This window comes from Pseudomonas sp. PDM01 (assembly GCF_014852325.1).
GTDB lineage: Bacteria > Pseudomonadota > Gammaproteobacteria > Pseudomonadales > Pseudomonadaceae > Aquipseudomonas > Aquipseudomonas migulae.
This window is the reverse complement of the sequence record NZ_JACVBK010000003.1, coordinates 575,523-633,193: the sequence shown is the minus strand read 5'-3', so window position 1 is coordinate 633,193 and position 57,671 is coordinate 575,523. Positions and strand designations below refer to the sequence as shown.

The window sequence follows — 57,671 nt, the reverse complement described above, 5'->3', positions numbered from 1 at the left end:
CGGCGTTCGCCGAAACGGCGCCGGTGACCAGTGCCACGGCAGGTGCCGGCAACTACAGCCTGACGCTCAAGCAGCTGGGCCGGAATTATCCGATGACCCTGCGCGGCGTCGAGTCCGCCGACAGCGTCAACTTCGACGTGCGCGCCGATGCGATCGTGACCGGCGCGCACCTGACGTTGCAATACACCTACTCCCCTGCGCTGTTGGCCGACCTTTCGCAGATCAACGTGATGGTCAACGATGAGGTGGCCGCCAGCCTGCCGTTGCCCAAGGAAAACGCCGGGGCGATGCAAAAACAGGTGGTGGAGATTCCCGCTCACCTGATCACCGAGTTCAACCGTTTGAGCCTGCAGTTCGTCGGCCACTATTCGATGAGTTGCGAAGACCCGCAGCACTCCAGCCTGTGGGCCAGGATCAGCAACAACAGTCAGCTCGACATCCAAGTGTCGCCACTGACCTTGCCGGACGATCTGGCGATCCTGCCACTGCCGTTTTTCGACCGTCGGGATGCGCGTCAGCTGAGCTTGCCGTTTGTGTTTGCCGCTGCACCCGACAACAACACCCTGGAAGCCGCCGGCGCACTGTCGTCGTGGTTCGGCGCCCAGGCCAGCTATCGCGGCGCGGTGTTTTCCTCGCGCTTCAACCAACTGCCGGCCAGCGGCAATGCCGTGGTGCTGCTCAGTGGTCCTGATGCACTGCAACTCGGAGGTTTGACGCTGCCGGCGGCGACAGGGCCGACCCTGACGCTGATGAGCAATCCCAACGATGCGAACGGCAAATTGCTGGTGATCACCGGTCGCGACGGGGCGGAACTCAAGCGCGCCGCGACGGCGTTGGTGCTGGGCAGTCAGGCGTTGTCGGGCAGCCGCGTGGTGATCGACCATCTCGACAACGTGCAGCCACGCAAGCCGTACGATGCACCGAACTGGTTGCCCACCGATCGTCCGGTCAAGCTGGGTGAGTTGATTGCGGCCAAGCAATTGAATGTCGCCGGCTACAACCCCGGCGAGATCACCGTGCCGCTGAATTTCCCGCCAGACCTGTTCACCTGGCGCGACGAAGGCGCACCGCTGGACCTCAAATACCGCTACACCCCGCAAGAGAAATCCTCCAACTCGTCGTTCATTGTCAGCTTCAACGACGGGCTGATTCAGTCTCGCAACCTGCCGTCCCAGGACAAACTCGACAGCGGTGTGCTCAGCGCGCTGAAGACCAACGACAGCCTGGCCCGCGAAGTTCGTGTGCGCCTGCCGTTGAACTCGGTCGCCCTGCAATCGCGTCTGCAACTGCGCTACATGTTCGATTACATCAAACAGGGCGAGTGCGGCGACATCATCATCGACAACATGCGCGGCAGCGTGGACCCGGAATCGACCCTGGACCTGCGCGGCTACGACCACTTCATGGCCATGCCCAACCTCGGCGTGTTCAAGGATGCAGGCTTCCCGTTCACCCGCCTTGCCGACCTGTCGCAAACCGCCGTGGTGCTGCCGGACAACGCCGGGGCTACTGACCTGGATGCCTACCTCACGGTGCTCGGACGGTTTGGTCAGTCCACCGGTTACCCGGCCACCGGTGTACAGGTGACGCAAGCGGCGCAGGTCGCTGCGGCTGCCGACAAGGATCTGCTGGTGTTGGCGTCCGGTGCCAACCAGCCGTTGCTGACCCAGTGGGCCGACCGTCTGCCGGCGGCGGGAAATGACGGCCAGCAACGTTTCGAACTGTCCGACTTGCCCATGCGCGTACGGGATTGGTTCAGCCCCGACCCGGATGCCAACCAGCGCAAGGCGCGGCTGGCCATGGCGTTTTCCGGTGGTCAGCGCAGCACGTACCTGACCGGTTTCGAGTCGCCGCTGAAGAGCGGTCGCAGCGTCGTGGTGATTGCCAGCGACCGGCCGGAAGGCCTCACCGAAGCGACCAAAGCCTTGGTCGGTGGCGAAGAGTACACCCAGTCGATCCAGGGCAGCCTGGTGGTGGTTCGCGGCAAATCCATCGAAGCGCTGGTGGCGGACGAGCAGTACTACGTCGGCGAACTCGGCCCCTTCAAGTACGTGCAATGGATGTTGTCGCGGCATGTGGGCTGGATGTTTGCGCTGACCGGGCTGGCCATCGTGCTGCTCAGTGGTCTGGCGTACGTGTCGTTGCGTGCCCGCGCCAAACGACGTCTTGACGTGTGATGAGCGTGCCCGCCTTCGCCCATAAACGCCCGTGCCGTGCCGCCGTGATCGCGCTGTCGACGCTGCTGCTGGCATGGCTGCTGCCCGCCACCGCCCAGGCGCAACGTTGCGAGGCATCGACCTGGCCGTTGTGGCAGACGTTCGTCGAGCACTTTGTGCAACCCGACGGGCGTGTGCTGGACGCCAGCACGCCGCAACGTCACAGCTCGTCTGAAGGTCAGTCGTACGCCATGTTCTTCGCCCTGGTGGCGAATGATCGGGTCACCTTCGACAAGCTGTGGCGCTGGAGTCAGGACAACCTCGCCCAAGGCGATATCAAGAACAATCTGCCGGGTTGGTTCTGGGGCCTGGACGAGCAGGGCCAATGGCGCCTGCTGGACAGCAATTCGGCGTCTGACGCCGATCTCTGGTTCGCCTACGCGTTGCTCGAAGCCGGAAGACTTTGGCAGAGCGACGCCTACACCCAGGCAGCGCGCCAGATCCTGCACAACGTTGTCACCCAGGAGGTCGAGGACCTGCCAGGGCTGGGCAAAATGCTGATGCCGGGAAAATTCGGATTTATCAAACCCGACCTCGACAAACCCGAGCTGTGGCAGCTCAACCCCAGCTATCTGCCGATTCCGGTGCTGCGCCGATTCGCCGACATCGATCGCAACGGACCGTGGGCGGAAATCGCCACGAACACCGCGACCCTGATCAAGGCCGTCAGCTACAAAGGCTTCGTTGCCGATTGGGTCAGTTATCGCCGCACCGGGCCGGGCAAGGGCGAGTTCATCGTCGACCCGGTCAAGGGTGAATTGGGCAGTTACGATGCGATCCGCACGTACCTGTGGGCGGGCGTAATGCCCGTCAAGGACCCGCTGCGCAAACCGCTGCTCGGCAGCCTGGGCGGCATGCTCGCCGCCACGCTCGCCGACGGTGTGCCGCCGGAGAAAGTCCAGGTGCTCAGCGGTCAGCGCAGCGGTGCCGGCCCGTTCGGTTTTTCCGCCGCGCTGCTGCCGTATTTCAAAGCGCTGGGCAATGCGTCGCTGCAACAGCAACAGGCCTTGCGCGTGCAGCAATTGATGGCCCAGACCCTGACCCCCGAAGCGGTCCAGGCAAAGCAGCCACCCTATTACTTTTTTGTACTGAGCCTGTTTTCGCTGGGCTACATGGACAACCGCTACCACTTCCTCGATCACGGGAAGTTGCAACCGATGTGGGAGAAGCAATGCCAGCGCGCCGTCACGCCATAGCCTTCGGGGTTTTCGCCGCCCTGATCCACAGCAGCAGCTTTGCCGAGCTCAATGGCGCCGGCAAGGCGCTGCTGCAACAGGGGCAATACTGGCAGGCACAAGGTGACCAGGTCCGGGCCACCGAAGCCTGGAAAAAACTGCTGCTGATCGATCCGCAGCAAGCCGATGCGATTTACGGTCTGGGCTTGCTGGAGCTCAAGGCCAACCGTCCTGCTGGCGCCAATCGCTACCTGGATCAGCTCAAGCAATCCCATCCCGGTGAATCGCAAACGTTGCTGCTGGAACAGGCCATCGCCTTGCAGAGCGGCAACAATCTCGATCAGTTGGAGCAGGCGCGCCTGCTGGCGACGGCGGGCGAACTGGACAAGGCCATGCCGATTTATCGGCAGATCTTCGCGGACAAGGCACCTCAAGGGGAGCTGGGCCTGGAGTTCTACAACTACCTCGGTTACTCGACCGGTGGCTGGACCGAGTCGCGCCAGGGCCTGGAGCGTTTGCTGCAACAGAGCCCGGACAACGCCAAGATCAAACTGGTGTTGGCCAAGCTGCTGCTGCGCAACGAGGCGACCCGTACCGACGGTATTCGTCGCTTGGGTCAGCTGTCGACCTTGCCCGAACTGGGCGGTGAGGCTACCGAGAGTTGGCGCGAGGGGCTGGTGTGGCTGGGTTCGCCACGAGCGGCGGAGATCCCGCTGTTCGAGGACTATCTCAAGGCCAATCCGGATGACGCCGAGATTCGCACGCAAATGAACAGCCGTGGCACGGCTGCCGTGGCTGCCCAGCAGAATCCGAACCTGGCACGCGGTTTCAAGGCGCTTCAGGACAACCAGCTGAATGTCGCCGAGCAAGCCTTTCTGGCACGACTCAAAGAACAAGCGCAGGACGCCGACGCGTTGGGCGGCCTGGGGATCGTTCGTCAGCGTCAGGGCCGCTTGAGCGACGCCAATGAATTGCTCAAGCGTGCCGCCGGCCGTGGCGGTAACCCGCGCTGGCAAGCGGCGCTGGAGAGCAATCGCTACTGGGATCTGCTGGGCCAGGCTGACAAGGCCAAATCCGACCATGACCTGGTGCGGGCGCGCAGCCTGTTGCAACAGGCCATCGCCAGTAAGCCGCGACAAGTCGAAGGCTATGTCGCTTTGGGTGGTGTGCAAGCGGAGCAGAACCAGTTGGACAATGCCGAGGCGAGCTATCGTCAGGCACTGACCCTGGACAATGACAACCCTGCGGCCCTGCTGGGGCTGATCACCGTGCTGGCGCAAAACGGTCAGGCCAGCCAAGGGTTGCGAATGATCGAAGGGCTGAACCCGGCCCAGCAAAAACGCCTTGGCGATTTGCGGCCATTGCGTGCCGCCGTCGCGGTCGGCCAGGCGAAAAATGCCGAGCGCAGCGGCGACCTCAACGGCGCGATTGCCGCGCAACAGGAAGCCGTGCGCAACGACCCGCAAAATGTCTGGACGCGCTATGACCTGGCGCGTCTGTATGTGCAAGCGAAGGTCCCGGACAAAGCCCGGCAGACCATGGCGGAGCTTCTTAAGGCCGATCCGCAGCGCGTTGATGCGCTGTACGTCAGCGCATTGCTGTCGAGCCAGTTGGGTGAATGGTCGAACGCGCAAAGCACGCTCGAGCGTATCCCGGTGAGCCAGCGCAGCACGGCGATGCAACAACTGGCCAACGAGGTTCAAGTGCAATCCTTGGCCAGCCAGGCCTCTACCCTGGCCAAACAAGGTGACCGCAGCCAGGCCATCACGTTGCTGCGTCGTGCCGAACTGGCCGCCAACGGCAAACCCGAATCATTGGGCATGCTGGCCTCGGCGTACGTCGATGCCGGTGATACCGAACACGCGTTGTCGATGCTGCGCAGCGCCATGGCACAAAGCAGCACACCGTCGGCGTCGCTGCGCCTGGCGTACGCCGGCGTGCTGCTGAAGACCGGTGACGACGTGCAGGTCAATCAGATCCTGCACGAGTTGCAGAGCCAGCCATTGGCGGCGGCGGATCAGCGCAGCTACGACCAACTGTTGTACCTCTACACCGTGCGTCAGGCCGATCTGTTGCGTGAGAAGGGCGACCTCGTGGCGGCCTACGACACGCTCGCGCCGGCCCTGGCTCAGCGTCCAAATGACCCCTTGGCGGTTGGCGCGCTGGCGCGCATGTACCTGGCCAACAACAACGCCAAAAAAGCCATCGAGCTGTATCAACCGCTGCTCGACCAGGCGCCGAACGATCCGCAGCTGCAGATCGGCATGGCCCAGGCCTTGAATCAGTCCGGCGATTATCGCGGCGCCGAGAAAGCCATGGACAAGGCGCTGGAACTGGCGCCGAACGATGCGCCGATCCTCGCCACCGCCGCCAGTCTGTATCGTGCCCAAGGCAAGAACGCCAAGGCCGCGCAGCTGTATGCGCGCGCCCTGGCGCTGCAAGCGCCGAGCAAGGAAGACGCCAATCCGTTTGCCGGGACCGTGGCTGCCAACCCGTTTGTGGGCAAGGCCGGCCAACGCAGTCAATCGCGGCTGGCCGAGGCTACGCTGTCGCAAATTCCGGCGCCCGCGCAGGTGCAAGTTGCGCAGGCGGCGGATGAGGCCGAGCCGGCCCTATCCAATGCCCTGGCAAGCAATGGCAGCGCTGGCGCTTACGCTGTGCAACCCGCGCGGGCCCCGGCCAAGCCGGCAGACCCGCAGGCAGAAGCCCGCCAGGCGATGCAAAGTGCGCTGGACCAGATTGATCAGGAACGCAGCCCGCGTGTCACTCAAGGCGTGACCATCCGCAGCAATGACAGCGAGTCGGGCCTGAGCAAAATCACCGACGTCGAAACGCCGCTGGAAATCAGTGTGCCGCTGGGTGATGACCGTCTGGCGCTGCGCGTTACGCCGGTGTCGCTGAACGCCGGTGGCATCAGTGATCCTGCCAAGTCGCGCTTCGGTGGTTTCAATGAGCAGCAGATGGCCGCGTTGCAAGCCCAGTTGGCGAACAACACGGACCCGGTCCAGACCGATTTTCTGCGTAATCAGATCAGCGGCCCGATCGGACGTCAGAAGGACACGGGTGTCGGCCTGGCCGTGGCTTACGAGAACCCGTCGCTGGGGCTGAAAACCGATCTGGGCGCAAGCCCCATGGGTTTCCTCTACAGCACCGTGGTCGGTGGTATCAGCATTGATCGCTCGTTCACCGAAGGCAGCGATTTCCGCTACGGCCTGAGCCTGTCGCGGCGCCCGGTGACCGACAGCCTGGTGTCTTTCGCCGGTGCGCGAGACGCCCGCAGTGGCCTGGAATGGGGCGGCGTCACCGCCAATGGCGGGCGTTTGCAGCTCAGCTATGACAATGGCGATTACGGCGTCTATGGCTACGGTGGCCTGCACAAACTGGTGGGCAACCACGTCGAATCCAACAGCCGTGCCGAGGCTGGCACCGGTGTCTATTGGTACTTGCTCAATGACGACAGCCGTCAGCTGACCGCCGGCCTGAGCCTCACCGGCATCAGCTACGACAAGAACCAGGGCAACTTCACCTATGGCAACGGCGGTTACTTCAGCCCGCAAAACTTCTTTTCCATCGGCGTGCCGATTGGCTGGTCGCAACGCACCGATCGCTTGAGTTACTCGATCAAGGGCTCGGTCGGCGTACAGCACATCGAGCAGGATGCGACGCCGTACTTCCCGAACGACAACGACATGCAGAGCGTGCTGAGTCAGGTCTCGCAGCAGTACGCCGCGGCCGGGATCATTGTGCCGACCCAGTACTCGGGACAGAACAAGACAGGCGTCGGTTACAACCTGAATGCGGCCGCCGAGTACCGTTTTGGCGACAACGTCTTCCTGGGCGGCAGCTTCGGCCTGGACAACGCCCGGGACTACAAGCAATTCACCGGTGGTTTGTACCTGCGGTACATGTTTGAAGACTTCACCGGTCGCATGGCGATGCCGGTCAGCCCTTACCGTTCCCCTTATTCGAATTAAGCAGCAGGAGTTTGCACCGTGGCAGTATCGATTCTGGCAGGCATGACCATTTTGATGATTGGCGACAGCCACCTGGCAACGCCTGACTATCTGATTTCCTCCCTGCACGACAGCCTGGTTGCCCAGGGTGCGACCGTGCATACCTTGGGTATTTGCGGCGCCAACGCCGGTGACTGGCTCAAAGCCACGCCGGGCACCTGCGGTGGTGCCGAGCGCCGTGGCACGGAAAAAACCGTGGTGCTGGGCGGCAAAGCAGCGACCTTGCCGATCAGCCAATTGCTGGCCACCGACAAACCGGACCTGGTGCTGATTGTCATGGGCGATACCATGGCCAGCTACACCAAACCGGCATTCCCCAAAGCCTGGCTGTGGCAGCAGACCACTGCACTGACCAAGGAAATCTCGGCCAACGGCACCCGTTGCGCGTGGGTCGGCCCGAACTGGGGCACCGAAGGCGGCAAGTACGGCAAGACGTTTGCCCGGGTCGAGATGACCTCCAAGTTCCTCGCCGCCAACGTGGCGCCGTGCAGCTACATCGACTCGCTGCAGTTCTCCAAGCCGGGCCAATGGGCCACGGTGGACGGTCAGCATTTGACCGCGCCGGGCTACAAAACCTGGAGTGCTGACATCAGCAAGGCTCTGCTGGAAGCCCCGGCCGTCAAGGAAGCCAAGAAATGATCAAGCTGTTCGCGGCGCTCGCGGCCGTCCCGGTGTTGTCGATCACTACGCTGGCCCACGCCGAAGTGGCGTTGTACCCCACCGGCCCGGCCGAAGATTCGGCGTTCATCCGCTTCGTCAACACCGGCATCGCGCCGCTGGACGTGATCGCTCAGGCCGGCCAACCGCCGCTGCGTCTTGAAGTGGCCGCACCGGTATCGTTGTTTTTCCCGGTGCAGGCCAGCAGTCCGATCAAGGGCAGCCTGGTCAGCGGTGCGCAAAAACTGGCCATGGATTTGAAAGTCGAACCCGGTGAATTCGCGACCGTACTGGTGTTGCCGGACGGCACTGGCATCAAGCAAGTGGCCGTGCGCGAGCAGCCGGATGACTTCAACGGCCTGAAAGCATCGCTGGCGTTCTTCAACGTCGACGCTTCGTGCGCCGACGCCAGTCTGCGTCCTGCCGGGCGTACCGCCGACCTGTTCAAAGCGGTGCCGGTCGACAGCTTGCAACGTCGCTCGATCAACCCGGTGAGCCTGTCGGTGCAACTGGTGTGCGCCAACGCCAACGTCGGCGGGCCGCTGGATCTGGGGGAACTCAAAGCGGGTGAGCGCTACAGCGTGCTGCTGGTGCCGTCGGCCGCAGGACCGCGTCTGTTGAACGCCACGGACTCGTTGTCCCACTGATCGGATCTCTGCGCCGCCATGGTCTTCGCCTCATTAGAGTTCCTGACATTGTTTTTGCCAGCGTTTCTGCTGGTCTACGCATTGGGCCGACCGGCCTGGCGCAATGTCATCCTGTTGCTCGGCAGTTGGCTGTTCTACGGCTGGCTGAGCCCGTTGTTCCTGACGCTGCACATCGTGCTGACGATTGTGGCGTGGGTGGGCGGCCTGCTGGTGGCCCGCGCACCGGACGGCTCCCGTGGGCGAGTGCGGCTGTTGATCGCGTTGATCGTGTTCAACACGGCGGTGTTGTGCTGGTACAAATACGCCAACATCCTCGCCGGGACCTGGAGTGAACTGATCACGTATTACGGGGCGATGCCGCTGGAATGGCAGCGGGTGGCGCTGCCGGCGGGCCTGTCGTTCATCGTGCTGCAGGCGATTTCCTATCTGGTGGATGTGCATCGGCATACCGTGCCGGTGGAGCGCAGTTTCATCAATTACGCCACGTACATTTCCATGTTCGGCCACTCCATTGCCGGCCCGATCATTCGTTATGACTGGGTGCGCCGAGAGCTGACGCAGCGGTATTTCAGCTGGCAGAATTTCTCCCTCGGTGCGCGTCGATTCATGATCGGCATGTGCATGAAAGTGCTGGTGGCCGACACGTTGTCGCCGCTGGTGGATGTCGCGTTCCACCTGGAAAACCCTTCCTTTGTCGACGCCTGGATTGGCTGCCTGGCCTACTCCCTGCAACTGTTTTTCGACTTCGCCGGCTACAGTGCCATGGCCATCGGCCTGGGCCTGATGCTGGGCTTTCACTTTCCGGAAAACTTCAACCGGCCGTACCTGGCCAGCAGCATCCAGGACTTCTGGCGGCGCTGGCATTTGTCGCTGTCGAGTTGGCTGCGCGATTACCTGTACATCGCACTTGGCGGCAACCGCAACGTTGCGTGGAAGACTTATCGCAACCTGTTCCTGACCATGGCCATCGCCGGTTTGTGGCACGGCGGCGACAGCTGGAATTACCTGTTGTGGGGTTCGGCGCACGGGGTCGCATTGTGCGTTGATCGCCTCTGGTCCCGTTCCCGTTTGCCAAACATTCCACCATTGCTCTCGCACAGCCTGACGCTGTTGTTCGTGTTCCTCGCGTGGACGCTGTTCCGCGCGCCGGATTTCCATTCGGCGATGACAATGTATGCCGGGCAGTTTGGCCTGCATGGCTTTGCGTTGGGCGATGCGCTGGCGGTGACCCTGCGCCCGGTGCATGGGCTGGCAGCGTTGCTCGGCGTGGTGTGCATCCTCGCGCCGCTTTTGCAACGCCGTGTCGAGCAGCGGTTCGCCCGTCACGCCTTATTCGTTCCGGTCACGGCTCTGTGGCCGGTGGCGGGGTTCCTGCTTTCGTTTGCGTTGATCGCGAGCCGTGAAGCCGTACCCTTTCTGTACTTTCAGTTCTGATGACCGCGCCCATGACTTCTTCGTCTCCCGCACCGGCTCAACCCTGCGAACGTACCGCCCGCATCAGCAAGCTGTCGGGCGTCGTGTTCGTGGCTTTTCTGGCGCTGGGTTTCGCCTCTTGCGCCTGGCTGCTGGCGAGCGGCAAAGTCGAGTTCGTGCCGCCCAAGCTCACGCGTCAGGCCGCACTGGAAGGCGACATCACTCACAAGATCGCCAAGCAGTTGTCGCAGGCGTCGGTGCCTGAGCAGGCGGCGAATCTGGAGCGCGGCGCAAGCTGGCTGGCGCTGCACGATACCGGTCCGCGGGTGCGCTCGGGATGTGCTGGCTGGTTGTTCCTGACCGATGAGATGCGCATCAACCGTCACGCCCACGCCAATGCCGACACCAAGGCCGGCGTGGTGCGTGAACTTCAGCAACGCCTGGCCAAACGCGGCGTCACGTTGCTGGTGGCGGTGGTGCCGGACAAGAGCCGTATCGCCCAGACGCAATTGTGCGACCTGCGTCGCCCGGCGATGTTGCAGGACCGCGCTGCAACGTGGGTCGAGGGGCTGAACAAGGCCGGTGTCGCTGCTGTGGACCTGGCGCCGAGCCTGCAACCGTTGGGCGCTGACGCGTATCTGCGCACGGACACCCACTGGAGCGAAACAGGCGCCGCCGCCGCGGCCAAAGCCGTGGCCGCGCAGGTGCAGCGCATGGGCATCAGCGCCACGCCGCACAAAGATTTCGAGGCGCAGCTGCAAGAACCGGCACGCCGTCCGGGCGACCTGGTCAGGCTTGCCGGTCTGGAATGGCTGCCGGTGACCCTGCAACCAGCACCGGAAACCGTGGCGGCCACCCGGATCAGCGAGAAAGCGGCCGCAGCGCAAAGTGGCGGCGATAACCTCGACGACCTGTTTGGCGATGACAACCTGCCGAACGTGGCGCTGATCGGAACCTCGTTCTCGCGCAACTCCAACTTCGCGGGATTCCTGCAGCAGGCGCTGGGTGCGCCGATCGGCAATTTCGCCAAGGACGGCGGCGAGTTTTCCGGTGGCGCCAACGGCTACTTCAACAACCCGGCGTTCAAACAGACGCCGCCCAAGCTGATCATCTGGGAAATCCCCGAGCGGGATTTGCAGACGCCCTACAGTGAAGTGATTGATTGGGCAAAGTGAGGTGGGGCTGATGGCCTCTTCGCGAGCAAGCCCGCTCCCACAGTTAACCGAGTAGTCCTGACGGACACGGTCAAGGTGGGAGCGGGCTTGCTCGCGAAGGCTGCCTGACAGACAACACAATTCAAAAGCCATATCGTTATTCGCTAACGGTATTTAAATTTCAATTCTTATATCTATAAAGTCACTCCCCTGCGTACCTGCCGACCAATCGGCGCGCCGCACGAAACGAACCAACACGGGACCTCCGTGAGTTTCTGATCGACGCGCGCGCCTTTGAGCGTGCCGTGCGTGGGAGTGATTTTTTATGCCAGCCGTCTCTGCATCACCTGCAATCGCACCGCAAACCTTCGAGATTCGCCCGTTCAGCGGTGCCGTCGGAGCCGAAATCATCGGCCTGGACCTGTCCCGCCCGATCAATGATCAGGACTTCGCCCGCATCCATCGCGCGCACCTGGATCATCACGTCGTGGTGTTCCGCGACCAACGCATTACCCCCGAACAGCACATCGACTTCAGCCGCCGTTTTGGCGTGTTGCAGATCCACGTGCTCAAGCAGTTCTTGCTGACCGGGCACCCGGAAATCCTCATCGTTTCCAACATCATCGAAAACGGCCAATCCATCGGCCTCGGTGACGCCGGCAAGTTCTGGCACTCCGACCTGTCCTATAAAGAATTGCCGAGCCTGGGCTCGATGCTGCACGCCCAGGAATTGCCGTCCGAGGGCGGCGACACCTTGTTCGCCGACATGCACAAAGCCTGGGACAACCTGCCTGAAGCGTTGCGCAAAGCGGTCGAAGGTCGCTCGGCGGCGCACTCGTACACGGCGCGCTACAGCGAGACCAAATTCGAAGGCAACTGGCGTCCGACCCTGACGCCGGAGCAACTGGCCCAGGTTGCCGAAGTCGTCCACCCCATCGTGCGCACGCACCCGGAAAACGGTCGCAAGGCGTTGTTCGTCAGCGAGGGTTTCACCACTCGCATCGTTGGTTTGCCGGACGACGAGAGCAAGCAACTGCTCGACGAGCTCTACGCCCACAGCGTGCTGCCGCACAACATCTACCGCCATCAATGGCAGCCCCATGACCTGGTGTTCTGGGACAACCGTTCGCTGATCCACCTCGCCGCCGGATGCCCCAGCCATCTGCGCCGCAAGTTGTATCGCACCACCATTCAGGGCGACGCGCCTTTCTGATTTGTCGGAGATTGAATCATGTCCAAACGTCTTCCCTTTGCACCGTTGGCTGCGGCCATCGGCCTGGGTTTCAGCCTGATCGCCGGCAGCCTGGTGGCGCCGACTGTGGCTCACGCCGAAGGTGAAATCCGCATCGCCGAACAGTTCGGCATCGTTTACCTGTTGCTCAACGTGGTGCGCGATCAGAACCTGATCGAAAAGTACGGCAAGCAGGAAGGCATCGACATCAAGGTCGACTGGACTCAACTGTCCGGCGGCGCGGCGGTCAACGATGCGTTGCTTTCCGGTTCGATTGATATCGCCGGTGCCGGCGTCGGTCCGCTGCTGACCATCTGGGACCGCACCCACGGCAAGCAGAACGTCAAAGCCGTGGCTTCTCTCGGCAACTTCCCGTACTACCTGGTGAGCAACAATCCGAAGGTCAAAACCATCGCCGACTTCACCGAGCAGGACCGCATCGCGGTGCCGGCCGTGGGCGTGTCGGTGCAGTCGCGCTTCCTGCAATACGCCGCCGCCAAGCAATGGGGCGACAAGGAATTCAATCGCCTCGACAAGTACACCATCGCCGTTCCGCACCCGGACGCCACGGCCGCGCTGATTGCCGGCGGCACCGAGTTGACCGGGCATTTCTCCAACCCGCCATTCCAGGATCAGGCGCTGGCCAACCCCAACGTCCATGTGGTGTTGAACACCTATGACCTGCTCGGCCCGAACTCGCCGACGGTGCTGTTCGCCACCGAGAAATTCCGCAACGAGAACCCGAAAACCTATAAGGCGTTCGTCGAGGCGCTGACCGAAGCGGCGCAATTTGCCCAGAACGATAAAGGCGCCGCCGCCGATACCTACATTCGCGTGACCAAGGCGAAAATCGATCGCGCCGCGCTGCTGAAAATCATCGATAACCCGCAGTTCGAATTCAGTGTCACGCCGAAAAATACCTACCCACTGGCCGAGTTCCTCTACCGCGTCGGCGCGATTAAAAACAAACCGGACTCATGGAAGGATTACTTCTTCCAGGACACCAAACCGCTGCAAGGGAGCTGACCGACATGAACGCCCCTTTGCAAGGCCACACGGTCAGCAAACCGAACGTCGCAGCCCAGGCGCTGCTGTCGGTCGACAACGTCAGCCTCGAATACCGCACGCCGCAGCGTGTGGTTCGAGCGACCCACCAAGTCAGTTTTGAAATCGACCCGGAGGACCGCTTTGTGCTGCTCGGTCCTTCCGGTTGCGGCAAATCCACATTGCTCAAGGCAGTTGCCGGGTTCATCCAGCCCGTTGAAGGCGAGATTCGTCTGCAAGGGCAAACCGTCCATGCACCGGGGCCCGACCGGATCGTGGTGTTCCAGGAATTCGATCAGCTGCCGCCATGGAAAACCGTCAAACAGAACGTGATGTTTCCGCTGCTGGCGTCGAAAACCCTCAAGCGCCAAGAAGCCGAAGAACGGGCGCTGCACTATCTGGACAAGGTCGGACTGGCGGCATTTGCCGATGCCTATCCGCACACTTTGTCTGGCGGCATGAAGGCACGCGTTGCCATCGCGCGGGCATTGGCGATGCAGCCGAAAATCCTCCTGATGGACGAACCCTTCGCCGCCCTCGACGCCCTTACACGCCGCAAGATGCAGGAAGAATTGTTGCTGCTGTGGGAAGAGGTGCGGTTCACGTTGCTGTTCGTCACGCACTCCATCGAAGAAGCGCTGGTGGTGGGCAATCGCATCCTGCTGCTGTCGCCGCATCCCGGTCGGGTACGGGCGGAAGTCCACAGCCATCAATATGATTTGCACAGTCTCGGCGGCGTGGCGTTTCAGGAGTCGGCGCGGCGGATTCATCGGTTGTTGTTCGATGAAGGCCAGTCACCGGAAACCGAGCGCGAGCTGGATTTTTCCGACATTCGCATCGCTTACTGAGCCATTGAGAGGAGTGCCCGATGAGCCAGTTATCATCTGCGCGTGAAGAGTTCGAAACCGTTTTGCAGCCGCTGACCAGCATCCCGCTGGAGCGTGAGTTGCCCCTGGGTCAACGCCTGTGGCAACAGGGCTGGATTCGCAAAAGCCTGATCCTGATTTTGCTCGCCGTGCTGTGGGAGGTGGTTGCCCGCATTCAGAACAACGACCTGCTGCTGCCGAGTTTTCTGCAAACCGCCAGTGCGTTGTATGGCGGGCTGCTCAGCGGCGAGTTGCTGGGCAAAGTGTGGATTTCGCTGGTGGTGTTGCTGAAGGGGTATTTGATCGGCATCGTCCTGGCGTTTGCCCTGACCACCTTGGCGGTGTCGACGCAGTTCGGGCGTGATCTGCTGAGTACGCTGACATCGATGTTCAACCCGCTGCCGGCGATTGCACTGCTGCCGCTGGCGCTGCTGTGGTTTGGGTTGGGGCAGAACAGCCTGATTTTCGTGCTGGTGCACTCGGTGCTCTGGGCGTTGGCGTTGAACACCTACGCGGGGTTCCTGGGTGTCTCGGAAACCTTGCGCATGGCCGGGCGAAATTACGGTTTGAAGGGCATGCGTTTCGTGTTGTTCATCCTGATTCCGGCGGCGCTGCCGTCGATTCTCGCCGGGCTGAAAATCGGCTGGGCCTTCGCCTGGCGCACGCTGATCGCCGCTGAATTGGTGTTTGGTGCGACCAGTGGCAAGGGCGGTTTGGGCTGGTACATTTTTCAGAATCGTAATGAGCTTTACACCGACAAGGTGTTTGCCGGTTTGGCGGTGGTGATTCTGATCGGGTTGCTGGTGGAGAACCTGGTGTTTGATTCGTTGGAGCGGGTGACGGTGAAGCGTTGGGGGATGCAGCGCTAGATTTTTGTTGCCTGATCGGGCCCCATCGCGAGCAGGCTCGCTCCCACAGGGGATCTCCAGTGGAAGAAGATTTTGTGTACTACGGAAACCCCATGTAGGAGCGAGCCTGCTCGCGATGGGGCCAGACCTGCCAAAACATAAATTGGAAGATGTTTGCTAGCATTGCGTCCAGGTCAATCCAGCCCGACCAAGAGTGCTCAGCATGCAACTCCCGGACATGAATCTTCTGGTCGCCCTCGACGCCTTGCTCGACGAAGGCAGTGTGGTGGGCGCCGCGCGCCGCATGAACCTCAGCCCCGCGGCCATGAGCCGCACGCTCACACGAATCCGCGAAGCCATCGGCGATCCGATTCTGGTGCGTGCCGGCCGCGGTCTGGTGCCTACGCCTAAGGCATTGGCGTTGCGCGAGCAGGTGCGGGAGGTGGTCGAACAGGCCGCGTTGCTGTTCCGTTCCGCCGATGACGTGGAGCTGGGCAGTTTGCGCCGACGCTTCAGCATTCGCGCCAACGATTTCTTTGTCGGTGTCTACGGCGGCAAGCTGTTCGACACCATGGAGCGCCAGGCGCCGCACTGCGAATTGCGCTTCGTTCCGGAGGGCGATGGGGATGACGAAGCGTTGCGTGAAGGGCGCATCGATCTGAGCGTCAGCAACAATCGGCCGCTCATGCCGGAAGTGAAGGTCCAGAACCTGTTCTCCACCCATTTTGTCGGCCTGGTGCGCGAAGACCATCCGCTGTTCGACGAAGAAATCACCGCAGAGCGTTTTGCCGGGTTTTCTCACATCAGCATGTCCCGGCGCGGGATTGCTCGCGGCCCGATCGATACCGCGCTCAATGCCTTGGGTCTGGAGCGGCGAGTGGCGGTGATTGCGCCGAGTTTCCATGCGGCGATGTTTGCCTTGCCTGATTCCGATCTGATTCTGCCGGTGCCCAAGGAAGCGCTGCTGAGCGTGCGGCGGCTGGGCTTGAAATTGCGCTCGTTCACCCTGCCGATCCCGTTGCCGACCCTCATGCTGACCCAGGCCTGGCACCCGCGTTTTGACAAAGACCCGGCGCATCGCTGGATGCGTGAAACCCTCAAGGCGTGTTGCGATGCGACATGGCTGGCCGCGCAACCCACGCCAGACTGAACACGGACCCCTGTAGGAGCCGGCTTGCCGGCGATAGCGATTTTTCATTCAACATTTTCATCGACTGATACACCGCTATCGCCAGCAAGCCGGCTCCTACAGGGGTTTTGTATTGCTGCGTGGAACGCACTTATAACCTGCCGATAAGTTGATTTTCGTCAGGTCCCACGCTTCTTAAAATGCTCCGACATTCACATCCCGGAGCTTGCAGTAATGACTTCCCTCACGGCCCCGGCACCTCTCGCCGTGGCCAGTCCAACGGTCGCCGTGACGCCACCGGTCTTCGGTCCGCGAATCATCATTGGTCTGGTGGGTGTGTTGCTGGCGGTGCTGGTGTCGGGCCTCAACGAGATGGTGACCAAGGTCGCCCTCGCCGACATTCGCGGCGCATTGGCCATCGGCTATGACGAAGGTACCTGGCTGGTCGCCAGTTACACCTCGACCTCGGTGGCTGCGATGGCGTTCGCGCCTTGGTGCTCGGTGACGTTCTCGTTGCGGCGCTTCACCCTCTGCGCGATCAGCGTGTTCACGTTGTTGGGCGTGCTGTGTCCGTTCGCCCCGAACTACGAAAGCCTGCTGCTCATGCGCACCTTGCAAGGCCTGGCGGGTGGTGCCTTGCCGCCGATGTTGATGACCGTCGCCCTGCGTTTTTTACCGGCCAACGTGAAGCTCTACGGTCTTGCCGGGTATGCCCTCACGGCCACCTTCGGTCCGGGGCTCGGCACGCCACTGGCCGGGTTGTGGACCGAGCATGTCGGCTGGCAGTGGACGTTCTGGCAAATCATCGCGCCGTGCCTGCTCGCCATGGCGGCGGTGGCCTACGGCTTGCCCCAGGATCCGCTGCGCCTTGAGCGTTTCAAGCAGTTCAACTGGCGCGGATTGCTGCTGGGTTTTCCGGCGATCTGCATGCTGGTGATCGGCATCCTGCAGGGCAATCGGCTGGACTGGTTCGAATCGACCCTGATCTGCGGATTGCTCGGCGGCGGGCTGGTGTTGCTGGTGCTGTTCCTGATCAACGAATGGTCGCAGCCGACGCCTTTTTTCAAGATGCAGATGCTCGGCATCCGCAACCTGTCGTTCGCCTTGCTGACCCTGGCCGGTGTGCTGGTGATTTTGCTGGCGGTGATCATCATTCCGTCCAGTTACCTCGCGCAGGTCCAGGGTTATCGCCCGGTGCAGACCGCACCGGTCATGTTGCTGGCGGCGCTGCCACAGTTGCTTGCGCTGCCGTTGGTGGCGGCGCTGTGCAACCTGCGCCGGGTGGATTGCCGCTGGGTGTTGGGGATCGGCCTGAGCATGCTGGCGCTGTCGTGCGTCGGTGGCTCGCAACTGACATCGGCGTGGATTCGCGACGATTTCTACGTGCTGCAACTGCTGCAAATCTTCGGTCAGCCGATGGCGGTGTTGCCGCTGTTGATGCTCTCGACCGGCAGCATAAGCCCGATGGAAGGGCCGTTCGCTTCCGCCTGGTTCAACACCGTCAAAGGCCTGTCGGCGGTGATCGCGACTGGCGTAATCGACGCGCTGACCACATCGCGGCTGCATTTTCATTCGACCATGCTGGTGGACCGTCTCGGCAACTCGCCGTTGGCCGACAGCGACAGCGCGGGCCTTGCCCACCGGCTGCATGAGCAAGCCGTGGTGCTGACCGCCTCGGACCTTTATCTGTGCATGAGCGGCGTCGCCTTGGCGCTGATCCTGTTGATTTTCTGGCTGCCGACGCGGATCTATCCGCCGCGTGCGCCGACATGAATGCTTCACTGAAACAGAAGGTTTTTATGACGACTCAATCCAAGCAAAAAATCGCCGTCGCAATGGCCTCCGTGGTGGCGGTCGGTGTGCTGGTGTATCTGCTGGCGCCGGGAGTTTTTGGCAAGCGCACGCAACAGAACACCAATGACGCCTTTGTCTCTGCCGACTTCACGTTGGTCGTGCCCCGCGTCGCCGGGTTCATCAAGGAAGTGCTGGTGGACGACAATCAGCAGGTCAAGGCCGGGCAGTTGCTGGCGCTGATCGATGACCGCGACCTGCGGGCTGCCGCTCAAGCCGCCGACGCCGAAACGCTGGTGGCGCGGGCGCAACTGCAAAACGCTCGGGCGACCCTTGAGCGCCAGACATCAGTGATTGCGCAGGCGCAAGCCACGGTGGTGTCGGCGAAGGCTGAAATGGCGTTCGCCGAGCATGAATTGAACCGCTACAACCACCTTGCCGGCGTTGGCGCGGGTACGGTTCAGAATGCTCAGCAAGCGCGTACGCGCATTGATCAAGCCAGCGCCCGGTTAGCCAATGCCACAGCGGTACTGTCGGCGGAGCGCAAGCAAGTGGAGATCCTCACCGCCCAGCGTGACGCCGCTGACGGTGGATTGAAACGGGCGCAAGCGGCACTGGAAATGGCCAGCTACGAGTTGTCCTATACGCGCATCGTCGCGCCGCAGGACGGCATGGTGGGCGAGCGTGCAGTGCGTGTCGGTGCGTATGTCACGCCGGGCAGCAAGCTGCTGGCCGTGGTACCACTGGCGCAAGCGTATGTGGTCGCCAATTTCCAGGAAACCCAACTGACCGAGGTGCAGCCGGGGCAGGGTGTGCAGGTGCACGTCGACAGCCTTGGCGGCGAAGCGTTGCGTGGTCGTGTCGAGAGCATTGCGCCGGCCACCGGGGTGACTTTCGCGTCGATCAAACCGGACAACGCGACCGGCAATTTCACCAAGGTTGTGCAGCGGATACCAGTGAAAATCGTCCTCGATCCGGGGCAGCCATTGGCTGAGCGGTTGCGGGTGGGGATGTCGGTGGAGGCGAGTATTGATACGGCTGAAACCGGGAAGCATGAGGTTGCTCAACGATGAAGAGGTTTGTTAACCGAGCTGGCCTCATCGCGAGCAGGCTCGCTCCCACAGGGGATCTCCTTTTGAGCAGTGATTGTGTGCATGACTCAACCTCAATGTGGGAGCGAGCCTGCTCGCGAAGAGGCCATCTGCTTCGACACAGTATTTGCGCCTTGCTCGTCATGAGCCTCACCGCCTGCACAGTCGGCCCTGATTTCCAGAAGCCTCAAGCCCGGCAAGTTGCCGAATGGTCGAAACCGTCGAAAGCCGCCGCCAGTGAAGTGATAACCGCTCATATGGACGAACGCTGGTGGGAAGTTTTCCAGGACCCGAAACTCTCGGCCCTGACCCAACGCGCTCTGACCGACAACCTCGACCTGAAACTCGCCAGCAGCCGTTTGCAGCAAAGCCGCGCCGCGCGCCAGGTGATCACCGCCGAACGCTATCCCAACACCGCCGCCACCGGCAGCTACGGGCGCAAACGCAACAGCGGTGAAGGCCTGAGCGATCCGTCGGGGCACCACGGTGACTCGGCGTTCAACCTGTGGGACGCAGGTTTCTCGGCCTCCTGGGAACTGGATTTCTGGGGGCGTGTGCGACGCGAAACCGAAGCGGCTGATGCCACCCTTGAAGTCGCGGAAAACGACCAGCGCGGTGTGCTGCTGTCGATGCTCGCCGAAACTGCCCAGGACTACATTCAACTGCGCGGCGTGCAAAGCACACGAGCCGTCACCGAGCAGAACCTCGACGTCGCCCGCCACAGCCTGAAGCTGTCGCAACTGCGCCTGGCCGACGGTGTCGCCACCGACCTGGATGTCGCCGAAGCCGCCGCGCAAGTCGCGGCCATCGAATCGCGCTTGCCAGCACTGGAGCAGCGCCAGTCGCAACTGATCAACGCGCTGAGCCTGTTGATGGGTGAGCCGCCGCAAGCGCTGCACGCTGAGTTATCCACAGACGCGCCGGTGCCACAAACCCCGCGTCAGGTCGCCATCGGCCTGCCGTCGCAACTTGCAGAGCGTCGCCCGGACATCCGCCAGGCCGAAGCCCGCTTGCATGCCGCCACCGCAAACATTGGCGTGGCCAAGGGCGATTTTTATCCGCGCATCACCCTGTCGGGCAACCTCGGTTCGCAGGCCATGCAACTGAGCGACTTCGGCTCATGGGGCTCACGTGCTTTCGGCATCGGCCCGCAATTCAGTCTGCCGCTGTTCGACGGCGGTCGCCTGCGCGGTGTGCTGAATTTGCGTGAAGCGCAACAACAGGAAGCCGCCATCGCGTACCAGCAAACCGTTCTGCGCGCCTGGCACGAAATCGACGATCAACTGACCGCCTACAACGCCAGCCAACTGCGTCGCGACAGCCTCGCCGAAGCCGTACGCCAAAACCAGATCGCCCTGCGCACCGCGCAACAGCAGTACGTGGAAGGCGTGGTGGATTTCGTCAACGTACTCACCGTGCAAGGCGAACTGCTGGCGACTCAGCAGCAATGGGTCGAAAGTTCGACCGGGGTGTCGCTGGCGATGGTCGGGTTGTACAAGGCGTTGGGTGGGGGATGGGAGTCGGTGTATCCGGTGGGGGAGATGGCGCAACGCTAATGTGCATTTGGAAAAACGAAAAAACCGGCCGGAGCCGGTTTTTTCACCCCTGACTGCCAGCGAATTTAATCGCTGCGTACAGGGTTCAGTGGTAGGGAGAGATTAAAAGCTGAGTGTTGAGGGTTGCAATAGTTGATTGGCAGCGGATGACGTAGGACACGTCTCGATTGCCCGTAAGGAAATGGTTGCTAGCAATAACACACGCTCTATCAGGTAAAAACTCCCACCCACTTGACGCTCACCCACGCTGTCATAGACTCCGCTCATCCGTCAGGGAGTTACGGTTATGCGACGAGTTCGTGTGTGGGTTATCGGATTGACCATTTTAACGTGTACCGCTCAGGCGCAAACGCCCGTGCCAGACGATCCGCTGCTGGACAGCAGCACCGTCGGCAGCAGCGGTTCGGCAGCCAGCACCGAGGCCCGTGGTGTGTTGCGGGCCAGGGATCAGGCGATGCTTGCCAGTGAGTTGTCCGGGCGGATTGTCGAGTTGCCGTTCAGTGAGGGCGAGTCGTTCAAGAAGGGCGATACGCTGGCGCGTTTCGATTGTTCGGCTTATCAGGCGCAGCTCAATGCGGCGCAGGCTGCGAGCCGTGGGGCCGGTGAGGAGTTGGCTCACAACAAACAACTGGCGGCGTTGAATTCGGTCGGGCGTTTCGAAGTGGCGCGGGCCGAGGCCAGGCTCAGCGAGACGCAGGCGCAATCTCAGGTGTATCAGGTTCAGGTCAAACGCTGCAGCGTGGTTGCGCCGTTTGATGGCCAGGTGGTGGAGCGCAAGGTTCAGCGTTTTGAAAGCGTTGCCGCCGGCGCGCCGTTGCTCGATGTGGTCGACAACCGCACCCTGGAAATCCATTTGTTGGTGCCGTCGCGCTGGATGGGCAAACTCAAGCCCGGCCAGACGTTCAGTTTTGTCCCCGATGAAACCGGTCGGCCACTCGATGCCACGGTCAAACGACTGGGGGCGCGAATTGACGAGGGCAGCCAGACCTTGCTGTTGGTCGCGACGTTGCCCAACGCCTCTGGTTTGTTGGCCGGCATGAGCGGCACGGCGCGTTTCGCGGAGCTCAAGTGAACGCTCCGGTCAGCGGCGGCGCGGAACAGGTCTTCGCCCGCTTTCTCGATCTTGAGCGCCAGACCCGCGCCGCACGCACTCCGTCGCAACTGGCCTACAGCCTGGTCAATGACGCTCAGGGGTTGTTCGGTTTTCGTCATGCCGCGTTGTTGATTGCCGGCAAGGTGCACGCGGTGACGGGCGTGAGTACCGTCGACCCGAACGCGCCGTTTGTGGCGTTCGTCGAGCAGGCCGTGGCGCAGTTGTTCAAGCGTGATGTGCTGAAGCAGGCGCGGGTGATTGCGCCCGATCTGCTCAGCCAATCGATTCAGGCGGACTGGCAAAGTCTGTCCGCCGCCCAGGTGTTCTGGCTGCCGCTGATCGATCACCAAAGCGAAGTGTTCGGCGGTCTGTGGCTGGCCCGGGATTTGCCGTGGAACCCGGCCGAACAAGTGCTGCTGTCGCAACTCGGCGACACTTACAGTCACGCCTGGCTGGCGCTGCAACCGCACAAGCCGTGGCGACTGCGCTGGACCCGAAAACGTCAGGTCGCATTGATCTCGCTGCTGGTGCTCGGAATGTTGATCCCGGTGCGCCAATCGGTGCTGGCGCCGGCCGAAGTGGTGCCATTGGGTGGGCGCGTCGTGGCTGCGCCGCTGGACGGCGTGATCGCCGAATTCCTGGTCAAACCCAACCAGACCGTGAAAACCGGCGACCCGTTGCTGCGCTTCGAAGGCACCACCCTCAAGGCTCAGGCTGACGTGGCCGAACGTGCGTTGGGCGTTGCCGAAGCTGAATTGAAAGCCAATTCCCAGCGCTCGTTTGCCGATGCCGAGTCCAGTTCGAAGATTGACTTGCTGGCGGCGCGCGTCGAACAAAAACGCGCCGAACGGGACTACGCCCGTGAACTGCTCAAGCGCAGCGAGGTGCGGGCCGAGCGCGACGGCATCGCGGTGTTCGCCGACGCCGAGCGCTGGACCGGCAAACCGGTGCAGACCGGCGAACGGCTGATGGAAATCGCCGACCCGAGCCAGGCCGAACTGCGTATCGAGCTGGCGGTGAGCGATGCGATTTCCCTGGAGCCGGGTGCGCAAGTCGCGCTGTTCCTCGACAGTGATCCGTTGCAACGGCATTCGGCCCGGCTCGAGCGCGCCGCATACGAAGCACAACCCACCGCCGGCGGGCAGTTGGCCTATCGGCTCGATGCCAGTTTCGATCAGGCGCCGCCGCGCATCGGCTTGCGAGGGACGGCGAAAATCTTCGGTGATCGCGCGCCTCTGGCGCTGTACCTGTTACGTAAACCACTGGCCGGTTTGCGCCAGAGTGTGGGGCTGTAGATGAGCCTGCCGAGCCTGCGTGCGGATTTGCAATTGACGCCCGCTTCACCGGCGCTGGATGGCTCGCCGCGCTGGACGTTGGCCGACCCGGTGCGCGGTCGCTATTTCAAGCTCGGGGTGGCGGCGATGCGCTTGCTGCGACATTGGTCCCTGGGCGATCCCGAAAAAATACTGCACGCCGCCAATCGCGAACCGGGTTTGCCGTTGGCCGGCAGCGATCTGGAGCAACTGCTGAGCTTTCTGCGCAGCCACGATTTGATCAGTGCCCTCGACCCGCAGCAGCGTGAAAGTTACAACTTGAAAGCCGCCGCCCAGCATCAGTCGTGGTGGCAGGTCTTGTTGCATCAGTACCTGTTTTTCCGGATTCCTCTTTGGCGGCCGGATGCTTTTCTCAATCGCGCCTGGCCCTGGCTGTCACGATTCGGTCCGCAAACGCTGCGCTTCGGATTGCCGGCAACACTGATCCTGGGGGTATTTCTGGTGTCCCGGGATTGGCAGCGATTCATCGCGACTTTCCCCCATTTGTTCAGCCTGGGTGGCGCGCTGGCCTTCGGTGTGGCGTTGTTCTTTGCCAAGCTGTGCCACGAATTCGGTCACGCGTTCATGGCCAAGCGCGCGGGCTGTCGGGTGCAAAGCATGGGCGTGGCGTTCATGGTGCTGCTGCCGATGTTCTACACCGACGTCAGCGATGCCTGGCGGGTCAATGATCGACGTGCCCGATTGCTGATCGGGGCCGGTGGCGTGTTGGCCGAACTGCTGCTGGCGAGCATCGCGCTGCTCGCCTGGTCGCTGTTGCCCGACGGACCGGCGCGCACGGCGGCGTTCATGCTCGCCAGTGCCACCTGGATTACTACGCTGGTGATCAACCTCAACCCGTTCATGCGGTTCGACGGCTACTTTCTGCTCAGTGATTTCTGGGACGTGGAGAACCTGCAAGGGCGAGCCTTTGCCCTGTGCCGCTGGCATCTGCGTGAGACCTTGTTCGGCTACGGCGCACCGGCTCCGGAACCCTGGTCGCCGACGATGCGGCGGCGTTTGCTGGTCTGGGGTTATGGAACGTGGTTGTGGCGCGCGGTGCTGTTTTTCGGGATTGCGCTGGCGGTGTACCACTTGTTCTTCAAGCTCCTGGGGATTTTCCTGATGCTGGTGGAGCTGGTGTGGTTCATCTTTCTGCCTATCGTGCGCGAGTGGCGCGAGTGGTGGAGCCAGCGTGAGCACGCCCATGTGTCGCGGGTGTTGTTGAGTGCGTTGGGGCTGGCCGCGCTTGTACTGTTTCTGGCGCTGCCCTGGCGCAGTGCCGTGGAACTGCCGTCGATGCTCGAGGCCGGGCGCGTCAGTACCTTGCATGCGCCGGTGGCGGCGCGGGTCAGGCAGGTGAATGTCAGTGACGGTCAGGTGGTGGCTCAGGGCGATGTGCTGATCGAATTGGTGTCGCCGGATCTGGATTCGCGCCAGGCCATCGTCCGTCGCGAAATCCAGATCCAGCAATTGCAGATGCGCCGCCAGGCAAGTCGTAGCGAAACCGCCGCCGATGCGGGCATTGTCGAGCAGCGTCTGGCGGAGGCCGTGGCCGAGTACCGTGGGTTGGCTGCGCAGCGGGAGCGGCTGCTGATTCGGGCGCCGCAGGCGGGCAAGGTGCGAGATCTGTTGCCGCAGTTGTCCGCCGGCCGCTGGTTGTCGCCCAAAGATCCGTTGGCGCGGGTGGTGGAAGACGGCGCACGGCTGCGGGGTTATCTGGCCGAAGCTGAGTTGTGGCGTGTTGCCCCGGGCGCCAGTGGGCGGTTTATCGCCGATGATCCGATGCACCCGGCGATCGCGGTGCAATTGACCGAAATCGACACCAACGGTGCGACCTATGTCGATCAGGAGGCATTGACCTCCGATCACCACGGGCCGATTGCCGTGCGCCGGGATGCCTCGCAACGGGCCGAGCCGGTACAGGGACAATACGGCGCGCGGCTGAACACCCTCGAGGCCACCCCGACGCCGCTTCAACCTTTGCGTGGCGTGGTGGTGTTGCAGGGGAGCGGCGAGTCTTTGCTGGGCGTTGCCTGGCGGCGGATGGCCGCGCTGGGTGTCAGGGAAAGCGGTTTCTAGGGAGAGCAGCGATGGCGAACACGGATGCTGTGGTGGCCGACGGTTTGGTGGTGCGGCCGTCGCGCGTTAACGATGGTCCTTTTCTGCACAGGCTTTATCAATCGGCACGACCGGATCTGCAATGGATCGACGGCGAGCGAGAGGTGGTTGAGCAGGTCGTCGCCCAGCAATTCCAGGTACAGGAACAAGGGCTGGGAGAGCACTTCCCCAACGCGATGCACTACGTGATCGAAAAACTCGACACGGCCATCGGTGCGTTGACCACTGATTTTGGTCCCAATGAAATCCGCGTGCTGTACCTGGCGTTCGTCCCCCAGGCTCGTGGCCAGGGTTATGGTCGGGCGGTGCTGCAAGGGGTGCAGAAAGCTGCGCAGCAGATTCGCTGCCCGGTGGCCACGGTGGTCTGGGCCAACAATGCCCACGCGCGCCAGCATTACCTGGCGCTGGGGTTTCAGGTTGAAGAGCGTAATCCGGCGGCGGAGCGGTTGGTGTGGTATCCGAATGGCTGAATACAATCATGACCCTGTGGGAGCGAGCCTGCTCGCGATAGCGGTGGATCATTCAGCAGTGATGTTGAGTGTGAAGGCCCTTTCGCCGGCAAGCCGGTCTCGCTCCTACATTTTGATCCCTGTGAATCAGTTGAATGCGATGTAGAAGTAACCCACGCCCGGATCCCTGCCCATGGCGGGCACCCGCGAGACAAAAATATCCTCCACGTAGCCAAGTTCCGGTAACTCCAGCGCACACAACCCATCTACAAACTCTGTGGATTGCAGGCTGTTGAACTCGACCCGGAACGGCATGCGCTCGCTTTTCGGCATCCGCGACCGGGGTGATTCTTCAAGGCTGTCGATATGGATCGGCAGCTCACTGCCATCCGGCAACCGCAGCGTCCCCGTCTTTCCCAGAAGCGCCTGAAAGTGTTGGTGTTGAACCTGTTGCAGCATGGCGTCACTCCCAAAATGAAAGTGACCGGGGGGGTTGAATCCCCCGGCCGGATTTCAACCGCGCGAAGGGAACAGCCCTTCCAGGGCAATACTGAAGTTCAGCACCAGGAACGGGTTCATCGTTGCCATGGGCAGGCCGTTGCCGGCGGACGAGATTTCCCCGGTGACCGTCGTGGCCACACCCTTGAGCGGCACGGCCGCCGCACCTTGCTGATCGGAGTAGATGCTCGCCGAGCCCGGTCCGCCGCCGGAAGCGCCGATGTACGAGTTGGTCGCGGTGGGGGTGGTGACCGGGTTGCTCGCCGGGCTGGCCAGTTGCAGGGTGGTGGTGGCCGTCAGCCCGGACAGGGCGTGGGTGTGATTGGGCAGGTTGGTGATGGTCGCGGTGACGTTCTCGGTCCCGGAGAACTCGCCGATGACGCGTGGAGTCAGGTTCAGCCCGTTACCCATGCACACCGGCATTCGGCCTTGCAGGTTGGGCAGCATGAAGTTGGAGACGCCATTGCCTCCGAAGTTGACGCCCAGCAGCGCGAACAGTGCGTTGTATTGCTGGACAGAGAGCGTCTGGCCATTACACAAGGCCCAGCCGCTGGGCGCGTAGTTAAAGGCGAAAGGCTGGATAGTGCCGATGAATACTTCCATAGTTCCTCATCCCTCAGGTTAGTTGTCTGGCGCGCCACAAGCGTGGCCCGGACGTCCGGAACCATCGTTGCGATCAGCCGACTCCATTCATTTCCCTGGCTGAGTCACGCCAAACCAGAGCGTAGTTGATGCGCCTCACGGCCGAATGTCGCTGGTCGCAAAACCGGCATCGACGACGAACCGGCGCCGTCCTAAAGTGATCAAGAGGCAGGGTGGTCGAGGGCTGTTTCAGGGGGGGTAATGGAGGCGCGCAGAGAAACACCGTTTGGCGGCACCCATGAGCCGCACGCAGCACCCGGCATCTGGGCGATCGTTCAGCGCTGGTTGCGCTGGGCGCAGGAGCACTGGCTGTTGCCGATCCTGGCGTTGGCGGCGCTGGTGCGTTTCTACGACCTGACGGCAGCCGCCATTTGGGGCGATGAAGGGTCCAGCCTGCTGCTGAGTCAGTATTCACTGTCCGACATCTGGGTCCATGCGGCCCATGACGTGCACCCTCCGCTGTATTTCCTGCTGTTGCATGGCTGGGTCGGGTTGTTCGGCGACGGCATTTTTTCGATCCGCTGCCTCAGCGCCTTGCCCGGCATCGTCACGGTGTGGCTCGGCGTCTGGCTGATGGATTTGCTCGCCACTCGCCGTGCAGCGCTGCTGGCCGGTTTCCTGTTGGCACTGTTGCCCACGGCGGTGCGCTACAGCCAGGAAGTGCGCATGTATTCGCTGCTGGGGTTGTGGCTGATCGGCGCGACGATTGCCCTGGCCTACTGGATCAGGCGCCCGCATCGCAGGCGATATCTGGTGGCGTATGCGCTGTTGATGACTGCTGCGTTCTACACCCACTACTTCACGGCCCTGTGCGTGCTCTGCCACTGGCTGTATCTGGGGCTGATCCGCGTCCAGCCGGGGCATCGCTTGCGCCATGTTCAACGCCCCGGCTGGTGGCTGGCGAATGTCGCGATCGTGTTGTTGTACTTGCCGTGGGCGCCAAGCCTGATCGATCTGCTCCAGCACCTGGATCAGCTCAAGGCCAACGGCGACGTGGGCTGGGAAACGCCTGTCACGTTCGGCTCGTTGCCTTCGATGTTCTGGTCGTTCCTGATCCAGGACGATGGCGAGAACCTGCCGACGCTGATGTTCATCGCGATGCCGCTGGCGTTACTGGCCATTGTGGGGGTGGCGCTGGCGCGGGACCGCAGTGTCTTTCGTGGCAGCGCTCTGCTGGTGATCTACACGGCGTTGCCGTTGCTGCTGGTGTTCGGGGTTTCGTTTATCACGCCGGTGTTTATCGAGCGTTACCTGACGGCGTATGCCCTGGGGCTGCCGATGATTGTCGCGCTGGCGGTTGATCGTCTGTATTCAGGCTTTCGGGTGCTGGCCGTGACGGTGCTGGTGCTGTTTGTCGGTGTTGAACTGGTGGGTCTGAAGAACAACGCCACGGTGGACACCAATGATCAAATCAACGTCATGGTCGACTATGTGAACCAGCACTTCGTGACCGGTGACCGGATCGTCACCAGCGACATGCTCTGGTACCTCAGTTACGTCTATTACAACCGCACCGAGGCCAAGCCCCTGCTGTTCACTCCGCCGCTGGCCAATGGCGCTTCGAGCCGGCCGAACGCCTATGGCTTCGGCACATTGGTGACTCAGGACACGTACCTCGACAGTCTCGACCGCTTGCCCAAGGGCAGTGGCCGGGTTTGGCTGATTGGCACCGTCGATGTTCCGGACGAGTTCGCGCCGTTGCCCTCAGGCTGGCAGCGCTCGGGCGAAACACAGGCGGGAGGCGCCACTGCGCGATTGTTCGTACTGCATTGAGCCGGTGGAGTGCTTAAACGATTCACCTCACAAGTAGTAATAAAAAACGCGTTTTAGTCAGCGCCGTAACTTCGATTTGATATCAAAACACCACTACTTCTAAGGCCATTCATGGTCTACGCTCCGTCATACATAAAGGACTTATGACTAGGGTGAAGGGATTGCAGCAGTTCCATTTTATTTCCGGCTTGCCGCGCTCGGGCTCGACCCTGCTTTCTGCAATCCTTTTGCAGAACCCGCGTTTCCATGCCGGCATGACCAGCCCTGTCGGCTCACTCTTTTCCGGTGTCCTCGAACAATGCAGCGCCGGCAGCGAGTTCGGCGCGGTGATCGATACCGACCTGCGCCGCCGTTTGCTTCGCGGCCTGTTTGACTCCTTCTACGCCGACAAGGCCGACAAACCGGTGGTGTTCGACACCAACCGCTTGTGGAGTTCGCGCCTGCCGGCCATCAGCGATCTGTTCCCGCAAGCCAAGATCATTGCCTGTGTGCGCAACGTTGCCTGGGTCATGGACAGCATCGAGCGTCTTTATCGCGCCAACCCTTTTGAAAACACCAAGCTGTTTGGCGATGCGGTCGAACGCAACACGGTCTACAGCCGCTGCGAAACCCTCGCCCAACGCAATCGCCTGGTCGGTTTTGCCTGGGCGGCGCTCAAGGAAGCCTATTACGGTGAACACGCCGACTCGCTGCTGATCGTCGATTACGACCTGCTGACCCAGGCGCCTGACCGGGTGATGCGGCTGGTCTACGACTTCATTGGCGAGCCCTGGTTCGAGCACGATTTCGACCACCTGGCCTACGACGCGCCGGAGTTCGATCAAGCCCTCGGCGTGTCCGGCCTGCACAAGGTCAAACCCAAAGTCGAGTTGCAATCGCGGCGCACGATTTTGCCGCCGGATTTGTTCAAGCAGTACGCAGAATTGTCCTTCTGGCTCGATGGCTCTGCCAGCGCCGCCAATGTCATTCGTATGAAAGCCGATGCCGCGATCAGTTGATCGCGGCGTTTTCGTTTACGCAGAAAAAACGTTCGAGTCCGGGTGAGTAACATGTGGTGGAGCAACGGCAAGTCACGGATTACCAAAGGCGCACGAGCGCTGGCCTCTCCAATGATCATGTCCCTGGAACCGCGAATGCTGTTCGACGGCGCGGTCGCGGCCACGGTGGCCGATAGCGCCCAGGCTGACAGCCACACCACGGCCGACGCGGCCAAGCCGCCCGTTGCGGAAAAACCGGTCGCCAGCCAGGACACCCACGGCCAGGCCGATGCCACGCCCGCCGTGGCGCCCGTTGCTGTGCCGGGACAGAGCGTGGTGTTCGTCGATTCCCGGGTCAAGGATGCCGACAGCCTGCTCAAAGGTGTGGCGCCCGGTACTCAGGTGGTTCAACTCGATGCCACCAAGGACGGCTTGCAGCAGATTGCCGATTACCTGGACACCCATCAGGGCATCAGCTCGGTGCAGATCATCGCCCACGGTAATGCGGGCGATCTGTGGCTGGGGAACAGTTACCTGTCTGCCGACAACGTCGCGGCCCGCAGCGCGGTGCTGGCGGAAATCGGCAAGGACATGAACGTCGGCGGCGACATCCTGATCTACGGCTGCTACACCGCCGAGGGTGAACGGGGTTTGAACTTCGTCGATTCCCTGGCGCAATTGACCGGCCGTGATGTAGCGGCGTCCAGCAACCGTACCGGCGTGGGTGGCGACTGGGATCTGGAGATCGCCACCGGCAATATCGAAAGCGCCAACGTGCTGTCGAAAATGGCCATGAGCGACTATCAGTGGGGCCTGGCGAGCTGGACGGCCACCAACAACGCCAACACCGGCGTGGGCTCGTTGCGTGCCGCCATCGCTTCGGCGCAGAACGGCGATACCGTCACTTTCAGCACCGGCATGACGGTGCAGTTGACCTCCGAACTGCTGATCAACAAGAACATCATCGTTGATGGCGACTTGAACAACGACGGTGTGGCGGATGTGACTCTCGACGGTCAGTACAGGACCCGGGTGATTGAAATTGCGGCGGGCAAAACCGTGACGCTCGATGGTCTGGTGATCACCCGTGGGCTGGTGTCGGGCACGGGCGGCAACGGTGGCTACGGCGCCACGGGCGCGATGGCCGGGGGGATTTTCAACGCAGGGGTCCTGACGCTGAACAACGTGACCGTGACCTCAAACGCCGCTTCTGGCGGCGGTGGCGGCGGCGGTGTCACGGGGGCGTTTTACGGTGGTGGCGGTGGCGGCGGTGGTGGTCTGGGCGGCCAGGGTGGCGGGCACGGCGGTTCGGCCGGGCCCGGCACCGGCACGTTGGGCGGCCAGGCGGGCAGCGGTGGCGTTGGTGGTTACGGCGGCGGTTACGACGCGACCCACATGGGCGGTCGCGGCGGCAGCAGTACTGGCGGGGCTGGCGGCGTGGGCGTTTCCTACTACAGCAACGGCGGTAACGGTGCGACGGCCACCAATGGCACGATTTCCATTGGCGGCGGTGGCGGCGGCGCCGGTTGGGACAAGGTCGGTGGCGCCGGCGGCAACGCGGCGGGCGGGATCTACAACGCGAGCTCCGGCGTTATCACCATCATCGGCACGTCGAACATTACCAACAACATCGGTGCCGGTGGTGGCGGCGGCGGTGGTGGTGGCCAAGGCAGCAACGCCTCCAACGGCGGCATCGGCGGCCGGGGCGTCGGTGCGATCTGGAACAAGGGCACATTGCTGATCACCGCCGCCAACTTCGCGGCCCTGGCCGGTAATGCCGCGGGCAGCGGTGCCGGTGGTACTGCGCAGGGCGGGGGGACAATTGGCACCTCGCCGACCGCCGTGGCGGCAATCTACAACGACGGCGGGATACTCAACACCGCCTACGCACCGCCGCCGACCGCAACCATTGTGGTCGCAGATACCACGTTGAGCATCGGCGAAACGAGCCTGGTGACCATCACCTTCTCCGAAGCGGTGACCGGTTTCACCAACGCGGACCTGACCATCGCCAACGGCACCTTGAGCGCAGTGAGCAGCAGCGACGGCGGTATCACCTGGACGGCAACGTTCACGCCAACCGCCAGTATTTCCGACACGACCAACGTCATCACCCTCGACAATACCGGGGTGATCAACGGCCTGGGTACTGCTGGCGTCGGCACCACCAATTCCAATAACTACGTCGTCGATACCGCTCGCCCGACCGCCACCGTCGTATTTACCGACACGGCGCTCAAAGCCGGCGAAACCTCGCTGGTGACCATCACCTTCAACGAGGCGGTGACCGGTTTAACCAACGCCGACCTGACGATTGCCAACGGCACCTTGACGGCGGTGAGCAGCAGCGATGGCGGCATCACCTGGACGGCCACGTTCACTCCGACGGCCAGCATTACTGACTCGACCAACCTGATCACCCTGGACAACACAGGTGTCAGCGACCTGGCGGGCAACGCCGGCAGCGGCACCACCGACTCGAACAACTACGCCATTGATACCGTGCGTCCGACCGCGACCATCGTCGTGGCCGACACAGCGCTGAGCATCGGCGAAACCTCGTTGGTGACGTTCACCTTCAGCGAAGCAGTCAGCGGTTTCACCAACGCCGACCTGACCATCGCCAACGGCACATTGACGGCGGTGAGCAGCAGCGACGGCGGCATCACCTGGACTGCAACCTTCACCCCGAACACCAGCATCAATGACACGACCAACCTGATCGTCCTGAACAACACCGGCATCAGCGACCTGTCGGGCAACGCCGGCAGCGGCACCACCGATTCCAACAATTACGCCATTGATACCGTGCGTCCTACCGCGACCATCGTGGTGGCCGACAATGCACTGAAAATCGGCGAAACCTCGCTGGTGACCATCACCTTCGCCGAGGCGGTGAGCGGTTTCAGCAACGCCGACCTGACCATCGCCAACGGTACGCTGACGGCAGTGAGCAGCAGCGACGGCGGCATCACCTGGACGGCGACCTTCACCCCGACCAGCGCTATCACCGACAGCACCAACCTGATCACCCTGGACAACACGGGTGTCAGCGACCTGTCGGGCAACGCGGGCAGCGGCACCACCGACTCCAACAACTACGCCATCGACACCGTGCGGCCAACGGCAACCATCGTCGTGGCGGACACTTCGCTGAGGATAGGTGAAACCTCGCTGGTGACCATCACCTTCAGTGAAGCTGTCAGTGGTTTGACCAACGCGGACCTGACGATTGCCAACGGCACCTTGAGCGCCGTCAGCAGCAGCGATGGCGGCATCACCTGGACCGCGACCTTCACGCCGAGCGCCAGCATCAACGACACGACCAACCTGATCACCCTGGACAACACCGGCATCAGCGACCTGTCGGGCAACGCCGGCAGCGGCACGACCGATTCCAATAATTACGCCATCGACACCGTGCGTCCGACCGCCACGATTGTGCTGGCCGATACTTCACTGACCGCCGGCGAAACCTCGCTGGTGACCATCACATTCAGCGAGGCGGTCAGCGGTTTCACCAATGCGGACCTGAGCATCGCCAACGGCACCTTGAGCGCGGTGAGCAGCAGCGACGGCGGCATCACCTGGACCGCGACCTTCACGCCAACGGTAGGTGTGAACGATGCGACCAACGTCATCACCCTGAACAATACCGGTGTGGCCGACCTCTCCGGCAACACAGGCAGCGGGACTACCAACTCCGGTAACTACACGATTGATACCGTGGCACCGACAGCCACCATTGTCGTCGCCGACACCGCACTGAGAATCGGCGAAACCTCGCTGGTGACCATCACGTTCTCCGAGGCCGTGACCGGTTTCAGCAACGCCGACCTGACGATTGCCAACGGTACCTTGAGCGCGGTGAGCAGCAGCGACGGCGGCATTACCTGGACCGCCACCTTCACGCCAACCGTCAGCATCACCGATGCGACCAACCTGATCATCCTGGACAATAGCGGCGTGCAGGGGGGCAGCAGCGGCAACGTGGGCATCGGCACCAGCAATTCGAACAACTACGCCATCGACACCGTGCGTCCGACAGCAACCGTCGTCGTGGCGGATACTGCGCTGAGGATCGGTGAAACCTCACTGGTGACGATCACCTTCAGCGAGGCGGTCACTGGTTTCACCAACGCGGACCTGACGATTGCCAACGGCACCTTGAGCGCGGTCAGCAGCAGCGATGGCGGCATCACCTGGACCGCGACCTTCACGCCGAGCGCCAGCATCAACGACACGACCAACCTGATCACCCTGGACAACACCGGCATCAGCGACCTGTCGGGCAACGCCGGCAGCGGCACCACCGATTCCAATAATTACGCCATCGACACAGTCCGGCCTACCGCGACCATCGTCGTGGCCGACCCAACCCTGACCGCCGGCGAAACCTCGCTGGTGACCATCACCTTCAGCGAGGCGGTCAGCGGTTTCACCAACGCCGACCTGAGCATCGCCAACGGCACCTTGAGCGCGGTGAGCAGCAGCGACGGCGGCATCACCTGGACCGCGACCTTCACGCCAACAGTGGGTGTGAACGATGCGACCAACGTCATCACCCTGAACAATACCGGTGTGGCCGACCTCTCCGGCAACACAGGCAGCGGCACCACCAACTCCGGTAACTACACGATTGATACCGTGATTCCGACGGCCACCATTATCATTGCCGACAACGCGCTGAAAATCGGCGAAACGTCCCTGGTGACCATCACGTTCTCCGAGGCCGTGACCGGTTTCAGCAACGCCGACCTGACCATCGCCAACGGCACCTTGACGGCGGTGAGCAGCAGCGATGGCGGCATCACCTGGACGGCGACCTTCACCCCGACCAGCGCCATCACCGACAGCACCAACCTGATCACGCTGGACAACAGCGGTGTACAAAACGGCTCGGGCAACACCGGCATCGGCAGCACCGACTCCAACAACTACGCCATCGACACCGTGCGCCCGACGGCGACGATCATTGTGACTGACCCCTCGCTGGCGGTGGGTCAAACCTCGCTGGTGACGATCACCTTCAGCGAGGCGGTCACTGGCTTCACCAACGCCGACCTGACGATTGCCAACGGCACCTTGAGCGCGGTCAGCAGCAGCGACGGCGGCATCACCTGGACGGCCACTTTCACGCCGAGCGCGAGCATCAACGATGCGACCAACCTCATTACGCTGAACAACACGGGGATCGCGGATCTGGCCGGTAACTCGGGCTCAGGCACCACCGATTCCAACAACTACACCATCGACACAGCCCGGCCCACCGCGACCATTGTGGTCGCCGACAGCACCCTCAGCGCAGGCGAAACCACGCTGGTTACCATCACCTTCAGCGAAGCCGTGAACGGTTTCGACAACAGTGACCTGAGCATCCCCAACGGTACGTTGAGCGCGGTGAGCAGCAGCGATGGCGGCATCACCTGGACCGCCACGTTCACACCGACGGTTGGCATCAAGGACACCAGCAACCTCATCACCCTGAACAACACCGGGGTCACCGACATCGCCGGTAACACGGGCAGCGGAACCACCAACTCGGCGAACTTCACGATCGACACTGTGCTGCCGACAGCCACCATTGTGGTCTCCGACACGGCGCTGAAGGCGGGTGAAACCGCTACGGTGACCATCACCTTCAGCGAGGCGGTGAGCGGTTTCTCCAACGCCGACCTGACGATTGCAAATGGCACGCTCAGCAACGTGTCTTCGGGCGATGGCGGTGTCACCTGGACGGCAACGTTCACCCCGACGTCGAGCATCACCGACACCAGCAACCTGATCACCCTCGACAACACCGGCGTGGCCAACGCCTCGGGCAACAGCGGCGTGGGCACCACCGACTCCAACAATTTCGCCATCGACACCGCGCTGCCGACCGCCACCATCGTGGTTGCCGACAACCGCCTGGGCATTGGCGAAACCACCACGGTGACCATCACCTTCAGTGAAGCGGTGAGTGGATTCGATCTGTCGGACATCAGCGTGGCCAACGCTGTGCTGTCGAACCTGACCAGCAGCGACGGCGGTATCACCTGGACCGCGACCCTGACGCCGACCGCCGGCATCAACGATGCGACCAACCTGATCGTGCTCGACACCGGCACCTTGCAGGACCTCGCGGGGAATGCCGGCGCGAGCATCGCTATTTCCAACAACTACGCCCTGGACGTAACCCGGCCAACGGTGAGCATCGTGGTCGCCAACCCGAGCATGGCTGCCGGCCAGAGCACGGTGGTGACGTTTACCTTCAGCGAGGCCGTGAGTGATTTCGACTTGTCGGACCTGAGCGTGACCAACGGCGACTTGTCCAACCTGAGCAGCAGCGACGGCGGCAAGACCTGGACCGCGACCTTCACGCCAACTGCCAATGTCAGTGACCCGAGCAACTTCATCGCCCTCGACACGAGCAATGTCACCGACCTGGCGGGTAACGCGGGGGCCACCGTGTCGGTCTCCAACAACTACGCGATAGGCGTCGTGGCACCGACGCCGGTGCCGGCTACGGTGCAGGTGACCCCGGATCCGGAGTTCCTCAGCAGCGACCCGGTGACCGTGACCGATCAACCGAACGTGCCACTGCAACCGATCATCTTCACTCCACCTACCGGTGATCTGGGCTCGCCGCTGACGTTTGCTCCGTTGTTCGAGAGCCGGGTGATCGGCAATGGCATCCGGCCGTTGGGCGACATCTTCATGAACAACGGCGCGCTGGCGCAGAGTTTCATCGCGCAGGTGTTCAGCAGCAGCGACAGCGGCGGTGAAGGTGCAGGCCACGGCTTCCTTGGTTTCGGTGGTGGCGATGGCGGGGTTTTCAGCACCAGCACGTTGTCGAGTCTGTTTAATCAGGAGTCCGGTAACGAGCGAGACTCGCTGAGTTCCTTTGGCAACCATTCGATCAAGGCCGGTGATGTTTCACAGGGGCTGCGCGGCGTGTTTGGCGCGCCGAGCCTCGTCCAGCAATTGCAACAGCTCAAAGACACCGAGCAACGGCAGGTCAACGACCTGGCCGCTGCTTTGAAACAGGCCGGCATCAGCGAAATGCAGGCCTGAAATACTTAAAGCAGTGCGTCACCCAGGGGCAGTCAAGGATGAAGAGAAGTCAGCAGTTGTTTGTCGCCAGTCTGCTCGCGTTGGCGATCAGTGGATGTGCCGTCAAAAGTGAACCGATCGAACGCAGCGTCAGCGAACAGCGCGCCCGAAGCGATCTGCAAAGCATGTACAAGGGTCAGGAACCGCTCAGCGGTCCGCTGACCCTGCATCAGGCCATGGCCCGCGCGGTGAAGTACAACCTCGAAGGCCGGCTCAAGATCATGGAAGAGGCATTGGCCAAGCGCCAACTCGACCTCGCCAGTTTCGACATGCTGCCGCGCATGGCGCTGGACGCCGGTTATGTCGGCCGCAACAACGTCAGCGCCTCCAGCAGCCAGAGCGTGCGGACCGGCACCCAGTCGTTGGAACCGTCGACTTCACAGGACCGCGATCGTGAAGTGGCAGACCTGACCATGGTCTGGAACGTGCTCGATTTCGGCGTCAGTTACATCAGCGCCAAGCAACAGGGCGACCAGCGGCTGATCGTTCAGGAACGCCGGCGCAAAGTGATCAACACCATCGTTCAGGACGTGCGCTCGGCCTATTGGCGAGCCATGGCCGCCGAGCGCTTGCTCAAGCAGATCGACAGCCTCATGTCCCGGGTCGAGACCGCGCGCGGAAACAGCCAGAGCATGAGCCAGCAGCGCATCGGCGATCCGATCCAGGCATTGGGATATCAACGCTCGCTGATCGAAGCCACGCGCCAACTCGAAGAACAGCGCCGCGCCCTGTCGCTGGCGAAAACCGAACTGGCGACCCTGATCAATCTGCCGCTGGGCACCGAACTGACCCTGGCGACCCAGGACGACTACGTCATCCCGGAACTCAAGGTTGACCTCGCCAGCCTGGAGCAGGAAGCCCTGACCAGCCGCCCGGAACTGCGTGAGCAGGATTACCAGAGCCGCATCAGCGCCGCCGAAACCCGCAAAGCCATGCTGCGTCTGCTGCCGGGGCTGGAGTTCTCCGCTGGCGGGCATTACGACAGCAACTCCTTCCTGGTGGAGCAGGGTTGGGCCGACTACGGCGTGAAGGTGACCTGGAACCTGTTCAACGTGATCTCGGCACCGGCGGCGATCAACGTCGCCAAGGCCGGTGAAGAAGTGGCTACGGCGCGCCGTCAGGCCATGTCGATTGCGGTGCTGGCGCAGCTCTATGTGGCCAACGCCAACTACCGCGAGGCGCTGCGGCAATTCAAGACCAATCAGCAACTGTCGGACATTGACGGGCAGATTGTCGGCCAACTGCGCAATCGCTATCAGGCGGCGGGGCTGGGCGAACTGGACTTGATTCAGGGCGAGTTGAATACCTTGCAGGCCGATCTGCGCCGCGACCTGTCGTACGCCGATCTGCGCAACGCGTACGGGCAGATTTTTGCCAGCGCGGGGCTCGATCCGCTGCCGGACCAGGTGCAGTCCACCGAAGTCCAGTCCATCGCCACCGCGTTGGCCAATCGCGAATCAGCGTGGGCGGCGGGCGACATCACGGTGCCGGTGACGCATGTCCAGACTCAATAACCTGCAGGCGCCGACGGCGAGCATCAGCCGGGCACAACGTGAAGCCCGCAACGGCCATCGCGGCACGGTGATTTTGCTGACCGGTTTGCCGGCAGCGGGGAAGTCGACCCTGGCCCAGGCGCTGCACGCCGAATTGTTCGAACGCGGCGTGCAGAGCGTCGTGCTCGACGGCGATGGGCTGCGGGTCGGGCTCAATCGTGATCTGGGTTTTGCTGACAGCGATCGCCAGGAAAATATTCGCCGTGCCAGCGAAGTGGCGGCATTGCTGGTGGAGAACGGGCACATCGTGATTCTGGCGATGATCGCGCCGTTGCTGGAGTTACGTGAGTTATTTGCCACGCGTCTGGGCGAGGATTACCGCGAAGTCTGGTGCAGCGCATCACTGGCGGTGTGCGAGCGGCGTGACCCCAAAGGTCATTACGCCCGCGCACGTCGCGGTGATTTGGCCGGGTTTACCGGGGTTTCCGCGCCTTATGAACCGCCCCCGTCCGCTGCGCTGGTACTCGACACCGGGGCGCAGTCGGTCGAGGCCTGTCTCGACCGTTTACTGACCTGGCTCGGCGAGTGCGCCGTGTTGCCCAAAGGCTGATTGTTCAAGGTTTCGACAAATCCGCCATGCCCTTGAGCAGCTCGATGGGCAGTGGAAAAACGATGGTCGAACTCTTGTCCCCGGCAATCGAACTCAGGGTCTGCATGTACCGCAATTGCATGGCGCCCGGCTGACGGCCAAGCATTTCGGCGGCCTGCATGAGTTTTTCCGAGGCTTGCAATTCGCCTTCGGCGTGGATGACCTTGGCCCGACGTTCCCGCTCGGCTTCGGCCTGCTTGGCGATGGCGCGGACCATCGATTCGTTGAGGTCTACGTGCTTGATTTCGACGTTGGCGACCTTGATGCCCCAGGCGTCGGTCTGCGCATCGAGCACTTGCTGGATATCGATGTTCAGCCGTTCGCGCTCGGCCAGCAGTTCATCGAGTTCGTGTTTACCGAGCACCGCGCGCAAGGTGGTCTGGGCCAGTTGACTGGTGGCCATCAGGAAATCTTCGACCTGGATGATCGCCTTCTGCGGGTCGAGCACGCGGAAGTACAGCACTGCATTGACCTTGACCGAAACGTTGTCGCGGGTGATCACGTCTTGAGGTGGCACGTCGAGCACCACGGTACGCAAGTCGACGCGGACCATTTGCTGGACCACCGGAATCAACAGGATCAGGCCGGGGCCTTTGACTTGCCAGAAACGACCGAGCTGGAACACCACCCCGCGCTCGTATTCGCGCAGGATGCGAAAAGTCGATCCCGCCAGTGCAATCACCAACAGCAGCAGCGCGGCAAAACCCAGTTGCAGGCCCATGGTTATTCTCCATCCGGCGCCGCGTCAGCCGCGGCCACTTTCAGCACTAATCCCTTGCGTGCCACCACCCGGACCTGTTGCCCGGGTTGCAGTGGCGTGGCGCTGAGTACTTGCCACTTTTCGCCTTGCAGATGCACCCAGCCGTTGCAGGCATTGCCGGGCTGCAACGACATCACCGGGGCCACGCTGCCCACCAGTCCGGCATCGCCACTGACGATTTGGCGCGGTCGGGTTTTCAGGGCGTGGATCACCAGGAAGATCAACAACAACGCGCTGATCAGCCCCAGGCCGATCATCAATGGCACAGGCACTTCGGTGTTGCTCAGGATCACCGCGCCGATGACGAACATCACAATCCCGCCCAACCCGATCACGCCGTAGTTGGGCAAGGCGGCTTCGGCGATCAGGAACGCGATGCCGAATGTGATCAGCCAGATTCCGATGGGGTTGGGAATCAGCACGATTGTGTCCGCCGCGAACGCCGACCCGCTCAGGGCCAACAGTAATGCGACTGCACAGCAACGAATGTTCACTTGACCCTCCTTATAGGAGCGAGTCTGTTCCGGGCGGCGTTCCGACGATGAACCTGAGAGCGCCTCACCCATCCGTTCAGTCCGCGTTCCCGCTGGTGCCCATCGCTAAATACAGTCTAGTCGAGCTGAGGGTTGTACGAATTTTGTACAGATGTCGACGGTGTTCCGGCGGGCAGATTTCCCACGCGAAGACGCCCGCGGGCCTAGACTTTTCAATGGTGAGAACAGGTTTATTCATTGTCCGTGAACGTTGTTGCGGACACCGAGGTGCATCATGCGTATGGCAAGAACCATGCAGCGCAGCCTGGAAAAGGCGCACTGCGAATTTGACATCGTTACCCACCCACACTCGGCCAGCAGCCTTGAAACGGCGCGGGTCGCGGGCATTCCTGCCGAACGGGTGGCCAAGTCGGTGATCCTCGACGACCACCACGGTCATTTCCTGATGGCCGTGCTGCCGGCGAGTCGTCACCTGGACCTGAGCAAAGTGCGCAGCAGCGGCGAGTGGCAGATCACCCGGGAAAGCACCCTGGCGCATCTGTTCGAAGACTGCGAACGCGGCGCGGTGCCGGCGTTGGGTGAGTCCTATGGCCTGGACATGGTCATCGACCCCTTGCTGACCCGGCAGAACGACATCTATCTGGAGGCCGGCAACCACAACAACCTGCTGCACATGAGCGTGCCGGAGTTCCTGAAAATGGTGCCGCATGCCGAGGTGCGGGAGTTGAGTAGTTGAGTTTTGCGGCGACAGTGACACCGCCTTCGCGGGCAAGCCTCGCTCCTACAGGATTACGCAGTCCTTTGTAGGAGCGAGGCTTACCCGCGATTGACTGCGCAGCAGTCACCCATCATTTGCCATAAAAAAGGAGCTAGACATGGAATCCCCAACCCACAGCCTCCCTTCCCTGTTCAAACAACTCGGCCTGCCCGATGACGCCGAAAGCATCGATAAATTCATCGCCACCCATTCACCGCTCAAGCCTGAACTGCATTTGGCCGACGCCTTTTTCTGGAGCCCGAGCCAGGCGCAGTTTTTGCGCGACGACATTCTGGATGACGCGGATTGGGCGGAGGTGGTGGATCAACTGGATGTGTTGCTGAGGAAAGGGCGAGGCGGTTAAAAACCGATCATCTTCCTAAAAATTGTTTCAAAACTTGACCAACTTTCCCCTCAAATGACATATTGATAGTTAGCAAACTAACAGTGTGTCTTTCCGCTCGTGCCAAAAAAACTCGACGCTCTCCAGATGAACATCAGCAGCTCCATGGTGGTGGCCGCCCGGCATTGGCGGAAGATCTGCCAGACCACGCTGGTCAACTATGGAATTTCCGAAGCCTGTGCCGTTCCGTTGTTGATGATCGGGCGGTTGGGTGAGGGCGTGCGGCAGGTGACGGTGGCGCAGGCGGCCGGGATGGAGAGCCCTTCGCTGGTGCGGCTGCTCGATCAGTTGTGTCATGCCGGCTACGTTCGTCGCACCGAAGATGCCCATGACCGCCGCGCCAAATGCCTGAGCCTGACCGACACCGGTCGGGAATTGGTGCAGGCCGTCGAAATCGAGTTGGTGCGCTTGCGTAATGAAGTGCTGGAAGGCATCGCCCCGAGTGATCTGGAGGCCGCGTTGCGGGTATTGAAAGCGTTTGAGGCGGCCAACGCTCCGTCGGTGGTGAACCCTTGAGCGGATTTTTTACCGGCGTTCCCCCGGCGCGGGACTGGTTCTACGGCGTGCGCACTTTCGCGGCGTCGATGATCGCGCTGTACATCGCCATGCTCATGCAGATGCCGCGTCCGTATTGGGCGATGGCCACGGTCTACATCGTTTCCAGTCCGTTTGTCGGCCCCACCAGTTCCAAGGCGTTGTACCGCGCGGTCGGTACGTTTCTGGGTGCGGCGGCGGCAGTTTTTTTCGTGCCGATGTTTGTTCAGAGCCCCTATGTGCTGGTGGTCGTTATCGCGCTGTGGACCGGGATTCTGCTGTTCCTGTCGTTGCACCTGCGTACCGCCAACAGCTACGCGTTGATGCTTGCCGGTTACACCCTGCCGCTGATCGCCTTGCCGGTGGTGGATAACCCGTTGGCGGTGTGGGATGTCGCTGAAGCGCGGACTGAAGAGATCTTCCTCGGCATCGCCGTCGCGGCGGTGGTCGGCGCGATGTTCTGGCCGCGGCGGCTGGCGCCGGTGTTCAACGATTCGGTGAACAAATGGTTTGCCGATGCCTCGACCTACAGCCTGCGATTCCTCAGCCGCAACGTGCAGCCGGACGAAGTCAGCGCGCTGCGCTCGTCGATGGTCGCGACCTTCAACACGCTGGAATTGATGATCGGCCAATTGCCGCACGAAGGCGCGCGCCCGCAAACCGTGCGCAATACCAAGGAACTGCGCGGCCGAATGATTCATCTGCTGCCGGTGATCGACGCGCTCGATGACGCGCTTTACGCCCTTGAGCGGCGCACGCCGGAGCTTGTGGATAAGTTCGCGCCATTACTGGCCGCCACCACCGAATGGCTCAACCACAAAGATGCCGACCTCGCTCGCTGGCAAGCGCTGAAAGATCAACTCGAAGCGCTGCAACCCACTGCCGAAGCGCTGGATGATCGCAAGCAATTGCTGTTCTCCAACGCGCTGTACCGTCTCGGCGAATGGGTCGATTTGTGGCAAGACTGCCGCAGCCTGCAATACGCCATACAGTGCGAAAGCCAGGACAGTTGGCGCGCGGTGTACCGGCATTGGCGCCTCGGTCGCCTGTCACCGTTTCTCGACCGTGGGCTGATGTTTTATTCGGCGGCGTCCACGGTCACCGCGATCATTGTCGCCTCGGTGTTGTGGATTCTGCTCGGCTGGACCGACGGCGGCAGCGCGGTGATTCTGGCGGCGGTGGCGTGCAGCTTCTTCGCGTCGATGGACGACCCGGCGCCGCAGATTTACCGGTTCTTCTTCTGGACGGCGATGTCGGTGCTGTTCGCCAGTCTTTATCTGTTCCTGGTGCTGCCTAACCTGCATGATTTTCCGATGCTGGTGCTGGCGTTCGCCGTGCCGTTCATTTGCATCGGCACCCTGACGGTCAAGCCGCAGTTTTACCTGGGCATGCTGCTGACGCTGGTCAACACCTCGTCCTTCATCAGCATCCAGGGCGCTTACGACGCGGACTTCCTCAGCTTCGCCAATTCCAACCTGGCCGGCCCGGTCGGTTTGCTGTTTGCGTTTGTCTGGACCCTGATCGCCCGGCCGTTCGGAGCAGAACTGGCGGCCAAGCGCCTGACCCGTTTCAGTTGGCGCGACATTGTCAGCCTCACCGAGCCGGCCTCCCTGGCCGAGCATCGCCGCTTGGGTGTGCAGGTGCTCGACCGTTTGATGCAGCATTTGCCGCGCCTGGCCATGACTGGCCAGGACACCGGCATCGCGTTGCGCGAAGTGCGCGTGGCCTTGAACTTGCTCGACTTGCTGGCCTACACGCCGCGAGTGTTCGGCGTACCGCAGACATTGCTGCACCAAGTGGTGGCCGAGGTCGGCGAGTATTTCAAAGCCTGCCTCAAGGCTGGCGAACGTTTGTCGGCGCCCAGTGCGTTGTTGATGACCATGGACCGCGCGCGCCGTGCCCTGAACCGCGAATGCGATGACGGCGCCCGTCTGCACCTGCTGCACGCCCTAAGCGGCTTGCGTCTGGCCTTGCTGCCCGGTGTGGAATTCCTCGGCACCGGTGACCTCGAAGAACCGCTTCCCCATGGCATCGATGGAGCGCCTTTATGATCGGTGATCTGGATATCAGCGGGGTGTTCCTGCCCACGCTGCTGGTGCTGATGGGCATTACCTATGTGATTTACCTGCTGGTGCACGGGTTGCTGACGCGCCTGCACTTTTACCGTCTGGTCTGGCACCGGGCATTGTTCAACGTGGCTCTCTACGCCTTGCTGCTCGGCGCCGTGGACTCACTCAGTCGATACCTGATGACATGAAAAAACCTTTTCTGACCCTTGGTCGCGTGGTCCTGACCCTGCTGATCGTGACCTTCGCCGTTGTCGTGGTCTGGCGCATGGTGATGTATTACATGTTCGCGCCGTGGACCCGCGACGGGCACATTCGCGCCGACATCGTGCAGATCGCCCCGGACGTGTCCGGGCTGATTCAGCAAGTGGACGTGCGCGACAACCAGTTGGTCAAACGCGGCCAGGTGCTGTTCAGCATCGATCAGGACCGTTTCAAACTCGCCCTGCGCCAAGCCAAAGCAGCGGTCGCCGACCGTCAGGAAACCCTGGCGCAAGCGCAACGCGAAGCCAAGCGTAACCGTGGCCTCGGCAATCTGGTGCCGGGCGAGCAACTGGAAGAAAGCCAATCACGAGTCGCCCGCGCCGAAGTGGCGCTGATGGAAGCGCAAGTGGCAGTGGACAGCGCCCAGCTCAACCTCGACCGCTCGACCATCCGCAGCCCGGTGGATGGCTACGTCAACGACCGTGCGCCGCGTGCGCAGGAATTCGTCACCGCCGGGCGCCCGGTGTTGTCGGTGGTGGACAGCAATTCCTTTCACATCGACGGCTATTTCGAAGAAACCAAACTGGACGGCATCCACGTTGGCCAGAGCGTCGACATTCGCGTGATCGGCGACCGCGCTCGCCTGCGCGGCCATGTGGAAAGCATCGTCGCCGGCATCGAAGACCGTGACCGCAGCAGCGGCAGCAACCTGCTGCCCAACGTCAACCCGGCGTTCAGCTGGGTGCGGCTGGCGCAACGGATTCCGGTGCGGATCGCCTTCGATGACGTACCGGCGGATTTCCGCATGATTGCCGGGCGCACCGCGACGGTTTCGATCATCGACGGCCAGCAGCAGGAGCCGGCCAAATGAGCAGGGCCTCGGGTTTGGCGATTGCCGGATTGAGTTTGTTGCTGTCGGCGTGCCAGACGGTCGGGCCGGATTATCAACTGCCGGAAGAGGCCGCTGTTCACCGCGAAGATTTTCAGGGCGAACTGGCCGTGGACGGCAAACCGGTGGTCTCGGCGCCGGTGCCCGCCGATTGGTGGCGGCTGTATCAGGACCCTCGGCTCAATCAACTGGTCCAGCAAGCGTTGGCGTCCAACACCGATCTGCGTGTGGCGGCAGCCAGCCTGCTGCGAGCTCGCGCGCAGGTCGATGAAGCCGAGGCCGCCGGTGGCTGGAGCGGTGGCATAAAAATGGGCGCCGAGCGTTTGCAGGAGTCCGGCGAAGCGTTCCTGTTGCCCGAGAAAGTGCCGGTGGCCAACATCGGTGATATCGGCATCAGCGCTTCATACCAGTTCGATCTGTTCGGCACGCTCAAGCGCGGCATCGAAGCGGCCAAGGCCAATGCCGATGCGACCCAGGCCGCCGCCGATACCGCACGTATCACCTTGGTGGCCGATGTGGTGCGCGCCTACACCCAAGTGTGTGCGGCTAATGAAGAGCGGGAAATTGCCCAGCACTCCCTCGACCTGCAATCGCAGAGCACCACACTGATCCAGCGTCTGCGCGACGCCGGTCGAGGTGATGAAACCCAGGTCACCCGTTCGCAAACCCAATTCAAGTCCCTGCGCGCCGAGATGCCGCGCTACGAGGCTGCGCACCAGGCCGGGCTGTTCCGTCTGTCGATGCTGCTGGCCAAACCGGTCGATCAATTGCCGGCCGGCACCTCCAGTTGCGCGCAGCTGCCGAAAATCGCGCAATTGGTGCCGGTGGGCGATGGCGCCTCACTGCTCAAGCGTCGCCCCGATATCCGCCAGGCTGAACGTCGGCTGGCCGCTGCGACGGCCGGTATCGGCGTCGCCACCGGTGAGCTGTACCCGGACATCCGCATCGGCGCGACCATCGGCACCGTCGGCATTCTGGAAAACCTCGGCGAGCCTTCGACCAATCGTTGGGGCTTCGGCCCGTCGCTGAGCTGGAGCGTGCCGACCAACGGGGCCCGGGCGCGAATCCGCGAAGCTGAAGCCGTGACCCAGGCAACACTGGCGCATTTCGATGGCGTGGTGCTCAACGCCATACGTGAAACCCAGACCAGCCTGGCGCAGTACTCGGCGTTGTTGCAGCGTCGAGAAGCCCTGGCGGACGCCGAACAATCGGCGAAGCTGGCTGCCGACCAGACGCACCGTTTCTTCCAGGCCGGCCGCGAGTCGTTCCTGGCCGACCTGCAGGCGACCCGCACCTACACCGACGTCACGGCACAACTGGCCGCCGCCAACACTCAGGTTGCGTTGAGCCAGATCGATCTGTTCCTGGCGCTGGGCGGCGGCTGGGAAAGCGGACGAACGCAAGGCTCGAATACCGGCAAACCCTGAGGCCGTTGCTATGCTTTGACTTGATGAGGTCGCGCGTCGAACTCATCAATCAAGGCTCGCGTTGGTCATGGGGATTCCAACAATGAAAAACCCTTATGCTCCCGGCTTCTGGTGCGCTATTGCGGCGTTGGTATTGCTGTCGGCCACCTATTTCTACGGCATCATGCTGGCCCACCAGATCGACAAGGCGCTGGTGTTTCTCGATAGTGCTGCGGCGCTGATCGCGGTGATGGCGATCGTGGTGGTGGCCTGGGCTTCGTTCCAGGGTCAGCGCATCAAAAAAAGACAACTCGAACAAGGCAAGACCCTGGTGCTGATCTGGGACACCAAGGTCGCTTTGCGCCGGGTCGAAACGGTGTTCGATCGTTACTTCTGGGGCAGTTACTGGCAACCGGGGCGCACGTTCCAGGAAGTCATGGGCGAACTCACCGGCACACCGCTGGAAAAAAGCCTCGAAACCTTGAAGAAGCAATGCCTGGCCCTCGACAAACAAGTGTCCGAGGATGACTGGCACTGGCTGAATAACGCCCGTGAACTCTCCGATGTCGCCGCCGCCATGGCACGCGAACGCTATCAGCTGGATTTCTGCGACCCGCGCGCGGACGTGACGGGCGGGGCGGTGATCAATCGGGATTTTGAAGTGCTGGTTTATACGTGGACGGCGCGGCTGAAAAGCTTTGATCATCAGCTGGATGAGATGGAAGTGCAGTATTCCTGAATCAGTTTCGTCAGTTCTGACGCCTTCGCGGGCAAGCCTCGCTCCTACAGGTTTTGCGTCGTTCACACATATCGTGTTCGACGCAAACCTGTAGGAGCGAGGCTTGCCCGCGAAGGCGTTTTCATTTCCGCCGAAACCCTCAAACCCTCCGCGCGGTCCATAGACACTCTTTAACCTTTAAACATTGGGCCGCCCGGTGCGCCTGATGCTAATCTCCTTCGCACTTTTCGCGCAGTCGTGACCGCAACCCGAAATGGGTTCAGGGAAGACGACCACACTCAAACAACGGACATTGAACGGGTCATTCATGAATAAATCAGCAGGCGTGCTTCTTGGAATCGTCGTGGCCATCGGTGCAATCAGCGCCGGCGGTGCCTGGTTCACCGGCACCAAACTCGAAGGGGTGCTGAACACCTCGATCGCCGACGCCAACAAAGAGCTGCAAGCCGCGCTGGTCGGTTCCAACGGCACCGCGTCGCTGGAACTGGTATCGCTTGAACGCCACGTATTCAGCAGCACCGCGCACTACCGCCTCAAGGGCCAGGGCGAGATGTTCGGCGAAGCACCGGTCGAACTGCTTTTCACCGACCGCATCGAACACGGTCCGCTGCCGCTCTCGCGCCTGATGTCGCTGAAATTGCTGCCGGTCATGGCCACCAGTCACTACGAACTGGAAAAAACCCCGGTCACCGAGAAGTGGTTCGCCGCTGCCAAGGACAAATCGCCGCTCACCGGCGTGGTCAACATCGGCTATGACAACGCCACCAACGGCACCCTCGAACTGCTGCCGCTGGATGTTGCGCTGGACGACAAGTCCCACCTGAAATTTTCCGGCCTGAACCTCGAAGTCGCCGCCAACGCCCAGGCGCAGAAAGTCAAAGCCAACGGCTACATGGACAACTTCACACTGACCACCGTGGCTGAAGACCAGACACCGGTGAAAGTCGAATTGAACGGCCTGACCCTCGCCAGCAATCTCGTCAAAAGTACCTACGGCTTTTACACCGGCGAGAACACCGTCGAGCTGACCGACAGCAAGACCACCTTTGGCGCGCAACAGTCGGTGTTGGGCATCAAGAAATTTGAAATGAAGAACCAGACCGAAGAGTCGGGCACCAGCGCTTCCGGGCGTGCCGATTACAAGATCGGCGAAGTGTCCCTGAACGGCAAGACGGTCGGCTCCGCACAGATGGCCATGAGCCTGAAGAACCTCGACATTCCATCCACGATGTCGTTGATGCAGATCTACCAGACCAAACTGCAACCGTACGAGAAGGCCGCCGCCGAAGCAGTTGCAGCTGGCGAACCTGCCCCCGAACTGGTCTTGACCCCGGAAGAAGAGGCTCAGGTGAAAACCGGTCTGGAGAAACTGCTGGCAGCCGGCCCGCAAGTAGCTCTGGAAAACCTGTCGTTCACCACCGCCAACGGTGAAAGTCGCGCCAACCTGGTACTCGACCTGACCAAGCCACAATCTTTGGACCTGACGCCGGATCAACTGATCAAACAGTTGATTGCCCTGCTGGACGTCAATATCCAGGTGTCCAAACCGATGCTGGTTGATTTGCTCAGCGTCCAGAGCCAGATCGACGGCCAGGCTGACGTCAAGGTCGTTGCCGATCAAGCCACGGCCACCGCCGACATGTTCGGCGCCATGGCGGTCGGTACGCAGTTCGCCAGGCTGGACGGCAATAACATCGTCAGCAAACTGCACTACGCCAACAACCAGGTGGAGTTCAACGGCCAGAAAATGACCCTCGAAGAGTTTATCGGCTTTGTGATGAGCAAACTCGGTGGTGCGGGCGTTGTCCAGTAACGCCTAGACGTCCCGAATCAGCCGCCATGCCTCGTCAACTGGCAGCGGCTGCTTCATCTGCTCGGCCAGCATTGCCATCGCCCGCTCTTCATCGCAGGCGATGGCGGCGGTTACCACACCATTCTTGCCGAACAGGCCGATAAAGGGTGGATGGTACGGATCACCCTTGAACTCGACTTCGTCCCAGGCTTCGGCGTGACCGAGGTAGTCGTAGTTCTTGCCGAAGTGCCAGGTCCAGAAATACGGCACATCCAGGTAATGCTCATCACCGCCCAGCATGTTCATCGCTGCGATCCGCGCCTGTTGTTGCGCCAGGCGCCAATGCTCGATTCGTTGCGGTTGGCCATTGAGCGGGAAGGTCGCGATATCGCCAGCCGCCCAAAGCCCTTCGGTCACGCGCATCCCGCCGTCGACCTTCAGTGACTGATCCTTTTCCGTGGGCAAATCCTTGAACGGCCCGGTGGCCGGGCTGACGCCAATGCCGACCAATACCAAATCCGCCGGAAAGCGCTGACCGTTATCCAGGCGCACCGCTTCGACCTTGTTCGTGCCTTCGATCTGCGCGGCTTCGCCCTCCGTATGAAACACCACGCCGTGGGCCACATGGTGGGCAAGAATCGCCTTGCCGACCGTTTCGCCGAACTGTTTTGCGAAGGGCACCGGGTGGCGGGCCAGGACGGTGACGTCCAGACCGTATTCGCGTAGCGCCGCAGCGGACTCCATCGCGATAAAACTGTCGCCGATGATCACTGCCCGCTGGCCGGGTTTGGCGGTGCTCAGAATCCGTTGGGCCTGGTCTTTCGAGCGCAGCAAGAACACCTGAGGCAGGTCGGCGCCGGGAATGTCGAGAGCGTTCGGTGTGCCGCCCGTGGCGATCAGCGCGGCGTCATAGATCAATGTCTGGCCGTCCTTGAGCTGCACCGTCCGGTTTTGTGCATCCAGCCTCGCCACTTCACCGTTTATGCGATCGATGCGTTGCTCGCGATAGAAGTTTTCATCGCGCAGGGGCGGGACTTCTTCCGGCGGCATTTCCCCGGCGATCACGAATTTGCTCAACACCGTACGGTCGTAACCGGCGCCAGGCTCGCGGTCGATCAGCAGCACACGGCCGCCGAAACCCTTTTCGCGCAGCGCCGCCGCACCCGCCGTGCCAGCGGCGCCGGCACCGATGATCACAAACGTACGTTCGTCATCGGCCGGCGGGGTGTGAGCATCGTCCAGCGGCTGATCGTCGACCCAGACTTCGTCGTCGCGCACCTCCAGGGGATAGCGCTTGAGGCTGTCCAGCGACGGCGGTTCACACAGCGCGCCGTCCTCGATCCGGTAAGCGGCCTTGTGCCACGGGCAAATCAGACGCCCGTGACACAGCGCACCTTCGGCCAGAGGCGCCCCGGCATGCGGGCATTCGCCCTGATAGGCGCGCAATTGGGCGCCGACCCGCAGCAAGACGATCTTGGTGTCGCCAATCCGGACTTCCAGGCCTCGGTTTTCGGACACATCGGCAAAACGGGCGACGCGGTGCAGTGCCATGATCGTTCTCCAGGCAAGCGTTTCACTTAAGAGTTTGGCGCTTATCCCGAGGTTCAGCCAATTCCTGCTGCCACCGCGTGAACGGTCCGGCTATAGTTTGCACGCCGACCACGGCCCCACCCGCACAAGGTGCTCCGGTATGACCCGATTGACCTCTCTGAACCCTTGGCTGGTGGCCGTTGCCGTCGCCCTTTGCGTGCAGTTTCCGGCTCAGGCCGCAGAACGCTTCACCGTCAGCATTCCCGGTGTCACCGACAACCGCCTGTTCACTTCGGCGGCGGCCAGCGATGCGGCCGGTTGTGGCGGCAAGAACCAGTCCCCGGCCCTGAGCTGGACCGCTGGCCCTGCGGGCACCCAGAGTTACGCCATCGTCATGCACGACCCGGACGGTCAGAAAGGCTTGGGTTCCGACCACTGGATTCATTACGGCATCAAATCCGCGACCCGCCAGATTCCGGCCGGTGTTGGCGCCAAGTCTGCGTTTGAAGGCGTGGGCGGCAGCAACAGCAAAGGCACCATCGGCTACATCGGTCCTTGCCCGCCGGTCGGTGACAGTTCCCACCACTACATCATCCAGCTCTACGCCCTGGACCTCGCCCCGGACGCCTTGCCGGCCGGTCTGACCCGCGCGCAACTGCTGGAAAAAATCAAAGGCCATGTGCTGAAAAACAGCAGCGTGGTGCGGCGTTATCACCGCTGAAGTTTTTTTCAGCGGGTTTAACCCGAACCGGTGAGGCTGCCCGTCTCAGAGGATGAATGGATCAATTTCCTCCTGAGGTCAGCCCCCATGTCCCTCCCTCTGCATTTCCTCCGCCCGGCCGCCCAGGGTTTCACCGTCGGGTTGCTGCTGGCCGTTGCCGGTTGTGGTGTTTCGTCCAAGCCTGAATCCCCTTCAGTTGCGTCTCCTGCACAACATGAGCTGGTGCGCAGTGAGGCGATCATGGCCGATGCGACCTTGGCCAAACGCAGCGTGAGTCCGGCACCGATGGCGAGTTTTGCGCCTGAATCTGCGCCGCCGGGTTATCAGGATGAGCAGCGCGAGCAGTATCAGGCGCTGGCGGATAACCCGATTCACAGCGTCGCCGAAGCGCCGGTCTCGACCTTCAGCGCCGACGTCGACACCGGCGCTTATGCCAATGTCCGCCGCCTGCTCAATCAAGGTCGACTGCCACCCGAAGGTGCGGTGCGCCTGGAGGAGATGGTCAATTACTTCCCCTACGACTACGCGTTGCCCACCGATGGCTCGCCGTTTGGCGTGACCACTGAACTGGCGCCGTCGCCGTGGAACCCGCACACCCGCTTGCTGCGTATTGGCATCAAGGCATCGGACCGTGCGGTGGCTGAACTGGCCCCGGCGAATCTGGTGTTTCTGGTGGACGTGTCCGGCTCGATGGACCGTCGCGAGGGGCTGCCGCTGGTCAAAAGCACGCTGAAATTGCTGGTCGATCAATTGCGGGCGCAGGACCGGGTGTCGCTGGTGGTCTACGCCAGCGATTCGCGCGTGGTGCTGGAGCCTACTTCCGGACGGGAAAAGGCGAAAATTCGTACAGCCATCGATCAATTGACGGCGGGCGGCTCTACCGCCGGGGCGTCGGGCATCGAGCTGGCCTATCAAATGGCGCAGCAAGCGTTTATCCCCAAAGGCATCAACCGCATCCTGCTGGCCACCGACGGCGACTTCAACGTCGGCATCAGCGACTTCGACAGCCTCAAGCAAATGGCTGTGGATAAACGCAAGACCGGCGTTTCCCTAACCACCCTGGGTTTTGGTGTGGATAACTACAATGAACACCTGATGGAACAACTGGCCGATGCCGGCGATGGCAACTATGCGTACATCGACAACCTGCGCGAGGCGCGCAAAGTGCTGGTGGATCAGCTCGGTTCGACCCTCGCGGTGGTGGCGAAGAACGTGAAACTGCAAGTGGAGTTCAACCCGGCGCAGGTCAGCGAGTATCGGTTGCTGGGCTATGAGAATCGCGCGTTGAAGCGTGAGGATTTCAGCAACGACAAGGTCGATGCCGGTGAAATCGGTGCAGGGCACACGGTCACGGCGTTGTACGAAATTGTGCCAAAGGGTGAGAAGGGCTGGTTGGAGCCATTGCGGTATGGCAGCGCTGAGTCAGCCGTCTCGGTAAAGTCTGGAGAATTGGCGATGCTGCGTGTGCGTTATCAGCTGCCGGAAGGTGGGAACAGTCGCTTGATCGAACGGCCGATTGCCGCTGGTTCGGAAGGCAAAGCCAGTGATGACCTTAGATTTGCGGCGGCCGTGGCAGCGTTTTCCCAGCAGCTCAAGGACGGACGTTATACGGGTGATTTCAGCTTGAAGGACACGCAGGCGTTGGCTCGCGGTGCGCGGGGTGATGATCCATTCGGTCTGCGTTCTGAGTTCGTGCAATTGGTGGAACTGGCGCAGAGCCTGCGAACCACCACCGCATCCAACAGCGAACCGGTTAAAGGAGGCTACAACTGACATGTCTGCTCTTGAACCGAGCGACGAATCACTGCTGGCCCGTTATCGCAAAGGCGACGGGCCGGCGTTCGAGATTCTGTACGCCCGTCACCGGCAAGGTCTTTATCGTTTCCTGCTAGGCCTCAGCGGCAAATCCGAACTCGCCGAAGAGGTCTACCAGGAAACCTGGCTGAGCCTGATCCGCAGCACCAGTCAGCCACAAGGTCGGGCGAATTTTCGTACCTGGCTTTACCAGATCGCCCGCAATCGCCTGATCGATCACTGGCGCAAACACGGAATCCACAACCCCTTGCACGACAGCTATGACGAACAAACCCACGCCCTGGCCGATGACACCGCCGATCCCGAACAACTGCTGAGCCTGAGCCGCGACAACCAGCGCCTTGAATCCGCCCTGCAAACCTTGCCCACCGACCAGCGCGAAGTGTTCCTGCTGCGCGCCCACGGCGATCTCGACCTGCCGCAGATCGCCACCCTCACCGAAACACCGCTGGAAACCGTCAAGAGCCGCTTGCGCTACGCCCAGCAAAAACTGCGTCGGCTGCTGGCCGAGGAGGTACTGACATGACTGAGGCCCGTAAAACACCAGACGATGAAATGCTTCAGCATTTCCGCGAGCATTCGACCGGCGAGCCGCCGAGCCATCTTGATGCGTTCATCCTGGCCGCCGCACAGCGTGAAGTCCCCGCACCGAAACCGAATCTGTGGCAACGCTGGGTACAGGCTTGCCAGAAACCTCGTTGGCAGGTGGCGTTTGCCAGTCTTGTCGGTGTCGCGCTTATGCTGGCGCTGGTGCAACGCACGCCGGAGCAAGTACCGAGTTACGACTTCGCCCCCAAAGCATCCGCCCCGGTGGCCAAAAAAGAGGCAGCGCAAGCACCGTCGTCAGTTGCGCGCTCGCTGGCTGCCCCAGCCGCGCCGATGGCCGATTTTGCCGCCCCCGCGCAGAGCGAATCGATCAGTGTCGAAATGGCCGATGAGGCAAAAGTCAGCAAACGCGCCGCCGCGCCGGTGAAAACCCTGGATGAGCAGTTGCTTGAAGTGGTTCGCCTGCAGAACGCCGGTCAGGCACGTGAGGCGGATGAATTGTTGGCGACATTACACAAACGCTTTCCCAAGGAAAATCTCGCGGCCCGGCTTAAGGAATTGAAGAAAAACTGAGGAATCAGGAGCTCTGCGATTTGGCATCCACCCCCGAAAGCGCGCACTATCGGCCTATAGCCGATGCGTTGGAGGATGCCGTGGCAAAAAAAATCGACCGCATCGCCCAAATGCTCAACTGCCCGGTCAAGGGCGAGGAACTGCGGCGAGCAGTGACCGAGAGTCGTAAGGAGTTTCTTCTGGCGAAGCAGGCAGAAGAAGCTCTGGAGGAGGACGTCCTTGATGAAGAAGAGTTTGAGGACGACGAAGACGATGATTACGACGAGTTTGACTGGACGACTGAATGAAAAAACCGCTTGGGTGGTTTTTCATGGCCCACAAAAAAGCCCCAGACCCTACGGCCTGAGGCTTTCTCGTTTCTATATATGGTGCACCAGGCGGGATTCGAACCCACGACCCCTGCCTTCGGAGGGCAGTACTCTATCCAGCTGAGCTACTGGTGCAAGCGGGCGCCATGATACTCATATGCACTGCGGGCGTCCATGCTGCTGAATCGACTGCGCTTTTTCAAAGCGTAACCTGCGTTTGCTACGTTGATCAGAAAAATTGAGCAAATGCGGCGTTTTCGTTCTTTTTTTCGAACAGCCTATTGTCCTTTACCCCCTTTGATCCTAGGATTCGTTTGAGATTTCAAACGCTCTTGTCTGGGTGCTGAACCGCACGAGTTCATTCCGTGCGCTATTTATGTGCTTCAGCCCGGTGAATGATTTCCCTGACGGCAGCCTTTGAGGCGCCTTTCTACAATCATAATTTGCTCCGCGCGTGCCGCGGTGCTGTTAAGGAAAGCCGACATGCAGCTTAAAGACACCCAGTTGTTCCGCCAGCAAGCCTTCATCGATGGCGCTTGGGTTGATGCGGACAATGGTCAGACGATCAAGGTCAACAACCCGGCAACGGGCGAAATTCTGGGCACCGTGCCGAAAATGGGCGCTGCCGAAACCCGCCGTGCGATCGAGGCTGCTGACAAGGCGCTGCCGGCCTGGCGTGCACTGACCGCCAAGGACCGCGCCAACAAGCTGCGTCGCTGGTTCGAGCTGATCATCGAGAACCAGGACGACCTGGCTCGTCTGATGACCCTGGAGCAGGGCAAGCCATTGGCCGAAGCCAAGGGCGAAATCGTTTACGCCGCTTCCTTTATCGAGTGGTTCGCCGAAGAAGCCAAGCGCGTCTACGGTGACGTGATTCCGGGCCACCAGCCAGACAAGCGCCTGATCGTGATCAAGCAGCCAATCGGCGTGACCGCTGCAATTACTCCGTGGAACTTCCCGGCTGCGATGATCACCCGTAAAGCCGGGCCGGCCCTGGCCGCCGGTTGCACCATGGTGCTCAAGCCTGCTTCGCAAACTCCGTTTTCCGCTTTCGCTCTGGCTGAACTGGCCCAGCGTGCCGGCATTCCTGCGGGCGTGTTCAGCGTTGTTTCCGGCAGCGCCGGCGACATCGGCAGCGAGCTGACCAGCAACCCGATCGTTCGCAAACTGTCCTTCACTGGCTCGACCGAAATCGGTCGTCAGTTGATGGCTGAATGCGCCAAGGACATCAAGAAAGTGTCCCTGGAACTGGGCGGCAACGCACCGTTCATCGTGTTCGACGACGCGGACCTGGATAAGGCCGTCGAAGGCGCGATCATCTCCAAGTACCGCAACAACGGCCAGACCTGCGTCTGCGCCAACCGCCTGTACATTCAGGATTCGGTCTACGATGCGTTCGCTGAAAAACTGAAAGTGGCTGTGGCCAAACTCAAGATCGGCAACGGTCTGGAAGTGGGCACCACCACTGGCCCGCTGATCGACGAAAAAGCCGTGGCCAAGGTGCAAGAGCACATCGCTGACGCCATTTCCAAAGGCGCAACTGTTCTGGCTGGCGGCAAGTCGATGGAAGGCAACTTCTTCGAGCCGACCATCCTGACCAACGTGCCGAACAACGCAGCCGTGGCCAAGGAAGAAACCTTCGGTCCATTGGCGCCGCTGTTCCGCTTCAAAGACGAAGCCGACGTGATCGCGATGTCCAACGACACCGAATTCGGTCTGGCCTCGTACTTCTATGCTCGCGACCTGGGTCGTGTGTTCCGTGTGGCAGAAGCCCTGGAATACGGCATGGTCGGCGTCAACACCGGGTTGATCTCCAACGAAGTCGCGCCGTTCGGCGGCATCAAGGCGTCGGGCCTGGGCCGTGAAGGCTCCAAGTACGGCATCGAAGATTACCTGGAAATCAAATACCTCTGCCTGGGCATCTAAGCTCGAGGGCATAAGCCCGGCAAGGCATTGCTTCAAACGCAAAGGGCACGAGAGCGCTGACCCTTTGCGTGCTTCAACCGGAATTTTCTCTGTGGCCGGGAACGCTGTGGCAGTCGATCATCGCATGCTGCCTCAGTTGCCTCCCCGCCGCATTTTCCTTGAACCACGCCGCCCGATGAGCGGTGAATGAGGACTTTATGAGCAAGACTAACGCTTCCCTGATGAAACGCCGCGAAGCCGCTGTACCACGCGGTGTTGGCCAGATTCACCCGATCTTCGCCGAGTCCGCGAAGAACGCCACCGTGACCGATGTTGAAGGTCGCGAGTTCATCGACTTCGCCGGCGGTATCGCCGTGCTGAACACCGGCCACGTGCACCCGAAAATCATCGCCGCCGTGACCGAGCAGCTGAACAAGCTGACCCACACCTGCTTCCAGGTACTGGCCTACGAGCCGTACGTAGAAGTGTGCGAAAAAATCAACGCCAAGGTGCCAGGTGATTTCGCCAAGAAAACCCTGCTGGTGACCACCGGTTCCGAAGCCGTTGAAAACTCCATCAAGATCGCCCGTGCCGCCACTGGCCGTGCCGGCGTGATCGCGTTCACCGGCGCTTACCACGGTCGCACCATGATGACCCTGGGCCTGACCGGTAAAGTCGTGCCTTACTCGGCCGGCATGGGCCTGATGCCAGGCGGCATCTTCCGCGCGCTGTACCCGAACGAACTGCACGGTGTGAGCATCGACGATTCGATCGCCAGCATCGAACGCATCTTCAAGAACGACGCCGAGCCGCGTGACATCGCTGCCATCATCATCGAGCCGGTTCAGGGCGAAGGCGGTTTCTACGTCGCGCCTAAAGAGTTCATGAAGCGCCTGCGCGCTCTGTGCGACCAGCACGGCATCCTGCTGATCGCTGACGAAGTGCAGACTGGCGCTGGCCGTACCGGCACCTTCTTCGCCATGGAGCAGATGGGCGTTGCCGCCGACCTGACCACCTTCGCCAAATCCATCGCTGGCGGCTTCCCGCTGGCCGGAGTGTGCGGCAAGGCCGAATACATGGACGCCATCGCTCCAGGCGGCCTGGGCGGCACCTACGCCGGTAGCCCGATCGCTTGCGCCGCGGCCCTGGCCGTGATGGAAGTGTTCGAAGAAGAGCACCTGCTGGACCGCTGCAAGGCAGTCGGCGAGCGTCTGGTCACTGGCCTCAAGGCCATCCAGGCCAAGTACCCGGTAATCGGCGAAGTCCGTGCCCTGGGCGCGATGATCGCGGTAGAGCTG

Annotated in this window: 45 protein-coding genes and 1 tRNA gene (2 of these 46 cut by a window edge); 40 read left to right on the top strand and 6 right to left on the bottom strand. The window is 61.7% G+C overall.

Annotated features, from left to right (window positions below; all coding sequences use genetic code 11):
- From bcsB to IB246_RS10630, 19 genes are all read left to right on the top strand, one after another.
- Positions 1-2,177, top strand: the 3' portion of a protein-coding gene (gene bcsB, locus IB246_RS10720) for a cellulose biosynthesis cyclic di-GMP-binding regulatory protein BcsB (protein WP_008039609.1). The gene continues 97 nt to the left of window position 1, outside the view; only the last 2,177 of its 2,274 coding nucleotides appear in the window; the start codon falls outside the window, past its left edge; it ends in the stop codon at positions 2,175-2,177.
- Positions 2,177-3,412 carry a cellulose synthase complex periplasmic endoglucanase BcsZ gene (gene bcsZ, locus IB246_RS10715; RefSeq protein ID WP_008039611.1) on the top strand — a complete coding sequence of 412 codons (1,236 nt, stop codon included), beginning with the start codon at positions 2,177-2,179 and terminating at the stop codon, positions 3,410-3,412. Before bcsB ends, bcsZ begins: the two co-directional genes overlap by 1 nt.
- The gene (locus tag IB246_RS10710; RefSeq protein WP_008039613.1) at positions 3,388-7,365 is read left to right on the top strand and encodes a cellulose biosynthesis protein BcsC; all 3,978 of its coding nucleotides are present in this window, start codon (positions 3,388-3,390) and stop codon (positions 7,363-7,365) included. Before bcsZ ends, IB246_RS10710 begins: the two co-directional genes overlap by 25 nt.
- 54 nt (positions 7,366-7,419) lie before the next feature.
- Entirely contained in the window at positions 7,420-8,043 is a 624-nt protein-coding gene (locus IB246_RS10705; RefSeq protein WP_050562986.1) for an SGNH/GDSL hydrolase family protein, read from the top strand.
- Entirely contained in the window at positions 8,040-8,708 is a 669-nt protein-coding gene (locus IB246_RS10700; protein ID WP_008039616.1) for an alginate O-acetyltransferase AlgF, read from the top strand. The genes IB246_RS10705 and IB246_RS10700 overlap by 4 nt, the downstream gene beginning before the upstream one ends.
- Positions 8,709-8,726: 18 nt before the next feature.
- Positions 8,727-10,142 carry an MBOAT family O-acyltransferase gene (locus tag IB246_RS10695; RefSeq protein ID WP_008039617.1) on the top strand — a complete coding sequence of 472 codons (1,416 nt, stop codon included), beginning with the start codon at positions 8,727-8,729 and terminating at the stop codon, positions 10,140-10,142.
- Positions 10,143-10,153: 11 nt separating this feature from the next.
- Positions 10,154-11,296, top strand: coding sequence for an alginate O-acetyltransferase AlgX-related protein (locus IB246_RS10690; RefSeq protein ID WP_032832501.1), 1,143 nt, complete (start codon positions 10,154-10,156; stop codon positions 11,294-11,296).
- A 304-nt stretch (positions 11,297-11,600) separates the two neighbouring features.
- Positions 11,601-12,488 carry a TauD/TfdA dioxygenase family protein gene (locus IB246_RS10685; protein WP_008039620.1) on the top strand — a complete coding sequence of 296 codons (888 nt, stop codon included), beginning with the start codon at positions 11,601-11,603 and terminating at the stop codon, positions 12,486-12,488.
- An 18-nt stretch (positions 12,489-12,506) separates the two neighbouring features.
- Complete coding sequence (locus tag IB246_RS10680) at positions 12,507-13,532, top strand: ABC transporter substrate-binding protein (RefSeq protein ID WP_008039621.1); 1,026 nt, start codon at positions 12,507-12,509, stop codon at positions 13,530-13,532.
- Between the two features lie 5 nt (positions 13,533-13,537).
- Entirely contained in the window at positions 13,538-14,398 is an 861-nt protein-coding gene (locus IB246_RS10675; protein ID WP_008039622.1) for an ABC transporter ATP-binding protein, read from the top strand.
- A 20-nt stretch (positions 14,399-14,418) separates the two neighbouring features.
- On the top strand, positions 14,419-15,285 hold the full coding sequence (locus IB246_RS10670; RefSeq protein ID WP_008039623.1) for an ABC transporter permease: 867 nt from the start codon (positions 14,419-14,421) through the stop codon (positions 15,283-15,285).
- 202 nt (positions 15,286-15,487) lie between these two features.
- Positions 15,488-16,414: a LysR family transcriptional regulator gene (locus IB246_RS10665; protein WP_008039624.1), complete on the top strand. Its 927-nt coding sequence runs from the start codon at positions 15,488-15,490 to the stop codon at positions 16,412-16,414.
- A 213-nt stretch (positions 16,415-16,627) separates the two neighbouring features.
- Positions 16,628-18,166, top strand: coding sequence for an MFS transporter (locus IB246_RS10660; protein ID WP_008039627.1), 1,539 nt, complete (start codon positions 16,628-16,630; stop codon positions 18,164-18,166).
- A 26-nt stretch (positions 18,167-18,192) separates the two neighbouring features.
- Complete coding sequence (locus IB246_RS10655; RefSeq protein ID WP_192230023.1) at positions 18,193-19,257, top strand: HlyD family secretion protein; 1,065 nt, start codon at positions 18,193-18,195, stop codon at positions 19,255-19,257.
- Entirely contained in the window at positions 19,254-20,831 is a 1,578-nt protein-coding gene (locus IB246_RS10650; protein ID WP_081500203.1) for an efflux transporter outer membrane subunit, read from the top strand. Before IB246_RS10655 ends, IB246_RS10650 begins: the two co-directional genes overlap by 4 nt.
- Before the next feature lie 286 nt (positions 20,832-21,117).
- Positions 21,118-21,903 (top strand): efflux RND transporter periplasmic adaptor subunit, encoded by a 786-nt coding sequence (locus IB246_RS10645; protein ID WP_008039635.1) that lies wholly within the window; start codon positions 21,118-21,120, stop codon positions 21,901-21,903.
- Positions 21,900-23,219, top strand: a complete 1,320-nt coding sequence (locus IB246_RS10640) for an efflux RND transporter periplasmic adaptor subunit (protein WP_008039645.1) — start codon at positions 21,900-21,902, stop codon at positions 23,217-23,219. Before IB246_RS10645 ends, IB246_RS10640 begins: the two co-directional genes overlap by 4 nt.
- Positions 23,220-25,316, top strand: a complete 2,097-nt coding sequence (locus IB246_RS10635; protein WP_008039647.1) for an efflux RND transporter periplasmic adaptor subunit — start codon at positions 23,220-23,222, stop codon at positions 25,314-25,316.
- An 11-nt stretch (positions 25,317-25,327) separates the two neighbouring features.
- Entirely contained in the window at positions 25,328-25,825 is a 498-nt protein-coding gene (locus tag IB246_RS10630; protein ID WP_008039649.1) for a GNAT family N-acetyltransferase, read from the top strand.
- A gap of 126 nt (positions 25,826-25,951) precedes the next feature.
- Here the strand turns inward: IB246_RS10630 and IB246_RS10625 are convergent, their stop codons facing one another.
- Together IB246_RS10625 and IB246_RS10620 are read right to left on the bottom strand one after the other, a co-directional pair.
- Positions 25,952-26,263 (bottom strand): DUF6916 family protein, encoded by a 312-nt coding sequence (locus IB246_RS10625; RefSeq protein WP_008039650.1) that lies wholly within the window; start codon positions 26,261-26,263, stop codon positions 25,952-25,954.
- A gap of 54 nt (positions 26,264-26,317) precedes the next feature.
- Positions 26,318-26,905, bottom strand: a complete 588-nt coding sequence (locus tag IB246_RS10620; RefSeq protein ID WP_008039652.1) for a phage tail protein — start codon at positions 26,903-26,905, stop codon at positions 26,318-26,320.
- A 240-nt stretch (positions 26,906-27,145) separates the two neighbouring features.
- Here IB246_RS10620 and IB246_RS10615 point away from each other — a divergent pair, with 240 nt between their 5' ends.
- The 5 genes from IB246_RS10615 (at position 27,146) to cysC (ending at position 38,892) form a co-directional block, all read left to right on the top strand.
- On the top strand, positions 27,146-28,717 hold the full coding sequence (locus IB246_RS10615; RefSeq protein WP_008039653.1) for a glycosyltransferase family 39 protein: 1,572 nt from the start codon (positions 27,146-27,148) through the stop codon (positions 28,715-28,717).
- Positions 28,718-28,869: 152 nt separating this feature from the next.
- Entirely contained in the window at positions 28,870-29,715 is an 846-nt protein-coding gene (locus IB246_RS10610) for a sulfotransferase family protein (protein WP_032832503.1), read from the top strand.
- Between the two features lie 51 nt (positions 29,716-29,766).
- On the top strand, positions 29,767-36,750 hold the full coding sequence (locus tag IB246_RS10605; protein ID WP_008039655.1) for an Ig-like domain-containing protein: 6,984 nt from the start codon (positions 29,767-29,769) through the stop codon (positions 36,748-36,750).
- 38 nt (positions 36,751-36,788) lie between these two features.
- Positions 36,789-38,303 carry a TolC family protein gene (locus IB246_RS10600; RefSeq protein WP_008034717.1) on the top strand — a complete coding sequence of 505 codons (1,515 nt, stop codon included), beginning with the start codon at positions 36,789-36,791 and terminating at the stop codon, positions 38,301-38,303.
- On the top strand, positions 38,287-38,892 hold the full coding sequence (cysC, locus tag IB246_RS10595) for an adenylyl-sulfate kinase (RefSeq protein ID WP_008039663.1): 606 nt from the start codon (positions 38,287-38,289) through the stop codon (positions 38,890-38,892). Before IB246_RS10600 ends, cysC begins: the two co-directional genes overlap by 17 nt.
- Before the next feature lie 4 nt (positions 38,893-38,896).
- Here the strand turns inward: cysC and IB246_RS10590 are convergent, their stop codons facing one another.
- The gene (locus tag IB246_RS10590; protein ID WP_008034707.1) at positions 38,897-39,652 is read right to left on the bottom strand and encodes a slipin family protein; all 756 of its coding nucleotides are present in this window, start codon (positions 39,650-39,652) and stop codon (positions 38,897-38,899) included.
- Between the two features lie 2 nt (positions 39,653-39,654).
- Positions 39,655-40,185, bottom strand: a complete 531-nt coding sequence (locus IB246_RS10585) for an NfeD family protein (protein WP_032829178.1) — start codon at positions 40,183-40,185, stop codon at positions 39,655-39,657.
- A gap of 274 nt (positions 40,186-40,459) precedes the next feature.
- Here IB246_RS10585 and IB246_RS10580 point away from each other — a divergent pair, with 274 nt between their 5' ends.
- The 9 genes from IB246_RS10580 (at position 40,460) to IB246_RS10540 (ending at position 48,996) form a co-directional block, all read left to right on the top strand.
- Complete coding sequence (locus tag IB246_RS10580) at positions 40,460-40,921, top strand: aminoacyl-tRNA deacylase (protein WP_008039666.1); 462 nt, start codon at positions 40,460-40,462, stop codon at positions 40,919-40,921.
- Between the two features lie 139 nt (positions 40,922-41,060).
- Complete coding sequence (locus tag IB246_RS10575; protein ID WP_008039667.1) at positions 41,061-41,306, top strand: DUF2789 domain-containing protein; 246 nt, start codon at positions 41,061-41,063, stop codon at positions 41,304-41,306.
- A gap of 126 nt (positions 41,307-41,432) precedes the next feature.
- Positions 41,433-41,861: a MarR family winged helix-turn-helix transcriptional regulator gene (locus IB246_RS10570; RefSeq protein WP_008034693.1), complete on the top strand. Its 429-nt coding sequence runs from the start codon at positions 41,433-41,435 to the stop codon at positions 41,859-41,861.
- Positions 41,858-43,930 carry an FUSC family protein gene (locus IB246_RS10565; RefSeq protein WP_008039669.1) on the top strand — a complete coding sequence of 691 codons (2,073 nt, stop codon included), beginning with the start codon at positions 41,858-41,860 and terminating at the stop codon, positions 43,928-43,930. The genes IB246_RS10570 and IB246_RS10565 overlap by 4 nt, the downstream gene beginning before the upstream one ends.
- Positions 43,927-44,136, top strand: coding sequence for a DUF1656 domain-containing protein (locus IB246_RS10560; protein WP_008034684.1), 210 nt, complete (start codon positions 43,927-43,929; stop codon positions 44,134-44,136). The genes IB246_RS10565 and IB246_RS10560 overlap by 4 nt, the downstream gene beginning before the upstream one ends.
- Entirely contained in the window at positions 44,133-45,020 is an 888-nt protein-coding gene (locus IB246_RS10555; RefSeq protein ID WP_008039670.1) for an HlyD family secretion protein, read from the top strand. The genes IB246_RS10560 and IB246_RS10555 overlap by 4 nt, the downstream gene beginning before the upstream one ends.
- Positions 45,017-46,465 carry an efflux transporter outer membrane subunit gene (locus tag IB246_RS10550; RefSeq protein WP_008039673.1) on the top strand — a complete coding sequence of 483 codons (1,449 nt, stop codon included), beginning with the start codon at positions 45,017-45,019 and terminating at the stop codon, positions 46,463-46,465. Before IB246_RS10555 ends, IB246_RS10550 begins: the two co-directional genes overlap by 4 nt.
- 82 nt (positions 46,466-46,547) lie before the next feature.
- Positions 46,548-47,183, top strand: coding sequence for a hypothetical protein (locus tag IB246_RS10545; protein WP_008034678.1), 636 nt, complete (start codon positions 46,548-46,550; stop codon positions 47,181-47,183).
- Positions 47,184-47,490: 307 nt separating this feature from the next.
- Positions 47,491-48,996 (top strand): YdgA family protein, encoded by a 1,506-nt coding sequence (locus IB246_RS10540; protein ID WP_008039674.1) that lies wholly within the window; start codon positions 47,491-47,493, stop codon positions 48,994-48,996.
- A 3-nt stretch (positions 48,997-48,999) separates the two neighbouring features.
- On the opposite strand, the gene IB246_RS10535 is transcribed toward IB246_RS10540, so the two are convergent.
- Positions 49,000-50,526 carry an apoptosis inducing factor family protein gene (locus tag IB246_RS10535; RefSeq protein ID WP_008039675.1) on the bottom strand — a complete coding sequence of 509 codons (1,527 nt, stop codon included), beginning with the start codon at positions 50,524-50,526 and terminating at the stop codon, positions 49,000-49,002.
- A gap of 139 nt (positions 50,527-50,665) precedes the next feature.
- Between IB246_RS10535 and IB246_RS10530 the strand changes: the two genes are divergently transcribed.
- The 5 genes from IB246_RS10530 (at position 50,666) to IB246_RS10510 (ending at position 54,447) form a co-directional block, all read left to right on the top strand.
- Entirely contained in the window at positions 50,666-51,226 is a 561-nt protein-coding gene (locus tag IB246_RS10530) for a YbhB/YbcL family Raf kinase inhibitor-like protein (RefSeq protein WP_008039676.1), read from the top strand.
- An 87-nt stretch (positions 51,227-51,313) separates the two neighbouring features.
- Entirely contained in the window at positions 51,314-52,999 is a 1,686-nt protein-coding gene (locus tag IB246_RS10525; protein ID WP_008039677.1) for a vWA domain-containing protein, read from the top strand.
- 1 nt (position 53,000) lies between these two features.
- Entirely contained in the window at positions 53,001-53,567 is a 567-nt protein-coding gene (locus IB246_RS10520; protein WP_008039678.1) for an RNA polymerase sigma factor, read from the top strand.
- Complete coding sequence (locus tag IB246_RS10515; RefSeq protein ID WP_008039679.1) at positions 53,564-54,160, top strand: hypothetical protein; 597 nt, start codon at positions 53,564-53,566, stop codon at positions 54,158-54,160. The genes IB246_RS10520 and IB246_RS10515 overlap by 4 nt, the downstream gene beginning before the upstream one ends.
- 20 nt (positions 54,161-54,180) lie before the next feature.
- The gene (locus IB246_RS10510; protein ID WP_008034655.1) at positions 54,181-54,447 is read left to right on the top strand and encodes a hypothetical protein; all 267 of its coding nucleotides are present in this window, start codon (positions 54,181-54,183) and stop codon (positions 54,445-54,447) included.
- Between the two features lie 79 nt (positions 54,448-54,526).
- Here the strand turns inward: IB246_RS10510 and IB246_RS10505 are convergent.
- Positions 54,527-54,603, bottom strand: a tRNA-Arg gene (locus IB246_RS10505).
- 348 nt (positions 54,604-54,951) lie between these two features.
- Between IB246_RS10505 and gabD the strand changes: the two genes are divergently transcribed.
- Positions 54,952-56,394: an NADP-dependent succinate-semialdehyde dehydrogenase gene (gabD, locus tag IB246_RS10500; protein WP_008034642.1), complete on the top strand. Its 1,443-nt coding sequence runs from the start codon at positions 54,952-54,954 to the stop codon at positions 56,392-56,394.
- Between the two features lie 197 nt (positions 56,395-56,591).
- On the top strand, positions 56,592-57,671 hold the 5' portion of the coding sequence (gene gabT / locus IB246_RS10495; protein ID WP_008039680.1) for a 4-aminobutyrate--2-oxoglutarate transaminase. Its footprint extends 198 nt past the window's final position; 1,080 of the gene's 1,278 nt are visible here — the first part of the coding sequence; its start codon is at positions 56,592-56,594; its stop codon lies off the right edge, out of view.

Bases quoted from the DNA above. Each gene is read 5' to 3' on its own strand.
- bcsZ (WP_008039611.1), top strand. From the start codon at position 2,177: ATGAGCGTGCCCGCCTTCGCCCATAAACGCCCGTGCCGTGCCGCCGTG.
- IB246_RS10710 (WP_008039613.1), top strand. From the start codon at position 3,388: ATGCCAGCGCGCCGTCACGCCATAGCCTTCGGGGTTTTCGCCGCCCTG.
- IB246_RS10705 (WP_050562986.1), top strand. From the start codon at position 7,420: ATGATTGGCGACAGCCACCTGGCAACGCCTGACTATCTGATTTCCTCC.
- IB246_RS10700 (WP_008039616.1), top strand. From the start codon at position 8,040: ATGATCAAGCTGTTCGCGGCGCTCGCGGCCGTCCCGGTGTTGTCGATC.
- IB246_RS10695 (WP_008039617.1), top strand. From the start codon at position 8,727: ATGGTCTTCGCCTCATTAGAGTTCCTGACATTGTTTTTGCCAGCGTTT.
- IB246_RS10690 (WP_032832501.1), top strand. From the start codon at position 10,154: ATGACTTCTTCGTCTCCCGCACCGGCTCAACCCTGCGAACGTACCGCC.
- IB246_RS10685 (WP_008039620.1), top strand. From the start codon at position 11,601: ATGCCAGCCGTCTCTGCATCACCTGCAATCGCACCGCAAACCTTCGAG.
- IB246_RS10680 (WP_008039621.1), top strand. From the start codon at position 12,507: ATGTCCAAACGTCTTCCCTTTGCACCGTTGGCTGCGGCCATCGGCCTG.
- IB246_RS10675 (WP_008039622.1), top strand. From the start codon at position 13,538: ATGAACGCCCCTTTGCAAGGCCACACGGTCAGCAAACCGAACGTCGCA.
- IB246_RS10670 (WP_008039623.1), top strand. From the start codon at position 14,419: ATGAGCCAGTTATCATCTGCGCGTGAAGAGTTCGAAACCGTTTTGCAG.
- IB246_RS10665 (WP_008039624.1), top strand. From the start codon at position 15,488: ATGCAACTCCCGGACATGAATCTTCTGGTCGCCCTCGACGCCTTGCTC.
- IB246_RS10660 (WP_008039627.1), top strand. From the start codon at position 16,628: ATGACTTCCCTCACGGCCCCGGCACCTCTCGCCGTGGCCAGTCCAACG.
- IB246_RS10655 (WP_192230023.1), top strand. From the start codon at position 18,193: ATGACGACTCAATCCAAGCAAAAAATCGCCGTCGCAATGGCCTCCGTG.
- IB246_RS10650 (WP_081500203.1), top strand. From the start codon at position 19,254: ATGAAGAGGTTTGTTAACCGAGCTGGCCTCATCGCGAGCAGGCTCGCT.
- IB246_RS10645 (WP_008039635.1), top strand. From the start codon at position 21,118: ATGCGACGAGTTCGTGTGTGGGTTATCGGATTGACCATTTTAACGTGT.
- IB246_RS10635 (WP_008039647.1), top strand. From the start codon at position 23,220: ATGAGCCTGCCGAGCCTGCGTGCGGATTTGCAATTGACGCCCGCTTCA.
- IB246_RS10630 (WP_008039649.1), top strand. From the start codon at position 25,328: ATGGCGAACACGGATGCTGTGGTGGCCGACGGTTTGGTGGTGCGGCCG.
- IB246_RS10625 (WP_008039650.1), bottom strand. From the start codon at position 26,263: ATGCTGCAACAGGTTCAACACCAACACTTTCAGGCGCTTCTGGGAAAG.
- IB246_RS10620 (WP_008039652.1), bottom strand. From the start codon at position 26,905: ATGGAAGTATTCATCGGCACTATCCAGCCTTTCGCCTTTAACTACGCG.
- IB246_RS10615 (WP_008039653.1), top strand. From the start codon at position 27,146: ATGGAGGCGCGCAGAGAAACACCGTTTGGCGGCACCCATGAGCCGCAC.
- IB246_RS10605 (WP_008039655.1), top strand. From the start codon at position 29,767: ATGTGGTGGAGCAACGGCAAGTCACGGATTACCAAAGGCGCACGAGCG.
- IB246_RS10600 (WP_008034717.1), top strand. From the start codon at position 36,789: ATGAAGAGAAGTCAGCAGTTGTTTGTCGCCAGTCTGCTCGCGTTGGCG.
- cysC (WP_008039663.1), top strand. From the start codon at position 38,287: ATGTCCAGACTCAATAACCTGCAGGCGCCGACGGCGAGCATCAGCCGG.
- IB246_RS10590 (WP_008034707.1), bottom strand. From the start codon at position 39,652: ATGGGCCTGCAACTGGGTTTTGCCGCGCTGCTGCTGTTGGTGATTGCA.
- IB246_RS10580 (WP_008039666.1), top strand. From the start codon at position 40,460: ATGCGTATGGCAAGAACCATGCAGCGCAGCCTGGAAAAGGCGCACTGC.
- IB246_RS10575 (WP_008039667.1), top strand. From the start codon at position 41,061: ATGGAATCCCCAACCCACAGCCTCCCTTCCCTGTTCAAACAACTCGGC.
- IB246_RS10570 (WP_008034693.1), top strand. From the start codon at position 41,433: ATGAACATCAGCAGCTCCATGGTGGTGGCCGCCCGGCATTGGCGGAAG.
- IB246_RS10560 (WP_008034684.1), top strand. From the start codon at position 43,927: ATGATCGGTGATCTGGATATCAGCGGGGTGTTCCTGCCCACGCTGCTG.
- IB246_RS10555 (WP_008039670.1), top strand. From the start codon at position 44,133: ATGAAAAAACCTTTTCTGACCCTTGGTCGCGTGGTCCTGACCCTGCTG.
- IB246_RS10550 (WP_008039673.1), top strand. From the start codon at position 45,017: ATGAGCAGGGCCTCGGGTTTGGCGATTGCCGGATTGAGTTTGTTGCTG.
- IB246_RS10545 (WP_008034678.1), top strand. From the start codon at position 46,548: ATGAAAAACCCTTATGCTCCCGGCTTCTGGTGCGCTATTGCGGCGTTG.
- IB246_RS10540 (WP_008039674.1), top strand. From the start codon at position 47,491: ATGAATAAATCAGCAGGCGTGCTTCTTGGAATCGTCGTGGCCATCGGT.
- IB246_RS10535 (WP_008039675.1), bottom strand. From the start codon at position 50,526: ATGGCACTGCACCGCGTCGCCCGTTTTGCCGATGTGTCCGAAAACCGA.
- IB246_RS10530 (WP_008039676.1), top strand. From the start codon at position 50,666: ATGACCCGATTGACCTCTCTGAACCCTTGGCTGGTGGCCGTTGCCGTC.
- IB246_RS10525 (WP_008039677.1), top strand. From the start codon at position 51,314: ATGTCCCTCCCTCTGCATTTCCTCCGCCCGGCCGCCCAGGGTTTCACC.
- IB246_RS10520 (WP_008039678.1), top strand. From the start codon at position 53,001: ATGTCTGCTCTTGAACCGAGCGACGAATCACTGCTGGCCCGTTATCGC.
- IB246_RS10515 (WP_008039679.1), top strand. From the start codon at position 53,564: ATGACTGAGGCCCGTAAAACACCAGACGATGAAATGCTTCAGCATTTC.
- gabD (WP_008034642.1), top strand. From the start codon at position 54,952: ATGCAGCTTAAAGACACCCAGTTGTTCCGCCAGCAAGCCTTCATCGAT.